Annotated in this window: 53 protein-coding genes and 1 tRNA gene (2 of these 54 cut by a window edge); 40 read left to right on the forward strand and 14 right to left on the reverse strand. The window is 59.0% G+C overall.

All coding sequences use genetic code 11. From position 1 onward, the window contains the following. The 5 genes from E4P32_RS04050 to pxpB form a co-directional block, all read right to left on the reverse strand. Positions 1-406 carry the 5' portion of a DUF979 domain-containing protein gene (locus E4P32_RS04050; RefSeq protein ID WP_116433150.1) on the reverse strand. It extends 581 nt beyond the left edge of the window, so only the first 406 of its 987 coding nucleotides appear in the window; it begins with the start codon at positions 404-406; its stop codon lies off the left edge, out of view. After that, on the reverse strand, positions 403-1,122 hold the full coding sequence (locus E4P32_RS04055; RefSeq protein ID WP_116433149.1) for a DUF969 domain-containing protein: 720 nt from the start codon (positions 1,120-1,122) through the stop codon (positions 403-405). Before E4P32_RS04055 ends, E4P32_RS04050 begins: the two co-directional genes overlap by 4 nt. An 81-nt stretch (positions 1,123-1,203) precedes the next feature. Continuing rightward, positions 1,204-1,944 (reverse strand): 5-oxoprolinase subunit PxpA, encoded by a 741-nt coding sequence (gene pxpA, locus E4P32_RS04060; RefSeq protein WP_116433148.1) that lies wholly within the window; start codon positions 1,942-1,944, stop codon positions 1,204-1,206. A 9-nt stretch (positions 1,945-1,953) separates the two neighbouring features. After that, positions 1,954-2,964, reverse strand: a complete 1,011-nt coding sequence (locus tag E4P32_RS04065) for a biotin-dependent carboxyltransferase family protein (RefSeq protein WP_116433147.1) — start codon at positions 2,962-2,964, stop codon at positions 1,954-1,956. Then, positions 2,961-3,614, reverse strand: coding sequence for a 5-oxoprolinase subunit PxpB (gene pxpB, locus E4P32_RS04070; protein WP_116433146.1), 654 nt, complete (start codon positions 3,612-3,614; stop codon positions 2,961-2,963). Before pxpB ends, E4P32_RS04065 begins: the two co-directional genes overlap by 4 nt. 153 nt (positions 3,615-3,767) lie before the next feature. On the opposite strand from pxpB, the gene E4P32_RS04075 reads away from it, so the two are divergent. The 21 genes from E4P32_RS04075 to E4P32_RS04175 all read left to right on the forward strand — a co-directional run bounded on the left by E4P32_RS04075 (position 3,768) and on the right by E4P32_RS04175 (position 23,096). Next, a complete protein-coding gene (locus E4P32_RS04075) occupies positions 3,768-4,322 on the forward strand; it encodes a winged helix DNA-binding protein (RefSeq protein ID WP_116433145.1) in 555 nt (184 codons plus the stop codon). Between the two features lie 52 nt (positions 4,323-4,374). Continuing rightward, entirely contained in the window at positions 4,375-5,355 is a 981-nt protein-coding gene (locus E4P32_RS04080; RefSeq protein WP_116433144.1) for an NAD(P)H-quinone oxidoreductase, read from the forward strand. A 120-nt stretch (positions 5,356-5,475) separates the two neighbouring features. Next, positions 5,476-6,237 carry a triose-phosphate isomerase gene (gene tpiA, locus E4P32_RS04085; RefSeq protein ID WP_116433143.1) on the forward strand — a complete coding sequence of 254 codons (762 nt, stop codon included), beginning with the start codon at positions 5,476-5,478 and terminating at the stop codon, positions 6,235-6,237. 30 nt (positions 6,238-6,267) lie between these two features. Beyond that, positions 6,268-6,642 (forward strand): preprotein translocase subunit SecG, encoded by a 375-nt coding sequence (secG, locus tag E4P32_RS04090; RefSeq protein ID WP_116433142.1) that lies wholly within the window; start codon positions 6,268-6,270, stop codon positions 6,640-6,642. 109 nt (positions 6,643-6,751) lie between these two features. Next, positions 6,752-6,836 (forward strand) — tRNA-Leu (locus tag E4P32_RS04095). A 116-nt stretch (positions 6,837-6,952) separates the two neighbouring features. Continuing rightward, positions 6,953-7,312, forward strand: a complete 360-nt coding sequence (locus E4P32_RS04100) for an NADH-quinone oxidoreductase subunit A (protein ID WP_116433141.1) — start codon at positions 6,953-6,955, stop codon at positions 7,310-7,312. Between the two features lie 3 nt (positions 7,313-7,315). Further along, positions 7,316-7,792 (forward strand): NADH-quinone oxidoreductase subunit B, encoded by a 477-nt coding sequence (locus tag E4P32_RS04105; protein WP_029363014.1) that lies wholly within the window; start codon positions 7,316-7,318, stop codon positions 7,790-7,792. Positions 7,793-7,810: 18 nt separating this feature from the next. Then, positions 7,811-8,407, forward strand: coding sequence for an NADH-quinone oxidoreductase subunit C (locus E4P32_RS04110; protein ID WP_116433140.1), 597 nt, complete (start codon positions 7,811-7,813; stop codon positions 8,405-8,407). After that, on the forward strand, positions 8,407-9,660 hold the full coding sequence (locus E4P32_RS04115) for an NADH-quinone oxidoreductase subunit D (protein WP_116433139.1): 1,254 nt from the start codon (positions 8,407-8,409) through the stop codon (positions 9,658-9,660). The genes E4P32_RS04110 and E4P32_RS04115 overlap by 1 nt, the downstream gene beginning before the upstream one ends. Positions 9,661-9,749: 89 nt before the next feature. After that, complete coding sequence (gene nuoE, locus E4P32_RS04120) at positions 9,750-10,241, forward strand: NADH-quinone oxidoreductase subunit NuoE (RefSeq protein ID WP_116433138.1); 492 nt, start codon at positions 9,750-9,752, stop codon at positions 10,239-10,241. Continuing rightward, positions 10,238-11,533 carry an NADH-quinone oxidoreductase subunit NuoF gene (gene nuoF, locus E4P32_RS04125; protein WP_053199262.1) on the forward strand — a complete coding sequence of 432 codons (1,296 nt, stop codon included), beginning with the start codon at positions 10,238-10,240 and terminating at the stop codon, positions 11,531-11,533. Before nuoE ends, nuoF begins: the two co-directional genes overlap by 4 nt. A 109-nt stretch (positions 11,534-11,642) precedes the next feature. Then, positions 11,643-13,970, forward strand: coding sequence for an NADH-quinone oxidoreductase subunit NuoG (gene nuoG / locus E4P32_RS04130; RefSeq protein WP_116433137.1), 2,328 nt, complete (start codon positions 11,643-11,645; stop codon positions 13,968-13,970). Further along, positions 13,970-15,049 (forward strand): NADH-quinone oxidoreductase subunit NuoH, encoded by a 1,080-nt coding sequence (gene nuoH, locus E4P32_RS04135; RefSeq protein WP_116433136.1) that lies wholly within the window; start codon positions 13,970-13,972, stop codon positions 15,047-15,049. The genes nuoG and nuoH overlap by 1 nt, the downstream gene beginning before the upstream one ends. A 33-nt stretch (positions 15,050-15,082) precedes the next feature. Then, positions 15,083-15,571 (forward strand): NADH-quinone oxidoreductase subunit NuoI, encoded by a 489-nt coding sequence (gene nuoI, locus E4P32_RS04140; protein WP_116433135.1) that lies wholly within the window; start codon positions 15,083-15,085, stop codon positions 15,569-15,571. A gap of 141 nt (positions 15,572-15,712) precedes the next feature. Beyond that, on the forward strand, positions 15,713-16,366 hold the full coding sequence (locus tag E4P32_RS04145) for an NADH-quinone oxidoreductase subunit J (RefSeq protein WP_116433134.1): 654 nt from the start codon (positions 15,713-15,715) through the stop codon (positions 16,364-16,366). A 13-nt stretch (positions 16,367-16,379) separates the two neighbouring features. Next, complete coding sequence (gene nuoK / locus E4P32_RS04150) at positions 16,380-16,688, forward strand: NADH-quinone oxidoreductase subunit NuoK (protein ID WP_016832380.1); 309 nt, start codon at positions 16,380-16,382, stop codon at positions 16,686-16,688. Positions 16,689-16,821: 133 nt separating this feature from the next. After that, positions 16,822-18,930: an NADH-quinone oxidoreductase subunit L gene (nuoL, locus tag E4P32_RS04155; RefSeq protein ID WP_116433133.1), complete on the forward strand. Its 2,109-nt coding sequence runs from the start codon at positions 16,822-16,824 to the stop codon at positions 18,928-18,930. Between the two features lie 20 nt (positions 18,931-18,950). After that, the gene (locus tag E4P32_RS04160; protein WP_029363018.1) at positions 18,951-20,444 is read left to right on the forward strand and encodes an NADH-quinone oxidoreductase subunit M; all 1,494 of its coding nucleotides are present in this window, start codon (positions 18,951-18,953) and stop codon (positions 20,442-20,444) included. Between the two features lie 166 nt (positions 20,445-20,610). Next, positions 20,611-22,122, forward strand: a complete 1,512-nt coding sequence (gene nuoN, locus E4P32_RS04165) for an NADH-quinone oxidoreductase subunit NuoN (RefSeq protein WP_116433132.1) — start codon at positions 20,611-20,613, stop codon at positions 22,120-22,122. A 13-nt stretch (positions 22,123-22,135) separates the two neighbouring features. Next, a complete protein-coding gene (locus E4P32_RS04170) occupies positions 22,136-22,450 on the forward strand; it encodes a DUF2818 family protein (protein ID WP_116433131.1) in 315 nt (104 codons plus the stop codon). 82 nt (positions 22,451-22,532) lie between these two features. Next, entirely contained in the window at positions 22,533-23,096 is a 564-nt protein-coding gene (locus tag E4P32_RS04175; protein ID WP_116433130.1) for an NUDIX hydrolase, read from the forward strand. Positions 23,097-23,174: 78 nt separating this feature from the next. Here the strand turns inward: E4P32_RS04175 and E4P32_RS04180 are convergent, their stop codons facing one another. Both E4P32_RS04180 and E4P32_RS04185 read right to left on the reverse strand, forming a co-directional pair. Beyond that, on the reverse strand, positions 23,175-24,245 hold the full coding sequence (locus tag E4P32_RS04180) for an alpha/beta fold hydrolase (protein WP_116433129.1): 1,071 nt from the start codon (positions 24,243-24,245) through the stop codon (positions 23,175-23,177). 145 nt (positions 24,246-24,390) lie between these two features. Beyond that, on the reverse strand, positions 24,391-26,067 hold the full coding sequence (locus E4P32_RS04185) for an electron transfer flavoprotein-ubiquinone oxidoreductase (protein WP_116433128.1): 1,677 nt from the start codon (positions 26,065-26,067) through the stop codon (positions 24,391-24,393). A gap of 277 nt (positions 26,068-26,344) precedes the next feature. Between E4P32_RS04185 and E4P32_RS04190 the strand changes: the two genes are divergently transcribed. The 7 genes from E4P32_RS04190 (at position 26,345) to E4P32_RS04220 (ending at position 36,930) form a co-directional block, all read left to right on the forward strand. Then, positions 26,345-26,755 (forward strand): thioesterase family protein, encoded by a 411-nt coding sequence (locus E4P32_RS04190; protein WP_116433127.1) that lies wholly within the window; start codon positions 26,345-26,347, stop codon positions 26,753-26,755. 125 nt (positions 26,756-26,880) lie between these two features. After that, positions 26,881-28,032 carry an ABC transporter substrate-binding protein gene (locus tag E4P32_RS04195; RefSeq protein WP_116433126.1) on the forward strand — a complete coding sequence of 384 codons (1,152 nt, stop codon included), beginning with the start codon at positions 26,881-26,883 and terminating at the stop codon, positions 28,030-28,032. Positions 28,033-28,369: 337 nt separating this feature from the next. After that, the gene (locus E4P32_RS04200) at positions 28,370-29,260 is read left to right on the forward strand and encodes a branched-chain amino acid ABC transporter permease (RefSeq protein WP_116433125.1); all 891 of its coding nucleotides are present in this window, start codon (positions 28,370-28,372) and stop codon (positions 29,258-29,260) included. Between the two features lie 5 nt (positions 29,261-29,265). Further along, positions 29,266-31,224 (forward strand): branched-chain amino acid ABC transporter ATP-binding protein/permease, encoded by a 1,959-nt coding sequence (locus tag E4P32_RS04205; protein WP_199525576.1) that lies wholly within the window; start codon positions 29,266-29,268, stop codon positions 31,222-31,224. Position 31,225: 1 nt separating this feature from the next. After that, positions 31,226-31,954: an ABC transporter ATP-binding protein gene (locus tag E4P32_RS04210; protein WP_053199234.1), complete on the forward strand. Its 729-nt coding sequence runs from the start codon at positions 31,226-31,228 to the stop codon at positions 31,952-31,954. A gap of 256 nt (positions 31,955-32,210) precedes the next feature. After that, complete coding sequence (locus E4P32_RS04215; protein WP_116433123.1) at positions 32,211-34,055, forward strand: ATP-binding protein; 1,845 nt, start codon at positions 32,211-32,213, stop codon at positions 34,053-34,055. Between the two features lie 145 nt (positions 34,056-34,200). After that, the gene (locus E4P32_RS04220) at positions 34,201-36,930 is read left to right on the forward strand and encodes a DEAD/DEAH box helicase (protein WP_116433122.1); all 2,730 of its coding nucleotides are present in this window, start codon (positions 34,201-34,203) and stop codon (positions 36,928-36,930) included. 88 nt (positions 36,931-37,018) lie between these two features. Here the strand turns inward: E4P32_RS04220 and oxlT are convergent, their stop codons facing one another. The 3 genes from oxlT to E4P32_RS04235 all read right to left on the reverse strand — a co-directional run bounded on the left by oxlT (position 37,019) and on the right by E4P32_RS04235 (position 40,707). Beyond that, on the reverse strand, positions 37,019-38,290 hold the full coding sequence (gene oxlT, locus E4P32_RS04225; protein WP_116433121.1) for an oxalate/formate MFS antiporter: 1,272 nt from the start codon (positions 38,288-38,290) through the stop codon (positions 37,019-37,021). Between the two features lie 268 nt (positions 38,291-38,558). Then, on the reverse strand, positions 38,559-39,332 hold the full coding sequence (locus tag E4P32_RS04230) for a GntR family transcriptional regulator (RefSeq protein WP_116433120.1): 774 nt from the start codon (positions 39,330-39,332) through the stop codon (positions 38,559-38,561). 109 nt (positions 39,333-39,441) lie between these two features. Further along, on the reverse strand, positions 39,442-40,707 hold the full coding sequence (locus E4P32_RS04235) for an MFS transporter (RefSeq protein WP_167735650.1): 1,266 nt from the start codon (positions 40,705-40,707) through the stop codon (positions 39,442-39,444). A 289-nt stretch (positions 40,708-40,996) separates the two neighbouring features. Here E4P32_RS04235 and E4P32_RS04240 point away from each other — a divergent pair, with 289 nt between their 5' ends. The 4 genes from E4P32_RS04240 to E4P32_RS04255 all read left to right on the forward strand — a co-directional run bounded on the left by E4P32_RS04240 (position 40,997) and on the right by E4P32_RS04255 (position 46,973). Beyond that, complete coding sequence (locus E4P32_RS04240) at positions 40,997-41,575, forward strand: pyridoxamine 5'-phosphate oxidase family protein (protein ID WP_116433118.1); 579 nt, start codon at positions 40,997-40,999, stop codon at positions 41,573-41,575. 109 nt (positions 41,576-41,684) lie between these two features. Further along, on the forward strand, positions 41,685-42,398 hold the full coding sequence (gene imuA / locus E4P32_RS04245) for a translesion DNA synthesis-associated protein ImuA (RefSeq protein WP_116433117.1): 714 nt from the start codon (positions 41,685-41,687) through the stop codon (positions 42,396-42,398). Then, positions 42,328-43,806, forward strand: a complete 1,479-nt coding sequence (locus E4P32_RS04250; protein WP_116433116.1) for a DNA polymerase Y family protein — start codon at positions 42,328-42,330, stop codon at positions 43,804-43,806. The genes imuA and E4P32_RS04250 overlap by 71 nt, the downstream gene beginning before the upstream one ends. Positions 43,807-43,817: 11 nt before the next feature. Beyond that, positions 43,818-46,973 carry an error-prone DNA polymerase gene (locus E4P32_RS04255; protein ID WP_116433115.1) on the forward strand — a complete coding sequence of 1,052 codons (3,156 nt, stop codon included), beginning with the start codon at positions 43,818-43,820 and terminating at the stop codon, positions 46,971-46,973. Between the two features lies 1 nt (position 46,974). On the opposite strand, the gene E4P32_RS04260 is transcribed toward E4P32_RS04255, so the two are convergent. The 3 genes from E4P32_RS04260 to E4P32_RS04270 form a co-directional block, all read right to left on the reverse strand. Then, complete coding sequence (locus tag E4P32_RS04260; protein ID WP_116433114.1) at positions 46,975-48,042, reverse strand: nitronate monooxygenase; 1,068 nt, start codon at positions 48,040-48,042, stop codon at positions 46,975-46,977. Further along, entirely contained in the window at positions 48,039-49,283 is a 1,245-nt protein-coding gene (locus tag E4P32_RS04265; RefSeq protein ID WP_116433113.1) for an MFS transporter, read from the reverse strand. Before E4P32_RS04265 ends, E4P32_RS04260 begins: the two co-directional genes overlap by 4 nt. An 87-nt stretch (positions 49,284-49,370) precedes the next feature. Continuing rightward, positions 49,371-49,868 carry a carboxymuconolactone decarboxylase family protein gene (locus tag E4P32_RS04270; RefSeq protein ID WP_158559703.1) on the reverse strand — a complete coding sequence of 166 codons (498 nt, stop codon included), beginning with the start codon at positions 49,866-49,868 and terminating at the stop codon, positions 49,371-49,373. 230 nt (positions 49,869-50,098) lie between these two features. Between E4P32_RS04270 and E4P32_RS04275 the strand changes: the two genes are divergently transcribed. The 7 genes from E4P32_RS04275 to E4P32_RS04305 all read left to right on the forward strand — a co-directional run bounded on the left by E4P32_RS04275 (position 50,099) and on the right by E4P32_RS04305 (position 55,135). Continuing rightward, the gene (locus tag E4P32_RS04275) at positions 50,099-50,995 is read left to right on the forward strand and encodes a LysR family transcriptional regulator (protein ID WP_116433111.1); all 897 of its coding nucleotides are present in this window, start codon (positions 50,099-50,101) and stop codon (positions 50,993-50,995) included. 124 nt (positions 50,996-51,119) lie between these two features. Then, positions 51,120-51,485 carry a VOC family protein gene (locus E4P32_RS04280; protein ID WP_116433110.1) on the forward strand — a complete coding sequence of 122 codons (366 nt, stop codon included), beginning with the start codon at positions 51,120-51,122 and terminating at the stop codon, positions 51,483-51,485. A gap of 119 nt (positions 51,486-51,604) precedes the next feature. After that, positions 51,605-52,363, forward strand: a complete 759-nt coding sequence (locus tag E4P32_RS04285; RefSeq protein ID WP_116433109.1) for a carbon-nitrogen hydrolase family protein — start codon at positions 51,605-51,607, stop codon at positions 52,361-52,363. A 310-nt stretch (positions 52,364-52,673) separates the two neighbouring features. After that, complete coding sequence (locus E4P32_RS04290) at positions 52,674-53,114, forward strand: hypothetical protein (protein WP_116433108.1); 441 nt, start codon at positions 52,674-52,676, stop codon at positions 53,112-53,114. Between the two features lie 15 nt (positions 53,115-53,129). After that, positions 53,130-53,687: a hypothetical protein gene (locus tag E4P32_RS04295; protein ID WP_116433107.1), complete on the forward strand. Its 558-nt coding sequence runs from the start codon at positions 53,130-53,132 to the stop codon at positions 53,685-53,687. 96 nt (positions 53,688-53,783) lie between these two features. Further along, on the forward strand, positions 53,784-54,779 hold the full coding sequence (locus E4P32_RS04300) for a hypothetical protein (protein WP_233526565.1): 996 nt from the start codon (positions 53,784-53,786) through the stop codon (positions 54,777-54,779). A 2-nt stretch (positions 54,780-54,781) separates the two neighbouring features. After that, complete coding sequence (locus E4P32_RS04305; RefSeq protein WP_116433106.1) at positions 54,782-55,135, forward strand: hypothetical protein; 354 nt, start codon at positions 54,782-54,784, stop codon at positions 55,133-55,135. A 79-nt stretch (positions 55,136-55,214) separates the two neighbouring features. On the opposite strand, the gene E4P32_RS04310 is transcribed toward E4P32_RS04305, so the two are convergent. After that, positions 55,215-56,108, reverse strand: coding sequence for an SDR family oxidoreductase (locus E4P32_RS04310; RefSeq protein ID WP_116433105.1), 894 nt, complete (start codon positions 56,106-56,108; stop codon positions 55,215-55,217). A 126-nt stretch (positions 56,109-56,234) separates the two neighbouring features. On the opposite strand from E4P32_RS04310, the gene E4P32_RS04315 reads away from it, so the two are divergent. After that, a protein-coding gene (locus E4P32_RS04315; protein ID WP_116433104.1) for an AraC family transcriptional regulator crosses the window boundary here: on the forward strand, positions 56,235-57,117 show its 5' portion. Its footprint extends 68 nt past the window's final position; the window shows 883 of its 951 coding nt (coding positions 1-883); its start codon is at positions 56,235-56,237; its stop codon lies beyond the right edge, outside the window.

Raw genomic sequence — 57,117 nt, forward strand, 5'->3', positions numbered from 1 at the left:
GGATATACACGCCGCCGATGGCCACGCCCTTGAGCAGGATGGTGCACAACACGGTCACGACAGGAATCAGGATGGCCGGAACAAAGATCCAGTTGCCGTACTGATTGGCCGACGCCTGACGTTGCTCGGCGCTGCGCTGCTTGTAAGTGCCGAGCGACAGCAGGCCGAAACCGGCAATCAGAGAAATCAGGATGACCACGACGCCGATGATGCGGTAAGCCATCGGTTTGCCCAGTGAAGAAACCAGCAAGTCGCTGAACAGGAATACCGCGCCGAACAAGAACCAGAACAGCGCGGTGGTCAGACGTTTCGGGTTGCCTTTGTCGCGCAATGTCATGCCGACCAGCAGCATGACGATGACGCCGATGAGGTAGTAGATTTCGTTGATGGTGATAAGGGTATTCATGCTGCCACCTCTTTTCCTTCGGATTTTTTCCAGGCGTTGACGTCGCGCTGAATCCCGGCATCGAGACGCACCAGACGGAACATGTGAATGGCCAGCGCCGCGATCGCGGTCGGAATGGCCCACAAGCCGAGATGCAGTGGCTCGATGTTGGTGATGCCGTTTTCCTTGAGGAAGGCGTCGATCAGCAGCACCGCACCGAAGGCGAGGAAAATGTCTTCGCCGAAGAACACGGCGATGTTGTCACAGGCAGCGGAGTGCGCGCGCAGTTTGTCGCGGATGTGCTGCGGCAGGTCGCCGTAGCGCGCTGTCGCAGCGCCTTCGACCATGGGGGCGAGCAAGGGCCGCACGGTTTGCGCCTGGCCGCCGATATAGGTCAGGCCGAGCGCGCCGAACACCTGGCGCAGGATGAAGTACAGCATCAGGATGCGTGCGGACGTCGCGCTGGCCATGCTGGAAATCCAGTCTTGCGCGCGTTCCTTGAGACCATAGCTTTCCAGCAGACCGATGATCGGCAGGATCAGTACATACACGGCCAGCGAGCGGCTGTTGATGAACTTCTCGCCGAAGGTTTCCAGCAGCATGCCGAAATCCATGCCGACGGCGAGGCCGGTGGCAAGGCCTGCGACGGTAACGACCAACAGCGGATTGAAGCGGAATGCAAAGCCTGCAACGACGATCGGAATCCCGATCAACGGTAGCAAAATCGAGCTATCCATGGACTATCTCCCAAATAAGAATGGTTATTGTGAATTGACTGCTGACGACGAAAAACAAAAAGAACGGACGGCAAAATAAACTCAGGACGGCGCACGAATTCCGATGTGTTCACTGCTCAGGCGTGTGCGGATCTGGCGTGCAAATTCCAGTGCATGCGCGCCGTCGCCATGCAGGCAGACGGTCTGCGCGTTGACCTTGACGATGCTGCCGTCAATGGCGGTGACCTGTTTGTCCTTGACGAATGAAATCGTCTGCGCGATGGCTTGCGCTTCATCCTCGATCATGGCGCCGGGGAGCGTGCGGCTGACCAGGCTGCCATCGGCGTTATAGGCGCGATCGGCGAAGACTTCTTCAACGGCGATGAGATCGGCCTGCTTGGCCGCGCTGATCAGTTCGCTGCCGGCCAAGCCGAACAGCGCCAGTTCCGGATTGAAGGTGCGTATCGCGGAGCAGATGGCATGCGCCAGTACAGCGTCTTTGGCGGCCTGGTTGTAAAGCGCGCCATGCGGCTTGACGTGCACCATACGGCCCCCTTCGGCGCGCACGATGGCGTCGAGTGCACCCAATTGGTACAGCATGCCGCTGATGATTTCTTCGGGATGCAAGTTCATGGCGCTGCGTCCGAAATTTTCGCGGTCGGGAAAGCTCGGATGAGCACCGATGGCGACGTGGTTCTGAATCGCCCAGCGTACGCTCTGGCGCATGGTGTTGGCGTCGCCGGCATGCCAGCCGCAGGCGATGTTGGCTGAGCTGACCAGCGTCAGCAGCAGTTCGTCGTTGTCGCAGCCTTCGCCGAGGTCGGCGTTGAGATCGATGTGCATGAGCTGTCCTTATTTCCGGTATTGCGTGGCGCGCGACCAGTCGAGCACAGCGACGGTTTGTTCGACATGGGCGAGATAGCGCTGCTGTTCTTCCCATGCATGCAAGGCTTGTTCCAGATCGCAGAGTTGCAGTTGCAGCAAGCCGTTGAGCGGCGCCTGCGCCAGCTTCCACATGTCCGCTGCGATGACGACGCCGATCTTGGGATAACCGCCGGTGGTCTGTGCATCGCCCATCAGGATGATCGGCTGGCCGGAAGGCGGCACCTGGATGACGCCCGGCACCACGCCGTGCGACAGCAGGTCGCGGCTTTGCTTGCGTTTGAGTTCAGATCCTTCCAGGCGGTAACCCATGCGATTGCTGTTGGGCGTGATGCGCCACTTGTCCTGCCACAGCGTGTTGCGGGCGGCGACAGTGAATTGTTCGAATTCGGGGCCGGGCAGCACACGCAGCGTGGTCAGTTTGCTGCTGTCGTTGGCCTGTGCGCTGAGGCCGCTCCATTGCGGCGAACGCACGCCAAAGGCCGGTCCGGTTGCCTTGGCGCCGGCGTCGCCCAGCGGCAGACGGTCGCCCTTGCGCAGGGCGCGGCCTTGATGGCCGCCGAAGCCGGCCTTGAGGTCGGTGCTGCGTGATCCCAGGATGACGGGCACGTCAATTCCGCCTGCGATGGCGAGACAGGTGCGCATGCCTGGCGCACCGCTACGGCCGACGTGGGCAAGGCGCAGCGTCTGTCCTGCGCGCACCGGCGTGCTCCAGTAGGGCGCCAGCGGTTTGTCGTCGAGCCGTGCGTCGAAATCGTCGCCGCCGAGCGCGATGCGCGTGTCGGTGGTGAAGCGCAATTCGCAGGCGCCCATGGTGATTTCAAGGCCTGCTGCATTGACGTCATTGCCGACCAGCAGGTTGGCGGTGCTGAGGGCCAGCGGATTGAGCGCACCGCCTGGATTGATGCCGAGCCGGCGATGGCCGGGACGGCCGAGGTCTTGCACCGAAGTCAGCAGGCCGGGTTGAAGGATTTGGATCATTTGACGATGCGCTCCACGGTAAAGCGGACGCGGTCGCCCGGACGCAACAGGGTTGGCGGATTTTGCGTCGGATCGAACAGCGGCAGCGCGGTGCGGCCGAGCAGTTGCCAGCCGCCCGGCGATGCCAGTGGGTAGATGCCGGTCTGTTCGCCGCCGATGCCGACCGAGCCTGCAGGGATCGACAGGCGCGGTTCATCCTGGCGCGGCGTCGCGAGTTGCGGATCGAGACCGCCCATGTAGGCGAAGCCCGGCATGAAGCCGATGAAGTAGACGACGTATTCGCCCTCGCTGTGACGGCGGATGACTTCCGCCGTCGAGAGGCCGGTATGGCGCGCAATAACATCGAGGTCGGGGCCGCCGACGCCGCCGTACACGACCGGGATGTCGATGTCGCGCCCGCTAAGCTGCCCGACATCAATGTGTTTCCAGCTGTCGAGGATGCGCTTCGACACGACGTCCATGTCGGCAACAGGGCGGCGCAGGATCAGGGTCAGGTTGTTCATGCCGGGGACGACCTCGGCGACTTCGGGCCATGCCGCTGCCGTGTCGGCCAGACCCCAGATGCGTTGCTGATGCGACAGGGTGGCCGGCGGCGGCAGATTGCACAGCAGTGCGCCGTCGCCGAGAAAGTGAAGTTGGGGTTGAATCATTGTCATCCGGATCTGGCTGAAGGGCTTGCGCCCGTTAATCCCGAAGGATCATACATTTCGAACAAGGTATGGACAATATATAGATAAATTATTTATTTAAGATTGCTATATAGTGTCGTAGTTGTACGAACATTTTCACGACAGAAAAAGCATATGAGCGACAAATCCCTGCAAAACACGCCGGAACAGGCCGTGACACAAAAATCTCCGACCAAAATCGTCTCCTCCAATCATCTCGTTTCCGAGCGCAGCGCCGAGCTGTCGGAGCTGGAATACGCCCTGATCATGGCAGGCAATGCATTCAATCGCTGGATGATGCGTTGCATGATGGCCGCAGGCGCCAAGGATATGACGGCAATCGAAGTCTCTTTGTTGCATCACGTGAACCACCGCGAACGCAAAAAGAAACTCGCGGACATTTGCTTTGTCCTGAACATTGAGGATACGCACGTTGTGACATACGCGCTCAAGAAACTGGTCAAGGCCGGTTACGTGAAGAGCGAGAAGGCCGGCAAGGAATTGCTGTTCTCCACCACCGACGAAGGCCAGCAACTGTGCATGCGCTACAAGGAAGTGCGCGAGCGCTGCCTGATTGAGGTGCAGGTCGACAGCGGCATCCAGAACCAGGCCATCGGCGAGGCCGCGCAATTGTTGCGCAGCGCCTCCGGTTTGTACGATACCGCCGCACGCGCGGCCGCATCGTTGTAAGCAACCGTCGGCCATCGACGGCGCCTCCCGCTGGAGGCGCAGAGGAAAAATCATGCGAGCAATTGAAATTACGGAATTCGGCGGCCCTGACGTGCTGCAATTGTGCGAGCGTCCGCTGCCGCAGCTGAAAAGCGGCGAAATCCTGATCAAGGTTCATGCCGCCGGCGTCAATCGTCCGGACGTGTTTCAGCGTCAGGGCAACTATCCGGTGCCGCCGGGCGCCTCGGATCTGCCGGGGTTGGAAGTGGCCGGCGAAATCGTCGACGGCGACCTGAGCGGCAGCGTCTTCAAAAAAGGCGATCTGGTGTGCGCGCTGGTGCAGGGCGGCGGTTACGCCGAATACTGCGCTGCGCCGCTGGCGCAATGCCTGCCGGTGCCGCAAGGCCTGAACGCGCTGCAAGCGGCGGCGCTGCCCGAAAATTTCTTTACCGTCTGGAGCAACGTGTTCGAACGGGCACGACTGGCACCGGGCGAAACCCTGCTGGTGCAGGGCGGTTCTTCCGGCATCGGCGTGACCGCGATCCAGATTGCGGCAGCGCTGGGGCATCGCGTCTTCGCGACGGCCGGTTCGGACGACAAATGCCGCGCCTGCGAAGAACTGGGCGCAGAGCTGGCGATCAATTACCGTACTGAAGATTTCGAAGAAGTCGTCAAGACCGCCACCGAAGGCCGCGGCATCGACGTCATTCTCGACATGGTCGGCGGCGACTATCTGCCGCGCGAAATCAAGACCCTGGCCGACGACGGCCGGCTGGTCATCATCGCCTTGCTCGGCGGCGCCAAGGGCCAACTGGACATGAGTCAGATCCTGCGCCGCCGCCTGACTGTGACGGGATCGACTTTGCGTCCACGTCCGGTGGAGTTCAAGGCTTTCATCGCGCAGCAGTTACAGGAGCGTGTCTGGCCGCTGCTGGCCAGCGGCAAGGTCAAGCCGGTGATTTACAAGACATTCCCGCTGGCGCAGGCGGCACAGGCGCATGCACTGATGGAATCGAGTGCGCATGTCGGCAAGATCATGCTGACGCTGGATTGAATAAAAGGGCGTCAGGGCCAGATACCCGGGCGTTTGGTTTGACCGGGTTTGCCGCGTCGCGATAGAATGCGGGGTTATTCAGAATTCTCCCCTTTAATTCGTCCTTTGGCTCTCCCTTTTATGCGCCGTAAATTAGTTGCCGGAAACTGGAAAATGAATGGCGGCCTTGCCGCCAACGCCGCTCTGGTCGCCGATATCAAAGCCGGTCTGGCTGCCGTCGGCGCCAATGCCGACGTCGCCGTGTGCGTGCCGGCGCCTTATCTGGCGCAAGTGCAGGCCGCCGTTGCCGGCTCCGGATTGGCTTTGGGTTCGCAGGACGTTTCCGCACACGCAAGCGGCGCCTACACGGGCGAAGTGTCGGCGGTCATGCTGGCCGAATTCGGCTGTAAATACGCCATCGTCGGCCATTCCGAGCGTCGCGCCTATCACGGCGAAAATGACGCGGCAGTTGCTGCCAAGACGGCGGCGGCGCTGAAGGCCGGGTTGACGCCTGTCGTCTGTGTCGGCGAAACATTGGCCGAACGCGAAGCAGGGCGCACCAACGCCGTTGTCGGCGGTCAGCTCGATGTCGTGCTGGCGGCGCTGGATGCTGCCGACGTGCAAAAGATTGTGGTGGCGTACGAACCGGTCTGGGCCATCGGCACAGGCAAGACGGCCACGCCCGCCATGGCGCAGGATGTGCACGCGATGTTGCGCGCGCGCCTGGCTGCAAAGAATGCTGACGCCGCCGTCAGGGTGCAAATCCTCTATGGTGGTAGCATGAAACCCGATAACGCCAAAGAACTGCTGGCCATGTCGGATATCGATGGTGGTCTGATTGGTGGCGCGGCTCTGAAAGCGGCGGATTTCCTGGCGATTGTCCAGGCTGCCCAGGGCAACTGATTGTTTGTTGTTTTAATTTAAGATGGCTATATGAATACTTTATTTACTGTTATTGTTGTGGTTCAGGTGCTCGCGGCGCTGACTATCATCGGTCTGGTTCTGCTGCAGCACGGCAAAGGGGCGGATATGGGGGCTGCGTTCGGTTCGGGCGCGTCGGGCAGCTTGTTCGGTGCCACGGGTTCTTCCAACTTCTTGTCGAAGTCGACCGGCATCGCTGCCGCAGTCTTTTTTGCGGCTACTCTCGCGCTGGCATTCGTCGGCAATCATCATGTTTCGCAATCCGGCGGCGTCATGGATAATCTGCCTGCTCCGGCAGCCGCAATTCCAGGAACGCCGGCTGCGTCGGGTGCTCCCGCAGCAGCTCCGGCGAATCCTGCAGACCAATCGAATCAGATTCCGAAATAGTCTTTTGCGCAGAGTGTAATAATGCGCAAAACTTAAAGCAGTTTGTGAAGTTTTAGTGTGATTGTGCATTGAACAAGAGCATCAAAACGGGTTACAATTGCAGTCTCAAGCCGACGTGGTGAAATTGGTAGACACGCTATCTTGAGGGGGTAGTGGCGAAAGCTGTACGAGTTCGAGTCTCGTCGTCGGCACCATGAAATACCGAGAAAAGCCAGCAAAGGACTAAGTCCCGAGCTGGCTTTTTGTCGAGGAAAAAGCTGTTTGATATTGAGAATCATTCCGCTAGTTATCAACAAACCTACGCCAAATCGTGAACCTCGAAAATTACTTTCCAGTTCTATTGTTTATCCTAGTCGGCATCGGTGTCGGCATCGCTCCTCAATTACTCGGTCGTTTGCTCGGGCCTCATCGCCCTGATGCGCAAAAGACCTCTCCTTACGAATGCGGCTTTGAAGCTTTTGAAGATGCCCGCATGAAGTTCGATGTGCGGTATTACCTCGTCGCCATCCTGTTCATTCTGTTCGATCTCGAAACTGCATTTTTCTTCCCGTGGGGCGTATCCATGCGCGACCTGGGCTGGTCTGGCTACATCACGATGATGGTCTTCATCGCTGAATTTGTTGTCGGTTTTTGGTACATCTGGAAAAAGGGTGCCCTGGATTGGGAGTGAGCCATGTCAATTGAAGGCGTATTAAACGAAGGGTTTGTTACCACCTCGCTGGATAAGGTAATCAACTGGACCCGTACCGGTTCCATGTGGCCGATGACCTTTGGTCTGGCGTGCTGTGCGGTTGAAATGATGCACGTCGGCGCCTCGCGTTACGACCTGGATCGTTTCGGCATCATGTTCCGCCCGTCGCCGCGTCAGTCCGATGTCATGATCGTTGCAGGCACGCTGTGCAACAAGATGGCGCCGGCGCTGCGCAAGGTGTACGACCAGATGGCCGAGCCGCGTTGGGTGATCTCGATGGGATCCTGTGCCAACGGCGGCGGCTACTATCACTATTCGTATTCCGTCGTGCGCGGTTGCGACCGCATCGTGCCGGTCGACGTGTATGTTCCAGGCTGCCCGCCGACAGCCGAAGCGCTGCTGTATGGCGTGATCCAGCTGCAAAATAAGATCAAGCGCACCAATACCATTGCGCGCTAAGAGAGTGGAAGGGTCAGTATGACGACAAAATTGGAAACTCTCGAAGCTGCCTTGCGCAATGCGCTTGGAGGGTATCTTCAGAATTTGACAGTGTCTTTGGGCGAGATCACGGTGGTGGTCAAGTCCGCCGATTATCTTTCGGCGATGCGCGTTCTGCGCGATCACGCCGATACCCGTTTCGAAGAATTGATGGACCTGTGCGGCGTCGACTACTCGACGTACGGCGACGGCGTCTGGGACGGCCCGCGCTTTGCGGTGGTCTCGCATCTGCTGTCGCTGACGCATAACTGGCGCGTTCGCGTGCGCGTGTTTGCGCCGGACGACGAGCTGCCGCTGGTAGCTTCGCTCATGAACATCTGGTCCGCCGCCAACTGGTATGAGCGCGAGACTTTCGACTTCTACGGCATCCTGTTCGACGGACACGACGACTTGCGTCGCATTCTTACCGACTACGGCTTCATCGGTCACCCGTTCCGCAAGGACTTCCCGGTATCGGGCTATGTCGAAATGCGTTACGACGCCGAGCAGAAACGCGTGGTTTATCAACCCGTAACGATTGAGCCGCGTGAAATCACGCCGCGTGTCATTCGTGAAGAAAACTACGGGATTAAATAATGGCTGAAATCAAGAATTACACGCTGAACTTTGGTCCGCAGCATCCGGCCGCGCACGGTGTGCTGCGCCTGGTGCTGGAGTTGGACGGCGAAGTCATTCAGCGTGCCGACCCGCATATCGGTCTGCTGCATCGCGGCACCGAAAAGCTGGCCGAGCAAAAAACTTATCTGCAATCGGTTCCGTACATGGACCGCCTCGATTACGTGTCGATGATGTGCAACGAGCACGCCTACGTCATGGCCATCGAGAAGCTGCTCGGCATCGAAGTGCCGCTGCGCGCCCAGTACATCCGCGTCATGTTCGACGAAATCACCCGTCTGCTGAACCACCTGATGTGGATCGGCGCGCACGGTCTGGACGTCGGCGCGATGGGCGTGCTGCTGTACGCCTTCCGCGAACGCGAAGATTTGATGGATTGCTACGAAGCCGTGTCCGGCGCACGTATGCATGCGGCCTACTATCGTCCGGGCGGCGTGTATCGCGACCTGCCGGAAACCATGCCGCAGTACAAGGCATCGATCATCCGCAACGACAAAGCCATCAAGCAACTCAATGAAAATCGCCAGGGCTCGATGCTGGACTTCATTGAAGACTTCACCAACCGTTTCCCGAAATACGTCGACGAGTACGAAACACTGCTGACCGACAACCGCATCTGGAAGCAGCGTCTGGTCGGCGTCGGCGTGGTCTCGCCGGAACGTGCGATGGCGATGGGCTTTTCCGGTCCTATGCTGCGCGGTTCGGGCATCGAATGGGATCTGCGCAAGAAGCAACCGTACGAAGTCTACGATCTGCTTGATTTCGACATCCCGGTCGGCAAGAACGGCGACTGCTACGACCGCTATTTGGTGCGCGTGGAAGAAATGCGCCAGTCGAACCGCATCATCAAGCAATGCGTCGAGTGGCTGCGCAACAATCCGGGTCCGGTCATCATCGACAATCACAAGATTGCGCCGCCGCCACGCGTGGACATGAAGTCCAACATGGAAGACCTGATTCACCACTTCAAATTGTTCACCGAAGGCTTCCACGTGCCGCCGGGCGAAACATATGCAGCGGTCGAGCATCCGAAGGGCGAGTTCGGCATCTACCTCGTGTCGGACGGCGCCAACAAGCCTTACCGCATGAAGATCCGCGCACCGGGTTATGCGCATTTGCAAAGTCTCAACGAGATGGCCAAGGGCCACATGATTGCCGATGCCGTAACCATCATCGGTACGCAAGACATTGTGTTTGGTGAAATCGACCGGTAAAACCGGTCCCTGGATGTTTTTGAAAACCCATTAGGTTCTGGGGAATATCCGATAAACCCGCGCGGGTTCTCAACAAACCATGCGCACGGATGGCCAACGATATGCTGTTAAGTCAAGACGCTCTTAAGAAAATCGATCGCGAACTCGCGAAATACCCGGCGGATCAACGCCAGTCTGCCGTCATGTCCGCGCTGCGCATTGCGCAGGTCGAACACGGCTGGCTGCCTGCCGAACTGCAACAGGAAATCGCCGATTACATCGGCATGCCTGCGGTGGCCGTGCAGGAAGTCGCCACGTTCTACAACATGTTCAACACCAGCCCGCAGGGCAAGCACAAGATCACCGTCTGTACGAATCTGCCATGCCTGTTGTCGGGCGGCGATCGTGCGGCGCATCACCTGAAGCACACGCTCGGTGTCGGCTACAAGGAAACCACCGCCGACGGTCAGTTCACGATCGTCGAAGGCGAATGCATGGGCGCATGCGGCGACGCACCTGTCATGCTGGTCAACAATCACCGCATGTGCAGCTGGATGTCGAACGACAAGATCGACGCGCTGCTGGAGGAACTGAAGAAATGACTTGTCTGCACGATCGTCATATCAAGCCGCTGATTCTGGCGGATCTGGATGGCCAGAACTGGCATCTGGAGGATTACGTCAAACGCGGCGGCTACGAGTCGCTCAAGCGTATCCTGGCTGAAAACATCACTCCTGAACAAGTCATCGCCGAACTCAAGTCCTCGGGCTTGCGCGGCCGCGGCGGTGCAGGTTTCCCGACCGGCCTGAAGTGGAGCTTCATGCCGCGCCAGTTCCCAGGACAAAAGTACCTGGTCTGCAACAGCGACGAAGGCGAACCAGGCACATTCAAGGACCGCGACATCATTCGCTACAACCCGCACTCGCTGATCGAAGGCATGATCATCGGCGGCTACGCAATGGGCATCACGGTCGGCTACAACTACATCCACGGCGAAATCTTCGACGCGTATCTGCGTTTTGAAGAAGCGCTGGAAGAAGCGCGCGCTGCGGGCTTCCTGGGCGACAACATCCTGGGCACCAACTTCAGCTTCCAGCTGCACGGTCACCACGGTTACGGCGCCTACATCTGCGGCGAAGAAACTGCGCTGCTGGAATCGCTCGAAGGCAAGAAGGGCCAACCGCGCTTCAAGCCGCCGTTCCCGGCCAGCTTCGGCCTGTACGGCAAGCCGACCACCATCAACAACACCGAAACTTTCGCAGCCGTGCCGTTCATCTTCAAGATCGGTGCGCAAGCCTACGCCGACATCGGCAAGCCGAACAACGGCGGCACCAAGATCTTCTCGATCTCGGGCGACGTCGAACGTCCAGGCAACTACGAAATTCCACTCGGCACGCCGTTCTCGACACTGCTGGAACTGGCAGGCGGCATGCGCGGCGGCAAGAAGCTCAAGGCAGTCATTCCAGGCGGCTCGTCCGCTCCGGTGATCCGCGGCGACGTCATGATGGAAACCACCATGGACTACGACGCCATCGCCAAGGCCGGCTCGATGCTGGGTTCGGGTGCGGTCATCGTCATGGATGAAACGCGTTGCATGGTCAAGTCGCTGTTGCGCCTGGCGTATTTCTACTACGAAGAATCCTGCGGTCAATGTACGCCGTGCCGCGAAGGCACCGGCTGGATGTACCGCATGGTGGAGCGTATCGAAAACGGTCACGGCAAGCTGGAAGACCTCGATGTGCTCAATTCGGTTGCCGACAACATCCAGGGCCGCACCATCTGTGCGCTGGGCGATGCGGCGGCAATGCCGGTGCGTGCTTTCATCAAGAACTTCCGCGAAGAATTTGAGTATCACATCGAGCACAAACACTGCTCGGTGCCGGCTTATATTTAACGCATAGCGTCAAGTACAGCATTAGGCAGCACGGCAAGACATGCGATCGGCGACAAGGCCGGGCGCATGTCTTCAAGGTCAAAAGAATACTTAGCTTGGGCAAAAAGCCATGGTTGAAATCGAAATAGACGGCAAAAAAGTTGAAGTGCAAGAAGGCAGCATGGTTATGGATGCTGCCAACAAGGTCGGCACTTACATTCCTCATTTTTGCTATCACAAAAAATTATCCATTGCGGCCAACTGCCGCATGTGTCTGGTCGACGTTGAAAAAGCGCCGAAGCCTCTGCCTGCCTGTGCCACTCCGGTCACGGCCGGCATGATCGTTCGTACTGCGAGCGACAAGGCGGTCAAGGCGCAAAAAGGCGTCATGGAATTCCTGCTGATCAACCATCCGCTGGATTGCCCGATCTGCGATCAGGGCGGCGAATGCCAGCTGCAGGATCTGGCGGTCGGCTACGGCGCTTCGACATCGCGCTACGAAGAAGAAAAGCGCGTGGTTCCTCCAAAGGACGTCGGCCCGCTGATCTCCATGAAGGAAATGAATCGTTGCATCCACTGCACACGTTGCGTGCGTTTCGGCCAGGAAGTCGCCGGCGTCATGGAACTGGGCATGCTGGGTCGCGGCGAGCACTCCGAAATCACCACCTTCGTCGGCAACACCGTCAACTCCGAACTGTCCGGCAACATGATCGATCTGTGCCCGGTCGGCGCACTGACATCGAAGCCGTTCCGCTACGCTGCACGTACCTGGGAATTATCGCGTCGCAAGTCGGTCAGCCCGCACGACAGCCTCGGCGCCAACCTGATTGTTCAGGTCAAGGGCGGCAAGGTCATGCGCGTGCTGCCACTGGAAAACGAAAACGTCAACGAGTGCTGGATTTCCGACAAAGACCGCTTTGCCTATGAAGCGCTGGACAGCGAAGAGCGTCTGACCAAGCCGATGCTGAAGCAAGACGGCAAGTGGCAGGAAGTCGAATGGCAAGTTGCGCTGGAATACGTCGCACACGGCCTGCGCAATATCCGTCACGAACACGGCGCTAGCGCCATCGCTGCATTGGGTACACCGTACTCGACGCTGGAAGAACTGACATTGCTGCAAAAAGTCGTGCGCGGCCTGGGTTCCGAAAACGTCGATTTCCGCCTGCGTCAATCCGACTTCGCGCTGGACCACCAAGTCACTCCATGGCTGGGCATGTCCATCGTTGAGTTCTCCGAACTGAACCGCGCCCTGATCATCGGCTCATTCCTGCGCAAGGATCATCCGTTGCTGACCGCGCGTCTGCGCCAGGCTGTCAAGAGCGGCGCCAAGATCAGCGTCCTGCACGCTGCTGACGACGACCTGCTGATGCCGGTCGCCAACAAGATCATCGCTGCACCGTCCGCATGGCTGGCGGCATTGAGCGGCATCGTTGCCGCTGTGGCGCAAGCCAAGAGCGTCGCCGCACCGGCTGGTTTCGAAAACATCGAAATCTCGCCGGAAGCCAAGCAGACCGCAGCCAGCCTGCTGTCGGGCGCGTCCAAGGCAGTCTTGCTGGGCAACGCCGCTGCGCAACATCCGCAAGCATCGCAATTGCACGCCGCCGCACAATGGATCGCCGAACAAACCGGCGCCAAGCTGGGTTACCTGACTGAAGGCGGCAACGCCGTCGGCGGTTACCTCGCCAATGCGATTCCAGGCAAGGACGGCGCCAACGCGCTGCAAGCTTTCGCGCAACCGCGCAAGGCTTACCTGTTGCTGAATGCCGAACCGGAACTCGACAGCCACGACGCGCAGGCTGCCACTGCCGCGCTGAAGCAAGCTGAAATGGTTGTCGTGATGTCGGCATTCAAACACGGCGCCGATTACGCCGACGTGTTGCTGCCGATCGCGCCGTTCACTGAAACAGCCGGCACCTTCGTCAACGCCGAAGGCCGCGCACAAAGCTTCAACGGTACCGTCAAGCCGCTGGGCGACGCTCGTCCGGCATGGAAGGTGTTGCGCGTTCTGGGCAATCTGCTCGGCCTGCAAAACTTCGACTACGAAACCTCGGAATCGATTCGCGCCGAAGTCATCGGCGAAGAAACCGATCTGTCCGCTCGCCTGAACAATATCGCCAAGCTGGCGCCGCAAGCCGGCAACGTCTCGGCCAATGGCGCGCTGGAACGCCTCGCCGACGTGCCTATCCATTTTGCCGATGCCATCGCACGCCGTTCGCCGGCGCTGCTGCAAACGCAAGACGGCCAGGCGCCGAAGGCATGGCTGTCCGCAGCCTTGTCGCAGAAACTGGGTATCGCCGCCGGCGATCGCGTGAGCGTCAAGCAAGGGCAGGGCAGCGCACTGCTGACTGCAGGCATCGACAAGAACTTGCCGGAAAATGTCGTACGTGTGGCAGCCGCCCATGCAAGCACCGCTAATCTGGGTAGCATGTTCGGCGCAATCGTTGTGGAGAAAGCGTAATGGATCAACTGATTGCCAACATCAACGCAGTCGGCCCCGCGTATCTGGGTACGGCCTGGCCGTATGTGTGGACCTTCGTCTGGAGCCTGCTGAAGATTCTGGTCGTGATGGTGCCGCTGCTGGGTTGCGTCGCTTACCTGACACTGTGGGAACGCAAGCTGATCGGCTGGATGCACGTTCGTCTGGGTCCTAACCGTGTCGGTCCCCTGGGTCTGCTGCAACCTATCGCCGATGCGCTGAAACTGATCTTCAAGGAAGTGACCACGCCGGCACGCGCCAGCAAGGTGCTGTTCTTCATCGCGCCGATCATGACCATCATGCCGGCGCTGGCTGCCTGGGCGGTGATCCCGTTCGGACCTGAAGCGGTCATCGCCAACGTCAATGCCGGTCTGCTGTTCGTCATGGCGATTACATCGATGGAAGTCTACGGCGTGATCATCGCCGGCTGGGCGTCCAACTCGAAGTACGCGTTCCTCGGCGCCATGCGCGCTTCGGCGCAGATGGTGTCGTACGAAATTTCGATGGGTTTCTGCCTGGTCATCGTGCTGATGGTGTCCGGCAGCCTGAACCTGATCGACATCGTCACCAGCCAGGGCAAGGGCTTCTTCGCCGACCACGGCGTCGGTTTCCTGTCGTGGAACTGGTTGTCGCTGCTGCCGATCTTCGTGATCTACATCGTCTCCGGCATCGCTGAAACCAACCGTCACCCGTTCGACGTGGTCGAAGGCGAATCCGAAATCGTGGCCGGTCACATGATCGAATACTCGGGCATGTCCTTCGCGATGTTCTTCCTGGCCGAATACGCCAACATGTGGCTGATTTCGATCCTGACCGCGCTGCTGTTCCTGGGTGGCTGGGCATCGCCGCTGAGCGTGCTGGACTTCATTCCGGGCTGGATCTGGCTGGGCATCAAGACCTTCTTCATTGTGTCGCTGTTTATCTGGGTGCGCGCTTCGTTCCCGCGTTACCGCTATGACCAGATCATGCGTCTGGGCTGGAAAGTGTTCATTCCGCTGACATTGGTGTATCTGGTCATCGTTGCGACCTGGATGCAGACCTCGTGGAATATCTGGAAGTAATTCGGAAGTAATGTAAAGGCTGAGGTGAGAAGTATGGAAGCTATTAAGGATTTTTTCGGCAGCCTGATGTTGCGGGAGCTGTTCAAGGGCCTTGCCCTGACCGGCCGCTACCTGTTCGCGCGCAAGATCACGATTCAGTTCCCGGAAGAGAAGACGCCGCAGTCGCCGCGTTTCCGCGGTCTGCACGCCTTGCGTCGCTATCCGAACGGTGAAGAACGTTGTATCGCCTGCAAACTGTGCGAAGCGGTTTGCCCGGCGATGGCGATCACGATCGAATCGGAACAGCGTGAGGACGGTTCGCGCCGCACCACGCGTTACGACATCGATCTGACCAAGTGCATTTTCTGCGGCTTCTGCGAAGAGTCGTGCCCGGTTGATTCGATCGTTGAAACGCACATCCTGGAATACCACGGTGAAAAGCGCGGCGATCTGTACTACACCAAGGAAATGCTGCTGGCCGTTGGTGATCGTTACGAAAATGAAATTGCCGCTGCACGTACTGCAGACGCTGCATATCGTTGATTGAGTTCGGGACGGCATGCAGGGTTTCAGGTTGTTGCATGCCGCTGAGATGATCGGGTCTGAAGCTTGTTGGGTAGCCTGATCGATGGATCGGGCGATCGAATGATCTGATACTGGTTTTAGCCAACTTTTTGGTTGATTATGGAATTTAAAACTGTCTTGTTCTATGCGTTTTCAGTGGTCCTCGTGCTCGCTGCATTACGCGTCATTACGGCCCGCAATCCGGTGCATGCGGCCCTGTTCCTCGTGCTGGCCTTCTTTTCGGCGGCCGGCATCTGGATGTTGCTGAAGGCGGAGTTCCTCGCCATCGTGCTGGTGCTGGTCTACGTCGGGGCGGTGATGGTGCTGTTCCTGTTCGTGGTGATGATGCTGGACATCAATCTCGACAAGATGCGAGAGGGCTTCTGGGGATACTTCCCGCTGGCTGCAACCATCGGCGTGATCATCGTGCTGGAAATGGCAGCGGTCCTGTTGCGCAGCTTCTGGGCGCCGGAAGCGCAAGTGCCTGCCGCATCGAACACCATCGGCACCACCAAGGCGTTGGGCATGCTGATCTACACCGAATACGTCTACGCCTTTGAAGTCGCCGCCGTGATACTGCTGGTCGCCATCGTCGCCGCCGTGGCGCTGACGCTGCGTCGCCGCAAGGACAGCAAGTACTTCTCGCCGGCCGAAGCAGTCAAGGTCAAGAGCACCGATCGCGTTCGCCTGGTCAAGATGAAGGCTGAATCCACTCGCAATGACACCAACACCGGCGGCGATGCTCAGGCATCCGGCGCAGGACCACAAGCTTAAGGGGCGCGCAATCATGACTCTCTCGCTATCGCATTACCTGATCCTTGGCGCGATCCTGTTCGCGATCTCGATCGTCGGCATTTTCCTCAACCGCAAGAACGTCATCGTGTTGCTCATGGCAATCGAACTGATGCTGCTGGCGGTGAATATGAACTTCATTGCCTTCTCGCATTACCTCGGCGATGCGGCTGGACAGATCTTCGTGTTCTTCATCCTGACGGTCGCCGCTGCGGAATCCGCAATCGGCCTGGCCATCCTGGTGGTGCTGTTCCGTAATCTGGACACCATCAACGTGGAAGATCTGGACACGCTCAAGGGGTAAGCGCGTTTTAAGCGTCAGTACGCATTGGAACGTTCGCAGTGCAGGTAGATTGAATTTAAATTTCATTTAAAGATGGGCGTTCTCCGAGAGTCTTCCCGATTCGAGGAGAACCCAAATAGCGATAAGGTTCATCATGGCGGGGCAACTTAACCCACATCTTCTTTTAGCCGTACCACTGGCGCCGTTGGCCGGTTCTGCGATCGCAGGCCTGCTCGGGACGAAGTTCTTCGGCAATGTAGTCGGCCGCAAGGTTTCGCACACGGCGACCATCCTCGGCGTGTTGATCGCATTGATCATTTCCGTCCAGACTTTGCTGGCGGTAATCGACGGCGCGACCTACAACGGCACGCTGTACACCTGGATGACCGTGGCCGGCCTGAAGCTGGAAGTCGGCTTCCTGATCGACAGCCTGACCGCGATGATGATGTGCGTGGTGACCTTCGTGTCCCTGATGGTGCACATCTACACCATCGGCTACATGAAAGACGATGACGGCTACAACCGCTTCTTCTCGTACATCTCGCTGTTCACGTTCTCGATGCTGATGCTCGTCATGAGCAACAATTTCCTGCAGCTGTTCTTCGGCTGGGAAGCAGTGGGCCTGGTTTCCTACCTGCTGATCGGTTTCTGGTACACCCGTCCGACCGCGATCAAGGCCAACATGAAGGCCTTCCTGGTCAACCGCGTCGGCGACTTCGGCTTCATCCTCGGCATCGGCCTGTTGCTGGCCTATGCCGGTTCCATGAACTACGGCGAAGTGTTCGCCAAGCGCGGCGAGCTGGCTCAGCTGACGCTGCCGGGCACCGACTGGATGCTGTTGACCGTGGCGTGTATCTGCCTGTTCGTGGGCGCGATGGGTAAATCTGCTCAGTTCCCGCTGCACGTCTGGCTGCCTGATTCGATGGAAGGCCCTACCCCGATTTCCGCACTGATCCACGCGGCGACGATGGTGACCGCCGGCATCTTCATGGTGACCCGCATGTCGCCGCTGTTTGAACTGTCCGACACCGCCTTGTCCGTGATCCTTGTGATCGGCGCAATCACCGCGTTGTTCATGGGCTTCCTCGGCACCATGCAGACCGATATCAAGCGCGTGGTGGCGTATTCGACGCTGTCGCAGCTGGGTTACATGACTGTCGCGCTGGGTGCTTCGGCTTACTCGGTCGCCGTGTTCCATCTGATGACGCACGCGTTCTTCAAGGCGCTGCTGTTCCTCGGCGCGGGTTCCGTGATCATCGGCATGCACCATGACCAGGACATGCGCAACATGGGCGGCCTGCGCAAGTACATGCCGATCACCTGGATCACCTCGCTGCTGGGTTCGCTGGCGCTGATCGGTACTCCGTTCTTCTCCGGTTTCTATTCGAAGGACAGCATCATCGAAGCAGCCGCCGAATCGCATCTGGCGGGTTCCGGTTTTGCCTACTTCGCCGTGCTGGCCAGCGTGTTCGTGACCGCGTTCTATTCGTTCCGCATGTATTTCATGGTGTTCCATGGCGAAGAACGTTTCGGCAAGGCTGACGCACATGGCCACGATGATCATCATGCGCCTGCTGCCGCACACGGTGCACACGACGACCACGCTCATGATGCACACGGCCATGACGCTCATGATGCCCACGACGACCATGAACATCACGGTCTGGCCCCGGGTCAGAAGCCGCACGAGTCGCCGCTGGTGGTGACGCTGCCGCTGATCCTGCTGGCGATTCCATCGGTCATCATCGGTTTCTTCGCGATTTCGCCTCTGGTCTTCGGCGACTTCTTCAAGAACGTGATTTTTGTCGGCGAAAACCACAAGGCGCTCGAAGAGCTGGCGCATGAATTCCACGGTCCGATCGCGATGGCGGTGCATTCGCTGACATCCGCGCCGCTGTGGCTGGCGATTGCCGGTGTGGCGACGGCGTACTACTTCTACATGGTCAATCCGCGCGTCCCGGCTTGGTTCAAGGACAAGTTCAGCGCGATCTACACCTTGCTGGACAACAAGTACTACATGGACAAGTTCAATGATGTCGTGTTTGCCGGCGGTGCACGCATGCTGGGCACCGGCCTGTGGACTATCGGCGACAAGGGCCTGATCGATGGTCTGGTCGTCAACGGCAGCGCCAAGGTCGTCAACTGGTTCTCGAAAGTCACGCGCCTGTGGCAATCCGGTTACATCTACCATTACGCGTTCGTGATGATTATCGGGGTGCTGGGTTTCCTGGTTTGGTTCATGCCGTTTCCGTTTGGCAAATAAGCTGTAAGAAGATAACAACCATGATGCAGTCAACTTTTCCTCTCCTTAGCCTTGCGATCTGGTGTCCGGTCGCGTTCGGCATACTCGTCCTGGCCGTGGGCCGCGACGACAATCCATCCGTCGCACGCTGGCTGGCGCTGCTCGGCGCCGTCGTCAGCCTGCTGGTAACCATCCCGCTGGTCCTGCATTTCGATGCGGCCGCGCACGGTTACCAGTTCGTCGAGAAGACGCCCTGGATCGATCGTTTCAACATCAGCTATTTCCTCGGCATTGACGGCCTGTCGCTGTGGTTCATTCCGCTGACCGCCTTCATCACCGTGATCGTGGTACTGGCCGGCTGGGAAGTGATCCAGAAGCGCGTCGGCCAATACATGGGTGCGTTCCTGATCCTGTCGGGCCTGATGATCGGCGTGTTCTCGGCGCTCGACGGCATGCTGTTCTACGTGTTCTTCGAAGCGACCCTGATCCCGATGTTCATCATCGTGGGTGTCTGGGGCGGCGCCAATCGTGTGTACGCGGCCTTCAAGTTCTTCCTGTACACCTTGCTCGGCTCGCTGCTGATGCTGATCGCACTGATCTACCTGTACATCGTGTCCGGCGGCAGCTTCGAAATCCCGACATGGCATCAATTGCCGCTGTCGATGATCGAGCAAAAACTGCTGTTCTTCGCATTCCTGATGGCATTTGCGGTCAAGGTGCCGATGTGGCCGGTGCATACCTGGCTGCCTGACGCCCACGTGGAAGCGCCTACCGGCGGCTCCATCGTGCTGGCTGCGATCATGCTGAAGCTGGGTGCTTACGGTTTCCTGCGTTTCTCGCTGCCGATCGCTCCTGACGCCAGCCACGCGCTGTCCGGTTTCATGATCACGCTGTCGCTGGTCGCGGTGATCTACATCGGCCTGGTCGCACTGGTGCAGCAGGACATGAAGAAACTGGTCGCGTACTCGTCGATCGCCCACATGGGCTTCGTCACGCTGGGCTTCTTCATGTTCAACGACATGGCGGTGCAGGGCGGTATCGCACAGATGATTTCCCACGGCTTCGTGTCGGGCGCGATGTTCATGTGTATCGGCGTGCTGTACGACCGCATGCATACCCGTGAAATCGCCCAGTACGGCGGTGTGGTCAACAAGATGCCGCGCTTCGCTGCTTTCTTCATCCTGTTCTCGCTGGCCAACTGCGGTCTGCCTGCGACCTCCGGTTTCGTCGGCGAATTCATGGTGATCCTGGGCGCTGTCAAGTTCAACTTCTGGATCGGCCTGCTGTCGGCAACCGCCCTGATCCTGGGTGCGGCTTACTCGCTGTGGCTGACCAAGCGCGTGATCTTCGGCGCGGTGACCAATCACCACGTGGAAGAACTGACCGACGTCAACAAGCGCGAATTCTTCATCCTCGGCCTGCTGGCGATCGCGGTGCTGGTGATGGGTCTGTACCCGGCGCCGGTGACGGACACCATGCAGACTTCGGTCAGCGATCTGTTGAAGCACGTGTCGGTCTCCAAGATCGGCAACTAAGTAAAGTAACAAGGCATCGGTGCTGCTGCAGTGTGCAGCGCCGACGCCGGCAAGCAATTCGGTACGACGTTTCGAAACAGGCAGGGCAGGCGAAGTGCAGGCCCGGCTGAAAACGGCGGCAACGGTAAGCGGACAAAATACGCGGACGAAACTAAGCGGTAACTAAATGAACAACATGAATCTGATCCCTGTCTATCCGGAAATATTTCTGCTGATTGCGACCTCCGCAATCCTGCTGATCGATATGTTTTTGCCGGATGCAAAGCGCGTCATCACCTACGTGCTGTCCTTGCTGGCGCTGGTAGGCTGTGCAGTGCTGACCTTCACCAACTACGCAAGCGGCGAAACGGTCTACACTTTCAGCAACATGTTCGTCTCGGATCCGCTGTCGAGCCTGCTGAAACTGTTCTCCTACCTGGCCATCGGCCTGACGCTGATCTACGGACGTCAATACAACTCCGACCGCGGCATCGTCGGCGGCGGTCACCTCGGCGGCGAGTTCTACGCGCTGACGCTGTTCGCGCTGCTGGGCCAGATGGTCATGATCTCCGGCAACAGCTTCCTGTCCATCTACCTGGGCCTGGAACTGATGTCGCTGTCGCTGTACGCGCTGGTCGCCCTGCGCCGCGACAATGTCGGCTCGACCGAAGCCGCGATGAAGTACTTCATCCTCGGTGCACTGGCTTCCGGTTTCCTGCTGTACGGTATCTCGATGCTTTATGGCGCCACCGGTTCGCTGGAACTGAACGACGTCTTCCGCGCCATCGTTTCGGGCACCGTCGACCGCAACGTGCTGGTGTTCGGCATCGTGTTCGTGGTGGCTGGCCTGGCATTCAAACTGGGCGCCGTGCCGTTCCACATGTGGGTGCCTGACGTCTATCACGGCGCACCGACACCGGTGACCCTGCTGATCGGCGGCGCGCCGAAACTGGCAGCGTTCGCGATGGTGTTCCGCATCCTGGTCGAAGGCCTGCTGCCGCTGGCGATCGATTGGCAACAAATGCTGATGGTGCTGGCCGTGTTGTCGATCATCGTCGGTAACGTGACCGCGCTTGCGCAGACCAACATCAAACGCATGCTGGCGTACTCGACCATCTCGCACATGGGCTTCATGTTGCTGGGCATGATGTCGGGCGTGGTCGACGGCAACCTGTTCCAGGCCGTCAATGCCTACAGCTCGTCGCTGTTCTATGCGATTACTTACGTGCTGACCACGCTGGGCACCTTCGGCGTGATCCTGCTGATGTCGCGCTCCGGTTTCGAAGCCGACACGCTCGACGATTTCAAGGGCCTGAATCAACGCAGCCCATGGTTTGCCGGCATCATGCTGGTGCTGATGTTCTCGCTGGCGGGTATTCCTCCGATGGTCGGCTTCTACGCCAAGCTGTCGGTGCTGCAAGCGGTGCTGGGCACCGGCCAGATCTGGCTGGCAGTGCTGGCCGTGGTGTTCTCCCTGGTCGGCGCGTTCTACTACCTGCGCGTGATCAAGAACATGTACTTCGATGATCCAGCCGACAGCGGCAAGATCACTGCCAGCTTCGACGTGCGCATTGCGCTGAGCCTGAACGGTATCGCAGCGCTGGGCCTCGGTCTGTGGCCTGGTCACCTGATGGACGCCTGCACCAACGCCATCGTCACCACGCTGGCGACGTTCCTCAGCAAAGTCATCGCAGCGTAAAGCGAAGCCGCCAGTGAACGTTTCCCTGCTGAGCTGGTGTGTCATCGTGTTGGCGGTCCTGGCCGCCAACCTTCCTTTCTTCAATCAGCAGTTGTTCGCGCTGATCCCCCTCAGCAAGTCGTCCGATTATCGCAAGCCGGTATGGGTGCGCTTGCTGGAGCTGGTGGCCCTGTATTTCATCGTCGGCGCGATCGCGCATTTCTTCGAAGCCAATATCGGCAATGCCTTTGCCCAGCGCTGGGAATTTTATGCCGTCACCGGCTGTCTGTTCCTGGTGTTGGCGTATCCGGGCTACGTCGTGCGCTATCTGCGCAAGAGCCACGCCTGAGCTGCGCCGGCCTGTGCCCGACACATGTCGCGGCGACAAGATTTTCTTTCTCCATCCACGCTTATTGATTGCCTGATTTCCTATGGACGCACATCTCAAAGAAAGCAAGGTAGACGGCCAGCTGGTCTACGAAGGGCACTTCCTCAAGGTCCAGCGCGACACGATCCAACTGCCTGATGGCAAGCACGCAATACGCGAACATATTCGTCATCCAGGCGCGGTGGTGATCCTGCCGTTGTTCGACGATGGCTCGGTGCTGCTGGAGCGTCAGTTCCGCTATCCGCTTGACCAGGTCTTCATCGAATTCCCGGCCGGGAAGATCGATGCCGGCGAAGACCATCTGGCCTGCGCCAAGCGCGAGCTGCAGGAAGAAACCGGCTACACCGCCACCGACTGGCAATTCGTCTGCACCATCCACAACGCAATTGCCTACTCGGACGAGCACCTCGACATCTATCTGGCGCGCGGCCTGACGGCTGGCGAGCGCAAGCTCGACGACGGCGAGTTCCTCGACATCTACAAGGCGCCGCTGTCGGAATTGCTGGAGCAGGTCCGGCTGGGCCAGGTGACCGACGTCAAGACGGTCATCGGCGCGTTCTGGCTGGAAAAAATCATCAACGGACAATGGACCTTGCCGGGCGCGTAATCGCTGGTCCGGATATGCCGCAAAAACAGAAGGCTTCGATACGTATCGAAGCCTTTTTCGTTTGAGCTACCGAACAACTCAGCGTTGCGGCAGCGTTTTCAAAAAGTCGCCGACTTGCCTGGCATAGAATTTTGAAAAGCTCGTCGTCCCATGCCCACGCGTTTCCGCGCTCGCGGGTATCAGATACAACTCGGCGTTCTTCAACTGCTTCAAGGCCGCAATCATCGTTCCAGTCTCAGGCGGATTGCGCTCGTCGTCGGCCGAATTGATCGCCAGCAGAGGCGCCTGGATGCGCGTCAGATTCGGCATGGCATTGAAGTCAGCCGACGATCCCCATTGATAGATGAAATCGTTGGCGTCCGCCGTCACCGGCGCATTCAAACGGTCATCAACGATCTTGTCGGCTTGCGCGCGCGTCGGCGCCAGCGCCTGGTAGGCGAGGGTGCCGCCGGCGGTGGCAATGCCGAACATGGTGTTGGCCAGGCGCAGCGAAGGTGGCTGCGTGGTGTAGTTGCCGCCGTTCCAGGCCGGGTCCTGTTTGATCGATTCGACCAGCATGCGTCGCATCATCCAGTTGCGGCTCGCCATCTCGATTGGTTGCGACGCCATCGGCACCAGCCCATCCATCATCGCCGGATAGGTTTCCCCCCACATCCAGGTCTGCATGCCACCCATGGAATTGCCCATCACCAGGCGCAGGTGTTTGACGCCCAGGCCTTCTGTCACCAGCCGGTATTGTGCCAGCACCATGTCAGCGTAATTGTATTGCGGGAATTTCGCGCGGAGCCCGTCGGACGGCTTGGCCGATTTTCCGACGCCGATGGCGTCCGGCATGATCACGTAATACTTGCTCGCATCAAGTGGCTGTCCCGGGCCCAGCATCTCGCCGGCGAAATCCTTGGCGACCATGTCGGCGCCGCTGCGATAGGTGCCGTGCAACAGCAGCACCGCCGGATTGGCCGGATCGCCGACGGTGATGTAATGCAGTTTGAAGTTGTTCAGCGTCTCACCGGTATGGAAGGTGAAGGAGGGCGCAATCCAATCGGCTTCGCGCTGTTGCGGATAGCCGGCGGCGTGGGCCGCAGTCGACAGCAGGGAAGATGAAAGCAGCAAGGGGGCGATGATGCCCAGGGCAAGTCTCCGAATCATTTTTATAGTCCTCGTAAGCGAAGGTGGTCTTATGCGACAGGCCATACTAAATGAAATCCGCCTGCCTCGCTGTGACGGCAATGCCGAAACAAAAACGGCGCTTCGTTTGAGCGAAGCGCCGTTCTTGTTTGAAGCAGGAAGCCGATTACATGTTCGAATAATTCGGCCCGCCGCCGCCTTCCGGCGTGACCCACACGATGTTCTGCGTCGGGTCCTTGATGTCGCAGGTCTTGCAGTGCACGCAGTTCTGCGCGTTGATCTGCAGGCGGTCCGTATTGTCGTCGTTCTTCACGAACTCATACACGCCGGCAGGGCAGTAACGCGCCTCCGGACCGGCATACTTCGCCAGGTTGATGCCGACCGGTATCGACGGGTCTCTCAGCGTCAGGTGGACCGGCTGGTCTTCGGCATGGTTGGTGTTCGAGATGAACACCGATGACAGGCGATCAAAGGTCAGCTTGCCATCCGGCTTCGGATACGCAATCGGCGTGAAGTCGGACGCCGGCTTCAGGCATTCGTGATCGGCATGCGTGTGATGCAGCGTCCACGGCGCCTTGCCGCCGAACAGCACCTGATCGATACCGACCAGCAGCGTCCCGGTGTACAGGCCCTTGCTCATCGACGGCTTGAAGTTGCGCGCCTTGTGCAGTTCTTCATGCAGCCAGGACTTCTCGAACGCGGCGCTGTACGCCGTCAGTTCGTCGAACTGGCGATCATTGCTCAAGGCCTCAAAAACAGCTTCTGCGGCAAGCATGCCGGTCTTGATGGCGGCATGGCTGCCTTTGATGCGCGAGGCGTTCAGGAAGCCCGCATCGCAGCCGATCAGTGCGCCGCCCGGGAAGGTCAGCTTCGGCAGCGACTGCAAACCGCCGGCGGTAATCGCGCGCGCGCCGTAGGCGAGACGCTTGCCGCCTTCGAAGAACTTGCGGATTTCAGGATGGGTCTTGTAACGCTGGAATTCTTCGTACGGCGACAGGTAGGGATTCTCGTACGCGAGGCCGACCACGTAGCCGACCGCGACTTGATTATTCTCCAGGTGATACAGGAAGGAGCCGCCGTAAGTGCCACTGTCGAGCGGCCAGCCGGCGGTGTGTACGACCAGGCCGGGCTTGTGCATCTTCGGATCGATTTCCCAGATTTCCTTGATGCCGATGGCGTAGGTTTGCGGATCCTTGCCGGCGTCGAGTTTGTACTTGGCGATCAGTTGTTTGCCCAGATGGCCGCGCGCGCCTTCGGCAAAGAAGGTGTACTTCGCATGCAGCTCCATGCCCAGCTGGAACGCGCCGGTCGGCTCGCCGTGGCGGTCCACGCCCATGTTGCCGGTAGCGACGCCCTTGACCGAGCCGTCGTCGTTGTAGAGTACTTCAGCAGCCGCAAAGCCCGGGAAGATTTCCACACCCAGCGCTTCAGCCTGCTGACCCAGCCAGCGGGTCACGTTGGCCAGCGAGATGACGTAGTTGCCATGGTTCTGGAAACAGGCTGGCAGCATCCACGACGGGGTCTTGTATGCCTTGCTGGCGGAGAGAAAAAGGAAGCGGTCTTCGGTGACTTCGGTGTTGAGCGGCGCGCCGAGTTCTTTCCAGTTGGGGAACAGTTCGGTGATCGCCTGCGGATCCATGACCGCGCCGGAGAGGATGTGGGCGCCGACTTCGCTGCCTTTTTCCAGCACGCAGACCGAGACTTCCTTGCCGGCTTCTGCCGCCAGCTGCTTGATGCGGATGGCCGACGACAGGCCGGCGGGGCCGCCGCCGACAACGACGACGTCGTATTCCATTGCTTCGCGCGGCCCGTACTGCGCCAGCAAGTCTTGAGGTTGAGTCATGGAGTGTCCCGTATGGTTTTGGTTGGAATATTTTTGCGAACGATCGTGCTATTGTTCAATATTTTGCGAGAGAATGCTAGTCTGCAACGCAAATATGTTCGCGATGCCAAGTATTTTATGTGATTTCCCTCTTGTAAGTATGGAAATGGAATCCCGCGCAGTCGATCCGAAACCGATAAGAAATAGGGCCGGAGCTGCCACAGCATCGCCAGGAAAGATGAAATAAATTCAACAATGAATGAATCGCTTTAGCGCGCAACGAAAGGCAAGCCCCGCAATGACAGACAAGATACTGATTCACACCTCGCGCATGGACGTGCGCTGGGGCGACATGGACGCCTTCAATCACGTCAACAACACCGTCTATTTCCGCTACATGGAACAGACCCGTATCGAGTGGCTGGAAGCCATCGGCGTCGGCATTGAGGCTGACGGGCTGGGCCCGGTGATCGTCAATGCGCACTGCAGCTTCCTGCGCCAGCTCAAGTATCCGGCCGACATTGAGGTCCGCATGTACGCACAGCCTCCCGGCCGTTCCAGTGTGGAAACTACCTATGAAATCCGGCGTGTCGATCAGCCCGAAATCATTTATGCTGAGGGCGGCGCAAAGATCGTGTGGGTTAATTTCAAACAAGAAAAATCGGTTCCACTACCCGAAAGCATCCGTCAGACCCTGACAGGTTTGTAAGTTTCGAGAAAGGTAGATGCGACAGAATCAGCCCCGATACCGATGCTGCGGAGAACCCGAAGCGGAGGAGAGTTAGTCCACAACAAGATGGTCTGGCCACATAATTAAACCCAGGAGGAAGACAAATGACTTACAAGACCCAAGCTCTGGTTGCAGCAGCATTGCTGAGCCTTTCCCTTTCCAGCCAAGCTGCCGACCCGATCAAGATCGGCGTGTCCGGCCCGTTCACCGGCGGTTCCGCGCCGATGGGCGTGTCCATGCGCGACGGCGTCAAGCTGGCCGTGGCTGAAATCAACGCTGCAGGCGGCCTGCTGGGCCGTCAGGTGCAGATCGTTGAACGCGACGATGAAGCCAAGAACGAACGCGGTGTGCAAATTGCACAAGAAATGATCAACAAGGAAAAGGTCGTCGCCACTGTTGGTTACGCCAACACCGGCGTGGCACTGGCTTCGCAGCGCTTCTACCAGGAAGCCAAGATTCCTGTGATCACCAACGTCGCCACCGGCTCCGTGGTCACCAAGCAGTTCGAAAAAGACAAAGACAATTACATCTTCCGCACTTCGGCCAACGACGCAATCCAGGCCAAGATGCTGGCTGATGAAGCCATCGACAAGCAAAAGTACACCAAGGTCGCGATTCTGGCCGACTCGACCAACTACGGTCAGCTCGGACGTGAAGATCTGGAAAAGGCTCTTGCCGCCAAGAAGATCACGCCTGTCGCCATCGAAAAGTACAACCTCAAGGACGTCGACATGACGGCCCAGTTGCTGAAGTCCAAGCAAGGCGGCGCGCAAGTCGTGCTGACTTACGGCATCGGTCCTGAACTGGCGCAAATCGCCAACGGCATGGAAAAGCTGAACTGGCACGTGCCTATCATCGGCAGCTGGCCGCTGTCGATGGGTAACTTCATCGACAATTCCGGCAAGAACGGCAACGGCGCACGCATGCCGCAAACCTTCATCCAGGACGGCGACACGCCAAAGCGCAAGGCCTTCATCGAAGCCTACCAAAAGGCTTACAAGGTTGACCGCATGCCATCGGCCGTGTCCGCTGCCCAAGGCTACGATTCAGTCCTGTTGCTGGCCGCAGCGATCAAGCAAGCCGGCTCCACGGACGGCGAAAAAGTCCGCGGCGCGCTGGAAAGCCTGAACACCAAGATTGAAGGCGTTGTCACCACGTACAACAAGCCATTCACGCGCGACGATCACGAAGCCATCAAGGCCAACATGGTCGTGATGGGCGAAGTCAAAAACGGCCGCGTCGTACTCGGCAAATAAGTCTGACGGCAACGTAATTTGTCGTTAAAGCATAAAGGCCAGTCCTTGCGATCCGGGGACTGGCCTTTTTCGCAGAGTCTGTTGACGATCTTTTAACTTGTATCGGAAGTGACGGAAATGTCGCAGCGACGTCGGAACCACATCGGCTGAACGGCCGCGTGTTCAACGTCGGGCAACGCGCAAGCGAAACCGGGGCAGGACATGGCGAGCATATGCGTACTCCTACGCATATGCACAAGCAGGCCCGGGTTGCATAATCCTTCACCGCCATACGGCGCAAAAAATCGCGGCACGCTCAACCCGCCAGTCAATGGCAGCCGCTTCTTGGGTAGAAATAATGGATATTCTGTTACAGCTGGTTTTCAGCGGCATCGCGCTAGGCATGATCTACGCGGTGATCGCCTTCGGTTATCAATTGACCTTCGCCACCTCCGGCACACTGAACTTCGGCCAGGGCGAGGCATTGATGCTCGGTTCGCTGGTCGGCCTGTCCGTGGTCGGCAACATACACGGTGGACCCTATCTCAACTATTGGCTGATGATTCCGATCGTGCTGGTCTTCGGCGCGCTGCAAGGCGTCTTCGTCGAATGGATCGGCGTACGTCCGGCCATCAAGATCAAGTCCGAATTCGGCTGGATCATGTCGACCATCGCGCTGGCGATCATCTTCAAGAACGTCGCGGAAAACATCTGGGGCAAGGACGACTTGCCGTTCCCGAGCCCGCTGTCGGGCGCACCGTTCCAGATCCTCGGCGCCAATGTGCAGCCGATGCAGGTGCTGGTCGTGGTCGGCGCGCTGGCCATCATGCTCGCCGTCGAGCTGTTCAACCGCAAATCGATCTACGGCAAAGCCGTGGTCGCCACCTCCAACGACCGTGACGCCGCCGGCCTGATGGGTATCAACACCAGCGTGGTGATCACCTTCTCCTACGCCTTGTCGTCGGCAACCGCCGCCTTCGCCGGCGTACTGGTGGCGCCGCTGACACTGACCGGTGCGACCATGGGCGCAGCGCTTGGCCTCAAGGCCTTCGCCGTGGCCATCATCGGCGGTCTGACCTCGGGCATGGGTGCCATCGTCGGCGGTCTGATCCTCGGCATCGCCGAAACCGTCACAGGGTTCTACATCTCCACCGGCTACAAGGAAGTCCCCGGACTGCTCCTGCTGTTGCTCGTGCTGGCGGTAAAACCTGCAGGCCTGTTTGGCAAAACTGCGATCAAAAAGGTCTGATGAACATGAACAAGAAAATCCTCCTTCTTTCGGTCCTGGGCATCGCCGCACTCGCGGTGCTGCCTCTCTTCGTGCGCAATCCCTACTACCTGCATCTGGTGGAAACCATCCTGATCTACGCCATCCTGCTGTTCGGCCTGGACATCGTGGTCGGCTACACCGGTCAGGTCTCGCTCGGCCACGCCGGCCTGTTCGGCATCGGCTCGTACACAGCGGGCGTGCTGTACTTCAAGGTCGGTTTGCCATTCCTGCTGATCCTGCCGGCCAGCATCGGCGTCACTGCGGTATTCGGCGCCGTGCTGGCCTTGCCGGCCTTGCGCGTGACCGGTCCTTACCTGGCGATGGTCACGCTGGCCTTCGGCACCATCATCCAGATCCTCATCAATGAAATGACTTTCCTCACCGAAGGTCCGATGGGCATCAAGGTACCGAAGCCGAGTTTCGGCGGCGCCAAGCTTGATGAAGTCGAGTTCTTCTACGTCGTCGCCGTGCTCATGGTGCTGTCGCTGATCGTGGTCCACCGTATCCTACGCTCCAACCTCGGCCGCGCCTTCCAGGCGCTGCGCGACAGCCCGATCGCCTCGGACTGCATGGGCGTGTCGGTATATCGCTACAAGGTCTACGCCTTCGTCATCAGCGCCGCGCTGGCCGGTTTGTCGGGTTGCCTGTACGCGTATTCGGAAGAGTACATCTCGCCCAATACCTACAACTTCGAGCTGACCATCCTGTTCCTGCTGGCGGTCATCATGGGCGGCCGCAAGTCGCGCATCGGTTCCCTCATCGGCGCACTGATCGTGGTCATGCTGCCGAGCCTGCTGTCGGACATCGAACTGTTCCGCCAGATCGCCACCGTGGCTGCCGTGATCGTCGTGCTGGGCGCCATCGGCTCGGTCATCAAGAAGGTCAAGACCCCGCGCGAAATCGCCGTGCCGGTGGTCGCCACCGTGCTCATGGCCGGCTTCTCCTACAAGCTGGAAAACATCACCGACTGGCGTCTCACCATCTTCGGCCTGATGACGCTGTTCGTGGTGTATTACCTGCAGGACGGCATCGTCGGTTTCTGCCGCGCGCTGTTCGGCCGCATGCTCAGCAAGCGTACGCCGCTGGCGCAGCAAATCGCCGGTGACAAGACTGCCGCCGTCATCACCAACGATGCCGTCAAGGAAGTCGGCGCAACCCTGCTCAAGGTCAACCAGGTGCTGATGCAGTTCGGCGGCCTCAAAGCCCTGAACAAGGTCGACCTCGACGTCCGCAAAGGCACCGTGCACGGCCTGATCGGCCCCAACGGTTCCGGCAAGAGCACCATGATGAACGTGCTCACCGGCATCTACCGTCCGACCGACGGCACCGTTGAATACGACGGCCGCGCCATCACCGGCCAGCCGCCGTCGCTGATCGCCCTGGGCGGCGTGGCGCGCACCTTCCAGAACGTCCAGCTGTTCGGCGAAATGTCCGCCACAGAGAACGTCCTGGTCGGCCTGCACCACACCTTCCGCAGCAACGTCGCCGACGTCATGGTGCACAGCCCGCGCTACCTGCGCGAAGAGCGCGCCGCACGCGAACGCGCCGCCGCGATCCTCGAGTTCGTCGGCCTCGCCGATCTCGCCAACGAAGAAGCACGCAACCTGCCATACGGCAAACAGCGCCTGCTCGAAATCGGCCGCGCCCTGGGTCTCAATCCAAGCCTGCTGCTGTTGGATGAACCGGCCGCCGGCCTCACCGCGCCCGACATCAAGGAACTGGTCGCCATCATCCGCAAGATCCGCGATGTCGGCATCACCATCATCCTCATCGAGCATCACATGGACGTCGTCATGTCGATCTGCGACACCGTGACCGTGCTCGACTTCGGCCAGAAGATCGCCGAAGGCAAGCCGGCCGAAGTGCAGGCCAACCCCAAGGTGATCGAAGCCTATCTCGGCGGCAGCGCCGGCGATTCCACACCAACCACCGCGGGAGCTTGAGATGCTGACGATTTCGAATTTGCAGGCCGCTTACGGCAAGGTTGAAGTGCTGCACGGTATTTCGATGGAAGTGCCGAAAGGCAAAGTGGTCACCCTGATCGGCTCCAACGGCGCCGGCAAGACCACCACCATGCGCGCCATCTCCGGCATGATCAAACCGAAGGGCGGCACCGTCACCCTGGGCGGCAAAGACGTCACCGGCCAGGACTCGCACAAGATCGCGCGCGCCGGTCTGGCGCACTCGCCCGAAGGCCGCCGCGTCTTCGCCACCATGAGCGTCACCGACAACCTGCTGCTGGGCGCGTTCCCGCGCTTCACGCGGGCGCGTCCCAAGGGCGACATCGCCCACGACCTGGAACGCGCATTGGAGTTGTTCCCACGCCTTAAGGAGCGCCAGACGCAACTGGCCGGCACCTTGTCCGGCGGCGAACAGCAAATGCTCGCCATGGCGCGCGCGGTGATGCTCAACCCGGAAGTGATCCTGCTCGACGAACCTTCGATGGGCCTCGCGCCCATCCTGGTCGAAGAGGTGTTCCGCATCATCTTGCGTTTGAAGGAACAGGGGATTACGATGCTGCTGGTGGAACAATTCGCCGCAGCAGCATTGAACGTCGCCGACTACGGCTACGTCCTGGAAAACGGCAAGATTTCCGTGCACGGCCCGGCCGACAAACTGCAGAACGACCCGGCGGTGCAAGCAGCATATCTCGGCGGTGGCGCACATCATTAATTATTAAAACGCCAAGCCGGCAACCAGATACTCGGACGTCCAGCATGCTGGGCGCAGGGTATATTAAGGAGGAGACATACCTCTGAGACCTGACTAGGGTGCGCCGCGGCGCACCTTTTCTTTTGGTGCATATAAGAAAGCTAAATCCAGCAAGCATACTCAATTTCAATACAAATGAGAGTGACAATTGATTGATGGATTGATGCTCAGGAAATGAATTCCACGTAAGAATAAATTTCAAAAAAAGGGTGGGGATATGCGTCTTAAAAAAATCAAAATTCGAAATTTTCGATGCTATAGAAATGAATTTATTTTAACTTTCGAAGATTTAACCTGCCTTATCGCAAAGAATGACACCGGAAAATCCGCTGTATTGGAAGCGCTAGATGCATTTTTCAATCTTGATAAATTAGAGTCTGACGACAGATCTTCGGGAGTAAGAAATGTTGATCCAATCGAAATTGCATGTTTTTTTGATGACATTCCGACGGCACTTCTCATTGATACAGATGCGCTTGTTTCTCCGCGCAATGAATATCTTTTGAATGAGAATGGAGAGTTGGAAATCATAAAAAGCTTCTCCGGAGCTACTCCCAAATGTGAACATATCTTTGTGAACGCGCATCACCCCGGAGTAGCAAATCTGGACGATTTATTTGGTTTGTCAGTCGCCCAACTCCGACAACGTTTGCAAGAATTAAATATTCCCTTAGAAGGAGTTAATCGGACAATAAAGTCCGCAATGCGTCATGCAATATGGTCATCGGTTCAACCCAATGCCCTTGGCTTGGATGAGAGACGTCTACAAATTAAAGACACTATTTGGAAGCCTCTGCAAAACGCGCTTCCTTTATATCAGCTTTTTCGAGCTGATCGTCCCAGTTCGGATCAAGATGCTGAAGCTCAGGATCCGATTAAGTTTGCTATTCGTGAAGCATTAGCTAGCCGCGAAGCGGAGCTTCAGCAAATTGGTGTGTATGTTCAGCAGCAAGTGGAGGAGGTCACCCGAATGACGATAGAGAAGCTGCGAGAGATGGATCCCGCACTCGCAGGACAATTGAATCCGATTTTCTCTTCTTTTAATTGGTCCAAGGTCTTTTCAGTTTCTCTCACAGGAGACAATGAGATACCACTGAATAAGCGAGGTAGCGGCGTTCGCCGTCTTTTCTTAGTCAACTTCTTTCGCGCAAAAGCCGAACAACTTGCTAAAGGACGCGGAGTTTCCGAAGTGATTTTGGCTATTGAAGAGCCAGAGACATCACAGCATCCGAACAATCAGCTTTTACTGCTTGAAGCCCTTGTGGAACTATCACAAAGCCTGTCAAATCAAGTGGTCTTTACTACTCACAATCCGTTGTTAGCGCGAAAGGTCAATCGTGATCAAGTGCGCTTCATTGAGAGAGTCGACGAAGATAATCGAGTTGTTGCCGATAACGATGTCGCTGCTTCAACTCGGCTTCGAGATACCTTGGGGATTTTGCCTAATCACAATGTTCGTGTATTTGTGGGCGTTGAAGGGCCAAATGACATTGAGTTTCTCAATCGAATTTCCGCAATTTTGTCGTTGACGGAGAATGATATTCTCAATCTAGAAAACGAAGAGAAGAGTGGTCGATTGATCTATATTCCAATGGGTGGATCGACGCTTGAGCTTTGGACCAATCGCTTAGAAGGGCTTGAGCTTCCAGAGGTTCACATCATGGATCGAGACAATCAACCTCCTGCCGCGCCCAAATACGAAGATGCAGCAAATAGAGTGAATGCTCGCGCGCCGTTATGTATAGCTTTCACTACGAATATGAGGGAGATGGAAAATCTAATTCACGTGGATGCTATCAATGAAGAATTTAATATCGTTCTTGCCGCTACTCAACCATTTGATGATGTGCCAACTCTAGTAGCAGAGCTTGTCCACTCGGCTAGCTCACCGAATCCTTGGGCTGATTTAGATGAAGATAAAAAGAAAAAGAAAGAAAGTCAGGCTAAACGACGGTTGAATCGAGGTGCTGTTTCCAATATGTCTTCTGCTCGGTTAGATCAATCAGATCCTAATGATGAGGTCAGAATTTGGCTACGTTCAATTGGTCGTCACCTTGGCTAATGTTTTTGAATACGATATGACGGTGAAGGATATTTATCTGTAAAACGTATCTGATACACGAGTCTGAAAGATGCATCATATGTTGAGCCTATTTAAGTACTGCTGAGGGGGGCAATGTTTGTCTCTAAAATAAAAGGGAGAAGTGATGAAAATATCAGACTTAGAGGGGCCAGGCGTTGATGCATCTCTGCGTCAACGCTTGCAAAGCTGGGGTATCGATTCTCTTACTGATGTCCAGCAATTGGCGATTGCTGCTGGTGCTGCCGCAGGTCGCAGTCTGGTTGTTAGCGCGCCAACATCTTCCGGTAAAACCCTAGTTGGGGAAATTGCAGTCTTATGCGCCCTACGATCAGGAGTTCGAGCGATCTATCTCGTATCCCATAAGGCGCTTGCAGATCAGAAATATCTCGATTTCGCCGCTCGATTTGGAGAAGCTGCTTCTGAGCCGATTGCATCGGTCGGATTGAACACCGGTGATCGTGCTGAGGGCTACGTGGATGCACAGTTAATGGTTGCAACTTACGAGAAAGCACTTGGTTTGTTTTTGAGTGGACAGCTTAGACCAAACAATGCGTTAGTTGTAGCTGACGAATTACAGATTTTGAGTGAGCCTGGGAGAGGGCCCGACATTGAAGCGCTCTGCTCAGGGTTACGCCAACGCGGCATCAAACAATTTGTGGCGCTGACAGCGACCGTTGAAAATCCTGAAGACATTGCAGGATGGATGAATTGCGAACTCGTTCGTAGTGCGCACCGTGATGTGCCTCTCTACCAAGAAATCTGGTACGGAGGGCGTGCTCATAGGACCAAATTTGGTGACGACGATGGGCAGGATGTGTTAGGTGGGGTCGCTAGAACGAATGACATCAACATAGTCGTCGATCATCTGTTGCAACTTGGACGTGGTCCCATTTTGGTATTCACAGAAAGCCGCCGTGAAGCGCAAGACTTTGCGACAACGTTCGGGAGAAATCGGCCTCGTGTTGGTGTAGGTATTGCGTTGGCGCAGCAGTTGGACTTATTTTCCGAACCAACAGAAGCGTCCGATCAGCTCCGTGAAAATGCCGAACGCCGCATTGCCTTTCATACAGCGGACTTATCGCCACAGGAAAGGCAGGTCATAGAGGGCGGCTTTCTGGATGGTAAGTTTGAAGTTTGTTTTGCCACTTCAACTCTTGCCGCAGGAGTTAATTTCCCATTTCGGACAATTGTCTTTTCCAAATTGACCTATCGTTTCGGTGACAGGGCAGGAAGCCATATTGTCAGATCTGATTATCGCAACATGTCAGGACGGGCCGGCAGGTTGGGAATGCACCAAGACGGATTTGCTGTGTTGTTACCGCAAAATGGCGTTGAACTTACTCATGCCAATATGTTGGTTCAATCAAGCAATGATCGCCTTAATTCTCAATTGGTTAATCTTAGTTTGCGTAAGTCTATTTTGACGTTGATAGCTTCAGGACTGGCCAGTAGTTTTGCTGAGGTGATGAAGTTTTTTGAGAACACTCTTTACTGGTATCAAACGCTAAATCGCAATCCGGCTAAATTGACTACTCTGACAATAGAGAGCCGTGCAGCCATTGACTGGCTTAACGCTAACGCATTAATCCGAGAGCAAGTGGAAGCTCTATTCATTACGCCACTGGGAAGTGCTGCTGCAATGTCGGGACTGCTACCTGCCACAGCCGTCCAATTTGCAGCGATGTTACGCGTCATAGGACCAAAATTGGCATTGAACTTCGAAGAATGGATTCCAGGATTGATTTATGCGGCGTGTGCCAGTGATGAGTTTAGAGCTGAACGTCCATCTCGATTTTTTCCCTTCCCGTCAAAAAATACATATGAATCTATTACGTTCTGGGGGACCAAGTCTTTACCGGTGACTCTTGATCGCAATGACCTTAAGCTAGCGCATTGCGCTCATGCGATCACACTTTATGCAGATGGTTTGGCGGATCGGAAGATATCGTACATAACGCACGTGCCAGCAGGAATGATCCATCGCCTAGCGTTAGATGTAGCGTGGGTGCTTGATGGATTACATAAACTTTCCACGACACCCGAGCTCGCTTGCCCACAATCGGTCAGCAATCAAATTGCTATGTTGGCGCGGCGTGTTCGCTGGGGGGCGCCCACCGAAGCGTTGGATGTGCTACGAGTCGCGGAACGACATGGTGTACCGGGTTTTGGCCGACAGCGAGCAATGGGTCTTATCGCGCAGGGGATTGAGACGCTCCATGACATCCTGGAAACTGCGAAAGATAAGTTAGTGCAGTTATTGCGAAGCGAACCGAGAGCTCAAGCGTTGATAGATGCAGTCTCAAGTACTGTGGGATTAGGGGTAAGCCGACTCTCTGCTGCGCATCAAAAAACGGGACAGGAGTTGGGTATCCAACACCATATCAAAGCATGTGATGATGCTTTGGGAACTCTTTACGAAGAAGCTATTGCCGCGCTAATGAAAGTCGAAGCTGCTTGGGTTGTAACTTTGCTGGATGATGGTACCCGACCCAATGTCCCAGACTTGCTAATCGAACTGGGCTCTCAGAAGATTCTTCTTGAATGCAAAACCTGCACAAAATCACCGGCTCTAATCAAGAAGGAAGAGGCTTGGGCGGTCGTTCAAAAGGCAGCAGATTTTGACCCTCTTATGCGGCGTGTAACGCTGGGTAAGCCAATGTTCGATGAAACGTCTAAGAAAAAAGCTGCAGCATCAAGGGATATTACGTTGGTCGAACATAGCGTGTTCATGGAGGGGCTTCTGCGTGTACATGGAGGCACATTACCAGTAGCCGATTTTATGACTTGGCTCAGCAATCCCGGGGTTGCCGAACTTGAGCGGTTAGGTGGAAGTCCAACTTATTTAGGGAAATAGTTGAGTATCAATTAGTCAGGCATCTTTGGGGAATCCGATAGAAGTAAGATGCCTGATCTAATGACGACACGAGGCTAAACAAGGATTGTCATTTTGCTTGCTTCAAATACCGCTTCCGCCAAGGCTTCAACACCAGCAACGCCAACACCGCAGCCAAAATATCCAACGTGATAGCCGTCCCGAACACCGGGTGCCAGCTACCAGTCTTCTCATGCATCAGCGCCGCCAGCGGTCCGCCGAGAATCGATCCTATCCCCTGCGAGATATACAGCCAGCCATAGTTGGCCGTCGCGTTGCGCGTGCCGAAGGTGTCGGTCAGCGTCGACGGGAACAGTGAAAAGATCTCGCCCCAGCCGAAGAACACCACGCCCGACAACAGCACGAACAAGACCGCGTTATCACGCGTCATGAGCCACAGCGCCATGGCGACGCCTTCCAGTGCGAAGGCGAAGAACATGGTGTTTTCGCGGCCGAAATGATCCGACACCCAGCCGAAGAAAGGGCGTGTCAAACCATTGGTCAGACGGTCGATGGTCAGCGCCAGCGGCAGCGCGGCGAGGCCGAACACCATTACGCTGGTGATGCCGAAGTCGCGCGCGAAGCTGGCCATTTGCGAGGTTACCATCAGGCCGGACGTCGACATCATGGTCATCATGCAGAACATCAGCCAGAACAGCGGCGTACGCAGCATCTGGCGTGGCGTCAGGTCGTTGCCGGTGGATTGCGCGACGCGCGTTGCCGGCAGTGCCGTCAGCGGGTCGGGCGAGCGCAGCGCTTGCGAGGCGATCACGCCGATCACGGCGAAGATGATGCCGAACTGCCACAGCGTGCTTTCCAGGCCCTGGCCGGCCAGCGCCGACGAGATCGGGAAGGTGGTCAGGATCGCGCCCATGCCGTAACCGGCGGCCACCATGCCGACCGCAAAGCCGCGGCGATCAGGGAACCAGCGCACCATCTGGCCGACCACGCCGACATACACGATGCCGGTGCCGAGTCCGCCGACCAGGCCGTAGCTCAGGTACAGCATGCCGATGCTCGACGCCTGCGACGCCAGCACCCAGCTCAGGCCCGACATCAGCGTACCGATCGAGATCAGGCGGCGCGCACCGAAGCGTTCGATCAGGCCGCCCTGGAACGGTGAGAAGAAGGTCTGCAAGACGATCAGCATCGAGAAGGTGATCTGCAGCTCCGACAACGGCACGCCGAGCTTGGCCGAGAGCGGTTTGGTGAAGAGCGTCCAGACGTACTGCGGGCTGGAAATCGCCATCATGCAAATCAGGCTGATCAGCAACTGGAACCAGCGATTCTGCAGCAATCCTGTGGCGCCGAGGGGCGCTGAGGTGTTGGTCAGGGTGGTCATGTTTTTCTCCTGGAATAAGTGGGAGCCGCAGGGGAATAGCGGGGAATGGCGCTTTGCAGGCCGTTGTCAATTTATGTATGCATAAATTTCAGAGGCAAAACGAATGCAGGAAACGTGCCATTGGGCATGCATTGCTCCAGGGTGATGAAAGAGCGCTGCGCATGCCGGAGAAAACCGGCAGTGTCAGGATGAAAGTGGCAGATGATCGACCGGAAGTGCCTGCTGGGCGGGACTTTCAGCACCCAGTAAGCTGCACTAAATGCGTGCTTCAGCCGAAGCGTTTGCGCCGTGCGGGTGCCGGTGAGGGGTGTTGGGCCATCTCGGTGCGGACCTGTTCGAGCCGGTCGATGGTGATTTGCTGGACGACGGCGTGGCTGTCCTGGATGTGCCGTTCGGCCAGTGCACCCGCATGTGCGGCGTCGCCGGCGGCAATGGCGTCGAGGATGGCGATGTGTTCGTCGTAGGTGTCGCCGATGCAGTCGCCATAGGCGAAGTCGAGGCGGCGCATGATGCGGATGTGGTCGGTGACCTGGCGATAGACGGCGTCGGTTTCCGGATTGCCGGCGGCGGCCACCAGCGCCAGGTGGAAGCGTTCGTCGAGCGCCGCCACCGCGAGGCCGTCGCTCAGGCGTTCGGCCGGGGTCACACGCCAGACTGTGCCGGCTTCTTCCAGCAAGGCCGCGCGCGCTGGATTGGAAGCGGCCGAGGCAGCGCAGATGCGCCGCACCGCATGCAGCTCGATCATTTCGCGCAAGTCGTACAGCGCGGCGAAGCGCGAGAAATCGATCGGCACCACTTCCCAGCCGTTGCGGAAGTAGCCGCGCACCAGGCCTTCGCTCTGCAGCCGCATCAGCGCTTCGCGCACCGGTGTGCGCGACACCTGCAGGCGTTCGGCGACGTCGTTCTCGGCGAAGCGGTCGCCCGGCAGCAGGCGGAACGCGAAGATGTCGTCGCGCAGCTTTTCATAGACGGCCTCGGCCAGCCGCAGGGCGGGGCGCCGGGGCGGCGCGTCGGCAGGTGGTGGCGAGGCTTTCGATGTCATGCGTGGACGTGTGCTTGTACGGAAAGGAACGTGGCGTCAATGGTAGCGCATGCGATTTGCGTCTGTCGTTTTATCTGCGCCGCCATTGATGCCATTAAGGCCATTGACGCTATGCAGCCGTCGCTGCCGTTGCCGCCGCCCGGTTCATGATGTTGCGGTTAAGTCGCCATACCAGCGTCAACGCCACCAGCGATGTGCCGACGATGATGTAGCCCACGGTATCGAAATGCTGCAGCTTGCCGTCCACGCCGAACGAGACGATGTGGCCGGCGATGACCGAGGCGACGCCGCCGGACAATTGCTGGATCGACGCGCTGATGGCGTTGAAGGAGCCGCGTTGGTTTTGCGCCGGCACCGACGACACCAGCGCCTGGAACGGAATCATGCGCGAGAAAATCCCCAGGAACAGGATCACGTTGACTACGATGATCACCGGCATGGTGATGCGGCCGAGGTGGGTGTAGACCAGCACCATGATCATCGACAGGCAGCTGCCGAACAGGAACACGCGGAACTTGCCGATGCGGTCGGCGGCGCGGCCGATCAGCGGGCCGAACACGATGGTGCACAGGCCGGTGATCAGGTACACGGTCGGCAGGTGCTCGATGTCGATGCCGAGGTTGGCCACCAGGTAGGCGCTGCTGAACGGCATCAGCATGAAGCCGCCGGTCATCAGCAAAGCCGTGGTCGCAAAGGCGATCAGGTAGCGCGGTTCGGTCACGGTGTGGAACAGATGCATCCACGCGGTGTGTTCCTGCTTGAGCTTGAGATGCTCGGTGACCGGCTGCAGTTTCCAGAACACGATCACGCCGCCGACCAGGCCCATGCCGGCCATGGCGATGAAGGGAATATGCCAGTCCCAGCGGCTCGACAGGTACAGGCCGATCGGGATGCCGAGCACCTGGCTTGCCGCGAACGCGGTCTGGATCATGCCCATCACGCGGCCGCGCATTTGCAGCGGGAACAGGTCGGTCGAGATCGCCAGCACGATGGAGCCGATCACGCCGCCGAACAGGCCGGTGACGATGCGCGCGATCAGCAGGCTTTCAAAGGTCTGCGCCAGGCCGCACCACAGCGTCCCGATGATGAAGCCGGTATAGAAAAACAGCAGCAGTTTCTTGCGATCGAAGCGGTCAGCGAAGCCGGCCGTCAGCAGCCCGGATGCGCCGGCGCTGAAGGCGTAGGCCGACACCACCAGGCCGAACTGCTGCGGCGTGATCTGCATGGCCGGCATGATCAGCGCACCCAGCGGCGACATCAGCATGAAGTCGAGGATCACGGCAAATTGCAGGAAGGCCAGCACGCCGACGACGAACTTTTGGTAAGGGGAAAACTGTAAAGGAACGGCAGGAGTTGCGGGGGTTGCAGAAGTCATGTTCTTTTCTTTCTTGGTGGAGCGGGCGTGCATGCGCTCGCCGTATTTATGTGTGCCGGTCGACCGGAGCGGGAGCGACGTTCAATCGGCAAGTCTACGGCAGCCGCGGTGGGAGCGCGGGGCCGGAACCCGGGCCGAAGCCGGAGTCGGGGATCGATGGGCAGGATGAAGACGGATCATGAGGGAAAATATTGTAGCTGAGGTGATAAATATTGAAAAATATTCCGAAATATTGCGACGTAAAATGCTCCCTTCATTGTTTTGACATTGTCTGAAAGCAGGAATCCGCATGAAATCCCTGGATGACATCCGCACTAACATCTGGAAAGCGCTCGCCGCAGGCGCCGGTCCGCAACGCACGCCGTTGACGATGTGGCAAGCCGCCACCAATGGCATCGGCGCGGCTGCCGGCATGCCGCAGGTGCGCACCGTGGTCTTGCGCGATGCGGACCAACAGGGCGGCACGGTCTCCTTCCACACTGACATGCGTTCGGCCAAGGTCGCCGAGTTGCGCGCCGATCCGCGCATCGCCATGACCGGACTCGATCTCGACAACTTCGTGCAGATCCGCCTCGAAGGCCGCGCACAGATCTGCGCCGACGAGGCCGAACGGCGCGCCGTCTGGAATGCCGCGCGGCCGCATACGCTGATCCTGTACCGCACGCCGTTTGCGCCGGGGACGCCGCTTGATGCGCCCGAAGCCGGTCATGTTCAGGAACCGAGCAGTGAGGACGGCTATGCGAACTTCTGCGTAATCCGCGTCGTGCTGGACAAGCTCGAGTATCTCGACATCTCGCGTGAAGGGCACCAGCGCGCGGTGTTTCTCCGCAAGGGCGATGACTGGCGCGGCGCCTGGATTGCTCCGTGAAGTTGGCATGGTTTCTTTCCGACAACGCCGATTTTGACGAATCGCGCATCTCAGGTTGACTAAGCGAAGCTGGCAATATACTGTATATAAACACAGTATTCAATGCCTTATGCCTTCGCCATTTCTTGACATTATTGCTAGTCCCCAAAGCATCCACAGCTCCCTCTGGCGCGCATCGCAGTTGGCGCGGGGTAGCGTGCGCTGCGTTGATACCGGCTTTGCCGGTTTGTCGGCGGAGTTGCCGGGGCGCGGCTGGCCGACCGGGGCGCTGATCGACTTGCTGTTGCGCCAGCCGGGAGCAGGCGAGTTGCGCCTGCTCGGTCCGGCCCTGAAAGCGCTGGCGCCGCGCCGTATTGCGCTGGTGCAGACGCCGCATGCACCGCAAGCGATCGGCTGGCGCCAGCTCGGCGTTGACGCCGCGCGCCTGCTGTCGGTGCGCGCCGCCACCAGCGCCGACGCCGCCTGGGCGGCCGAGCAGATCCTGAAGTCGGACAGTTGCGCGGTGCTGCTGTTCTGGCAGCGCCATCTGCGCAAGGAGAGCGTGCGCCGGTTGCATCTGGCGGCGCAGGGCGGCAATACCTTGTTCGTCATGCTGCGGCCGCTCAGTTGCGCCCAGGATGCCTCGCCGGCGCCGTTGCGGCTGTCGCTGACGGCCGCCGCGGGCGGCGTCGATATCGGCTTCGTCAAGCGGCGCGGTCCGCAACGCGACACCCCCTTGTTTGTTTCACTGCCTTCTCTGAATCTTTTGCATCATGCGTCTGTGGATCGCCGTACACCTGCCCCTGTTGCCGCTGGAAGTGTTTTATCCGAACTGGTCGGATGAGGCTGACGCGGTCGTGCTGGAGCACACCCGCGTCATGGCGGCGTCACAGCCGGCCTGCGAGGCCGGCGTGCGTTACGGCATGCGCCGCGGCGGTGTGCTGGCCTTGCTGCCGCGCGCCCACATGCACGAGCGCGCCATCGAGCGCGAAGCGCAGACGCTGTCCGGCGCCGCCACCGCGCTGCTGCAATACACGCCGCAAGCCGCCTTCAGCGACGACGCCACCATCGTGCTCGACATCGGCGCCAGCCTGCGTTTGTTCGGCGGCATCGGCGCCTTGTGCCGGCGCGTGCACGGCACCGTGCGCCAGCTCGGCCTGACCGCCGCCGTCAGCTGCGCCCCGACCGCAGCCGGCGCCGCCTTGCTGGCGCGTCATCGTCATTTGCCCGGTCATCATCATTCGCGCACGCTGAGTTCGCCGCGCCTGCAGCGCTGCCTCGATCGCTTGCCGGTGAGCGCCTTGCCGGCCGCGCTGCCTTATCTCGACTGGCTCAAGGGAATCGGCTGTCGCAACCTTGCCGACCTGCGTCGTCTGCCGCGCGCCGGTCTGCAGCGGCGCGGCGACACCCGCATGCTGGATGCGCTCGATTGCGCCTACGGCGAAGCGACGGAACTGCATGCCTGGATAGAGACGCCGCCGAGCTTTCGCCAGCGCATCGAACTGACCGAGCGCATCGAACATGCCGAGGCCGCGCAGCACACCGTGCAAGCCTTGCTGGCGCAACTGTGCGGCTGGCTCACGGCGCGCCAGCTGGCGGTCACCCAAGTGTGCGTGCAGCTGGAGCACGAACGCGGCCGCCAGGCCGTCGCGCCGACCGTGATCGAACTTGCGCTGGCCGAGCCTACCTGGCAGGACGCACACCTGATCCGCCTGCTGAAAGAGCGGCTGGCGCAACTCGAAATCAGCGCTCCCGTCATCGCCGTGGTGCTGGAAGCGGCGCGCACCGAAGCCATGGCGCCGGCCAGCGAGAGCCTGTTTCCCGAGCCGGGCGGCACACCGGAAGACTACAAGCGCCTGGTCGAATTGCTGGTGGCGCGGCTGGGCGCCGAACAGGTGTTGCAGCCGTCGCCGCTGGCCGACTACCGGCCGGAGCAGGCCAATCGCTGGGTGTCCGTGATGGAGCCGGCGGCACCGCTCGATGCACGGCCGTTGCCGCCGCGTCCGGGCTGGCTGCTGGAAAAACCGGTGGCGCTGGTCATGCGCCGGCACCGGCCGTATTACGGCTCGCGCCTGCATCCGGTGTCGCCGCCCGAACGCATCGAAGCCGGCTGGTGGAATGGGCTGCTGGTCACCCGCGACTACTTCATTGCGGCAGGCGCTGATCATTGCCATTACTGGATTTATCGCGAGCGCATCGGCGATGTCGACGGTGTCGAACCGCATTGGTATCTGCACGGCGTGTTCGGCTGAGGGAGTGCGCCATGTCTGAAATACCAGCGATAGCGACGAAAATCCCCGACTACGCCGAACTGTTCTGCCTGTCCAACTTCACCTTCCTCGAAGGTGCCTCGCACGCCGAAGAACTCGCCGCGCGCGCAGTGCAGCTCGGCTACACCGCGCTGGCCGTGACTGACGAATGTTCGCTGGCCGGCGTAGTGCGCGCGCATGTGGAAAGTAAAAATGCCGGCATGAAGCTGATCATCGGCTCCTGTTTTCGCATCGAATGGAAAGCAGGGCAGCCGCCGCTTACGCTGATCGCGCTGGCGCAGAACCGCGAAGGTTACGGCAACCTGTCGGAGCTGATTACGCTCGGCCGCACGCGCGCCGAGAAGGGTAGTTACCGCATCGGCATCGAAGATTTTTCCGCGCCGCAGGCCTCGCATGCGCACCTGCGCGGCTTGCCCGATTGCCTGCTGGTGCTGGCGCCGCATTATCCGGCTGACGCCGCGCTGCTGGCGCAACAGGCCGACTGGCTGGCGCGCACCTTTCCGCAGCGTGCCTGGCTCGGCCTGACTCAACTGTACCGGCCGCTCGACGACCTGCATCGCGGCGTGATCCAGGAGGCTGCCGAGTTCAGTCGATTGCCGGTGGTCGCGCTCGGCCAGGTCAACATGCACGTGCGTTCACGCAAGCCCTTGCAGGACACGCTGACCGCGATCCGGCTCGGCAAGTCGGTCGGCGACTGCGGCTATGACCTCGCGCCGAACGCCGAACAGCACCTGCGCTCACGGCTGCGGCTGGCGAATATTTTTCCGGCGGCGGCGCTGGAAGAAAGCTTGCGCATCGCCTCCCTGTGCAATTTCAAGCTCAATGAACTGCGTTACGAATATCCCGAAGAACTGGTGCCGGAAGGCCAGACACCGGCCGCTTATTTGCGGCAGGAGGCTTATCTCGGTGCCCACCTGCGCTATCCCACGGGCATCCCGGAGTCGGTGTCCACCCAACTTGAGCACGAGCTGACGCTGATCAACGACCTGGCTTACGAGCCGTATTTCCTGACGGTCTACGACATCGTGCGTTTCGCCAAGGACAACGGCATCCTGCGCCAGGGCCGCGGCTCGGCGGCCAATTCGGTGGTCTGCTATTGCCTCGGCGTAACCGAAGTCGACCCGACCTGTTCGACCATGCTGTTCGAGCGCTTCATCAGCAAGGAGCGCGGCGAGCCGCCCGACATCGACGTCGACTTCGAGCATCAGCGGCGCGAAGAAGTGATCCAGTACATCTACCGCAAATACGGCCGCATGCGCGCCGCCATCGCCGCCGCCGTGCACACTTACCGTCCGCGCGGCGTGCTGCGCGATGTCGGCAAGGCGCTCGGTGTGGACGAGTCCATCGTCGACAAGGTGGCCAAGTCGCAGCAGTGGTTCGATCATCGCGACAATCTGCTGGACCGCTTCGCCGAATGTGGGCTTGATCCGCAGTCGCCGATCGCGCATCAATGGGCCATCCTGGCGCGGCAATTGCTCAACTTCCCGCGCCATCTGTCGCAGCACAGCGGCGGCTTCGTGATTGCGCGCGACAAGCTGTCGCGATTGGTGCCGATAGAAAACGCCGCCATGCCGGACCGTTCGGTGATTCAGTGGGACAAGGACGATCTCGAATCGCTCGGCCTGCTCAAGGTCGACGTGCTGGCGCTGGGCATGCTGTCGGCCTTGCGGCGCGCGTTGGAACTGGTCGGCAAGCGGCGCGGCATATCGTTCGAGCTGCAGGACATTCCGCGCGAAGATCCGGTCACCTACGACATGATCTGTCAGGCCGACACCATCGGCGTATTCCAGATCGAAAGCCGCGCCCAGATGAGCATGCTGCCGCGCCTGAAACCGCGCCGCTTCTACGACCTCGTGGTGCAGGTGGCGATCGTGCGGCCGGGGCCGATACAGGGGGGGATGGTCCATCCTTTTTTGCGGCGGCGCGAAGGCCTGGAGCCGGAAACCTATCCCAAGGAAATCCTGCGCCAGGCGCTGGAACGCACACGCGGCGTACCGATCTTCCAGGAGCAGGTGATGCAGATCGCCGTGCTGGCGGCCGGCTTCACGCCCGGTGAGGCCGACGGTCTGCGTCGCGCGATGGCGGCGTGGAAGCGCAAGGGTGGCATGGAAAAATACCAGAAGCAGTTGATCGCCGGGATGCTTGAGCGCGGTTACACGCAGGATTTTGCCGACGCCATCTTCCGCCAGATCCAGGGCTTCGGCGACTACGGTTTTCCTGAAAGCCACGCCGCCAGTTTCGCCAACCTTGCTTACTTCAGCAGCTGGATCAAATGCCACGAGCCGGAAGCGTTCCTGTGCTCGCTGCTCAACAGCCAGCCCATGGGTTTTTACTCGCCGTCGCAACTGATCCAGGATGCACGCCGCCATGGCGTACGAGTGCTGCCGGCAGATGTGACGCGCAGCAATTGGGAGAGCGCGTTGGAAGAAACCGGCGCCGAACGGCCTGCCGTGCGTCTTGGCCTGTCGCTGATCGGCAGCCTCAAGGAAGAGCCGTCCTTGCGCATCGAGCGGGCGCGTCTTGACGGTGTGTTCAGCGATCTGCAAGACCTGGCGCGGCGCGCCAATCTGCACAAGCGCGACCTGCAGGCGCTGGCCGCCGGCAATGCGCTGGCCACGCTCAGCGGCCATCGCCGTGAAGCCTTGTGGCAGGCGCTCGACGCCGCGCCCGCCAAAGACCTGCTGCGCACCGCGCCGTCGCGCGAAGAGGCGCTGCACCTGCCGGCGCCGTCGGAAGCCGAAGACATCGTCGCCGATTACCGCAGTGCCGGGATGACGCTACGCCGCCATCCGCTGGCCTTGCTGCGCACCATCCTGACCAAGCAGAAGTTCCTGCCGCACGACGTGATGGCGACGTTCCAGGACGGTCAGTTCGCGCGCGGCTGCGGCATCGTCACCGTGCGCCAGCGGCCCGGCACCGCGAAGGGCGTACTGTTCATCACCATCGAAGACGAGACCGGATCAACCAACGTCATCATCTGGCCCTCGCTGGTCGAGAAGCAGCGCAACGAAGTCCTCAACGCTTCCTTGCTGGGCGTCTACGGCATCTGGCAGACCCACGCCGGCGTCAAGCATCTGGTCGCCAAGCGGCTGGTCGATCTGTCGCACCTGCTCGGCGAGATCAACGTCCACAGCCGCGATTTTTGCTGAGTTATTTTTTCATTGCCGCGGCGTATTCCTCCGCCAATGTCGCGATGATCTCGGCGGTTCCACCTGAGCGAATCAGCGACACACCCTGACCGGCCCAGAAGGCGGCGAACTCATGATTGCCGTGCTTGCTGGCGAGCGCGTGCAATTGCTTGCCGGCGTCATAGGCTATCGGATAATCGCTGGGCAAAGGCGAGCCGGGCGCGCCGATCTCATCCATGATGCGGTTGGCGATGCCGCGCGCGCCGCGGCCGGAGATGGCGCGCGTGACCTTGGTGCGTTCGGCGCGGCCGCTCTGCAGGGTTTGGCGATAGGCGTCGCTGGCACTCGATTCTTCCGTCAGCAGAAAAGCCGTACCCAGTTGTACCGCATCGGCGCCGAGCATGCGCGCCGCCGCGATGCCTTGTCCATCCATGATGCCGCCGGCCGCAATCACCGGCAGCGCAGTCTGGCGCGCAATCGTGCGCACCAGTGCGAAGGTGCCGATCTGCTGGTCCTCGCCGGTGCTGTCGAACACGCCGCGATGGCCGCCGGCTTCATGGCCTTGCGCGACGATGGCGTCAAGGCCCGCGGCCTTGATCGTGCGCGCTTCTTCCAGCGTGGTGGCGGTCGCCATCAGGAACACACCGGCCTGTTTGAATGCCCGGATCACATCCGCATCGGGCAAGCCGAAATGAAAACTCATCGCCGCCGGCGGCGCTGCCAGCAGCAATTGCTGCATGTCGGTATCGGTGACGAAGCTCTCGTAAATTTCCCTCAGCGGCACGGTAAGTGCGCCGCCGAATTCGTCGAAGTAGGGCCGCAGATGTTCGCTCCAGGCCTGGTCACGCGCGGCATCCGCTTGCGCCGGCCGATGGCAGAAAAAGTTGACGCTGAACGGTCGCGCCGTCAGCTGGCGTGTCTCCGCCAATAATTGCTTCGCCTGCGCGGCATTGCTGGCGCCCAATGCCAGCGAACCCAGCGCGCCCGCATTGGAAGCTGCGGCGACCATGCGCGGTGTCGACAGGCCGGCCATCGGCGCCTGGATGATGGGATGCGTCAGGCCCAGCCGTGTTGCGATGATGCTGTTCATGCTTCCTCCTGATGGTTTGAAATCCTTCGGTATGCCCAGAGATTTGCCGCCGCGCCGACCAGTAACATGGCGCTGGTCAAAAAGAACACCGAGCGCATGCCGACCATACCGCCCATCGCGCCGCCCATGAGCGGGCCGAGCACCTGTCCGGCATATTGCGAGGATTGCGAATACCCCAGCACCTTGCCCAGCGAACGTTCGGGAACCGACTGGCGGATCTGTTTGGCAATCGACGGCAGCAAACCGGCCAGCGCCGCACCCAGCCAGAAGCGCAGGATCGCCAGCTGCCACCATGAATGCACGAAGGCTTGCGGAATCATCAGCAGGCCCGCCGCCGTCAGGCAATACACGATCACCTTCCAGCCGCCGATGCGGTCGGCCAGCCGGCCCAGCGGCGCCGCCATGATGATGCTGCCGAGCGCCGACGCGGCCATCACGATGCCGGCGTCGAGCACCACCTCGCTGCGGTCGGCGTGCAGGTCCTGCAGATAGACGGTGATGATCGGTTCAATCGACATGTTGGCGAACAACACCAGCATCGCGGTGGCGAACATGGCGCCGACGATCAGGCGCAGGTTCTTGTTGCCGGCCAGGTCGGATGTGCCGGTAAAGCGCGGCCGCGGCACGAATTTTTCCTTCACGAACACCATCGTCAGGATTGCCGCCACGGCAATCATCGCGCCGCCCGCAAAGAAGGTGTTGCGGATGCCGATCAGTCCCGGCAGCAAGCCGCCGATCAGGGGGCCGGTCAGCGTGCCGGCAAGCGCGCCGGTCGACAGGATGCCCAGCGCCCAGCCGGCTTTGTCCTTCGGCGTCTGCGTCGCCACCAGCAGCGTCGACGACGACGCATAGCCGCCGATGATGCCGGCGAGGAAGCGCAACAAGGTCAGCTCATACACGTTGTGGGCGCAGCCGATCAGCGGCATGACGATGGCCATGCCGACCGCTGCGCGCACCAGCATGGGCTTGCGGCCGTAGCGGTCGCTCAGGTAACCCCACAGCGGCGCCGTCAGTCCGGTGCCGAGAAAGGTCGCGCCGAAGGCGACGCCGGACCAGCCGACGATGGCGGCGTTCGTTTTTACGCCCAGTTCCTCGACGTAGACCGGCAGGAAGGGCAGCAGCAGCGTCAGGCTGACCAGCGTCGTGAAGGAGCCGAACACGCAGATGACCAGGTTGCGTTTCCAGTGCAGGGCGTTGTCTGCCGAATAGGAATCGAGGGAGGTGGCAAGCGCATCTTTCATGACCGGCTCCGGTTCGTTGTGTTGTGATCAGGCATAGTCATTTCCTTCAATGCAGTCAGCGCATCTGTCTCAGCAGCAGTCTCAGCATCAGCCGCAGCCGACATGCGCATGTTCCTGAAAGGCGGCGTCGATCGACACCGGATTGAGATGATCGAAATAATTGCTGATGGTCTTGAGCGCTACGCCGAGCAGGATTTCCATCAGGACGATTTCGTCGTAACCGGCAGCGATGAAACGCTCCTTGGCCTGCTCGCTGACGAAGCCGCGGCCGTTGACCAGTTCGCGCGTCAGCACCACCAATGCATCCAGCCGCGGGTCCGCCAGCGGTGTGCGACGGCGTACCGCGCCGACCAGACCGGCATCGGTGCGCATGTCGGCCAGGCGCGTGGCGTGGGCGGCGATGCAATAGAGGCATTTGTTTTCCACCGATGCGGCCAGCAACACCAGCTCACGCTCGCGGGCGGTGAGGGACACCTTTTCCCATGCCGCCGTCAGCGCCACGTAGCCGTTGAGCAAGGGTGGCGAGTTGCCCATCGTTGCCATCAGGTTGGAGATGAAGCCGCGCCGCTTGCGTGCAATTGCCAAGCCCGCTTTGGCTCCGTCCGGCGCGGATTCCATCGTCAGTGTCTTGAGTGGATTCAGTGGCCTTAATGGCTTGAGCGGCTTCACGGCCTGGTTCCGTTCATGTTCATTTCCTCGATTCCTGCAGTAATGCGGTGGTTTGCAGCAAGGATGCCGCAAAGTCGCTTCCTTGATTAGATGGAAATATGTAGAATTTCTTTTCCATTTATGGAAAAGTGAAAAGGAAGCAATCCATGGCCGATCTCAACGATATTGCGATCTTCGTGAAGGTGGCGCAGTTCGAAAGTTTCAGCCGGGCGGCGCATGCGCTCGGCATGCCGGTGTCGACGGTCAGCCGCCGCGTCGCCGACCTCGAGCAGCAACTGGGCGTCACGCTGTTGCAGCGGACCACGCGCAAGCTCACGCTGACCGTGCCGGGTCAGGACTATTTCCATCAATGCCACGAGCCGCTCGAGGTTCTCGCCGATGCAGAACGCGTGCTTACCCAGACGCAGAAGAAGCCCGAAGGCATCCTGCGCATTACCGCGCCGGTGGTACTGCGCGAGACCGAGTTCCTCAACTTCATCTCGGGCTTTCTCAACAACTATCCGCGCATCAAGATCGATCTGGTCATCACCAACGACTTCCTCAACCTGATCGGGCAAAACATCGACATGGGCATCCGTTTCGGCGACCTCGAAGATTCCAGCCTGATCTCGAAGAAGCTGGGCGACACCGTGCGCTACCTGGTGGCGACGCCGTCTTACCTGGAAGGCCGCCGCCTGCCGGAAAAGCCGGAAGACCTGAGCGCCCATCAATGCGTGCTGATGAACGGCAAGAACTGCGAGACAAAATGGGATCTGGTCAACGGTAAGAAACAGGTCAGCGTCCAGGTCTCGGGAGCGGTGTCGAGCCGCGACTTCAACAGCGTGAGTTACTTCACCCACAACGGCCACGGCATCGGCCTGCTGCCGTTCAACTACTGCAACGACTTGCTGGCCGACGGCCGCCTGCAACGCGTCCTGCCGAAGTGGCGCTCGCCGCTGATTCCGGTTCATGCGCTTTATCCGACACGCAAATTCCTGCCGGCCAGGCTGCGCGTTTTTCTCGAAGCCTTGCAGGCCTGGGACAGTCCGTTCTGGACTAAATAAAGCGCAAGACCGGTGGAAATGAAGAGCTGAAAATACCGCTGAAAAAAATAGCGTTCCTTGATAGAGTTGCGGGCGACAAAACACCGTCCATATCTGTTAGCCCACCAACCACCTTGGGAGCGCCATGCCGGCAGTACTCAACACCATCCTCATCTACGCAAAAAATCCCTCCGCCACGGCTGCCTTCTACAGTCAGTTCTTCGGCTTCGAAACGTCAGGTGAAATGGTGGAAGGCCTGATCGAGCTGACCGCACCGGCCAGCGGCGCCAGCATCCTGATCCACCAGGCCGCCAAAAGCGTCAAGCTTGGCCAGGCGGGTGTGAAGCTGATGTTCAGCGTCGAGGATGTGGAAGACTTCAAAACGCAGAGTGCGCAGCGCGGGTTGGTCTTCGGCAGTACGCACCAGGCTAACGGCTATGCGTTTGCCAACGTCAAGGATCCCGATGGCAATTCGGTTGGCGTGTCGAGCAGGGCGTATCGGCTTGGATAAGCATATCTCCAAAAGCACCAAGCCCGCTCGAAAGCGGGTATTGCGCTGGTGAGCAAGCCGAGGCTGAGCCTGACGTAAAAAGAGCGCAACGAGACTCCATTTTCCTTCTTCTCATCGCCATGACCACAATCAGAATCGCAGCAGCGCAATCGCCGTCCGTACCGAGAGATATCGAAGCGAACGTTCAGCTACATCTGAAATTCATCGCGTCCGCCCGCCAGGCCGACGTCGACATCCTGGTTTTTCCCGAGCTCTCCTTGTGCGGATACGAGCTGCCGCACCTCAGCGCATGTGTGGTTGCTCCGGATGATGTATTGCTCGCACCCCTACAGGAAATCGCTGTCGCAGCGAAAATGACGCTCGTTGTCGGCTCGGTAGTCGCCGGAGAAAAGGCGGGATTGCCTTCCATCGGTTCAATCATGTATTCGCCGGACGGCGCCGCATCCATCTATCGCAAACGCTACCTGCATCCCGGCGAAGAACAGTTCGTGCAGGCCGGAACGATGGATGCATTCTGTCGGCATCAGCATGAGCACGCATTCGCCCTGGCAATTTGCGCCGATACAACGCACCGGGCGCACGCGGTTGCAGCAGCACAAGAAGGCGCCTCGCTGTATCTGGGGAGTGTGCTGATTTCCGAAAACGGTTACGCATTGGATTCGTCCCTGCTACGGCAATATTCCTCGGATTTCAACATGGGCGTCCTGCTGGCGAATCATGCGGCGCCTTCCGGCGGATTCGCGAGCGCAGGCCGCAGCGCGTTCTGGAATCCGGATGGCGAGTTGGTTGCTGCTGCGGATGGACCGGGCAGTTGCCTGGTCATTATCGACAACAGTGAAGGTATATGGAGTGGCAATGTGCAAGCGATCAATGCCTGATTTTCTGTAAAAATTTTTCAAATACTCGATCGGACAAGGAGCCCCATTCTCCAGGCGAGTCAGTAAAGAACGGTCAGTGTTTTGTCAGATGCCTGTGCAAACATTCAAAACAATAATGAAAAGCAACGTGGCGCTGCTCCTGCACAAGTCGAAAATAATACCGAATTAAAGCAAGGGAGCAGGCGCAATACAAGGGAACAAGCCGGGGGAGGGAACAAGCACACGATCAACAATAAACCGAACATAAGCCGCGATAAAAATGCAGGCCGCCTCCAGCGGATCTCAAATCAAAAAAACGGATGCTTGATTCATGTTTAAAAAAATCCTGTTCACTTCCTTCTTCCTGGCGGTGCTGTCATCGCTGTCGGGATGTGCAGTCAACCGCGCCACAGCCAGCGTCACGCCGGGCAGCAACCTGGAGGCCATGAAGACCTTCTACGTCGTGAAGTCTCCCAAGGATGAAAAAGACGTTGATCAGCTGATCAAGGACTTTCTGGTCAAGAAGGGCTATTCGGTAACGACCGGCCCTGAGCTGACGCCTCCTTACCAGGCCGATGGGGTTGTCACCTATATCGACAAATGGTTTTGGGACATCACCATGTACATGCTTGAGTTGACGATCAACATCAGGCAGCCGACCAATAATTTTCCTGTCGCTGTCGGCAATTCCTTCCATACCTCGCTGACCAGAAAATCGCCGCCGGAAATGGTGGATGAAGTGCTGACCAATATCTACAAAAACGCCAAATAACTTACGGGGAACACAATGAAATTTTCGCTGAAATCTGTTTTGTCCAATCGTCTGTTTGCTGTTGCCGCACTGGTGCTGACATCGGCGGTGCTGGGCGGATGCGCTACTCCTTCCACATCGGCGGGCATGACGCCTACCGACTTCCAGGCCACTAACAAACACACGCAGTCGGTGACGCTGACGGTGGATGGCGGCAAAGAAACCGGCGCCTTGGGAAAGTCGCAAATCCCGAATGACGCTTTCGCACAGGCGATCACTGACGCCATCACTAATTCAAAAACCTTTTCCAGCGTTGTCAAAGGCAATGGCGGCGACATGCTGCTGACGGTCAGCATTTTCAATATTGACCAGCCGTCGTTCGGCCTTTCCTTCACGGTCAAAATGGAAGCCGGTTGGACACTGAAGCGCGCCGATACCGGTGTTGTCATCTGGCAGGAATCCATCAAGTCGGAACATACGGCAACGGTGAGCGATGCATTTGCCGGCATAACGCGTCTGCGTCTGGCGAATGAAGGCGCTGCCAAGGCCAACATTGCGCAAGGGCTGAGCAAGATATCGGCGCTGAATTTCTAATTTCTGATTTTTCGCCATCTAAAAAGACCGGTTTGTATTGACCGGTCTTTTTTTGAGTACAGCATCTGATTGCCTGCATTTCCCTGCAAGGAAAAAATGATCTCTACCAAGACACGCCCCTCGTTGTCACGTCTCGCTTCTCACGCTGCTGCGATCAGCATCCTGGCGCTGTCCGGCGCCACCGCCTCCGCCATGGAACTGGCAAAGTTCGGAAACACCATCATCCTGTCCGGTCCGGTCAACGGTTCCGAGTGGGCAATGGTCAAGGATGCGTTTGCCGCCAATCCCCATATCGATCTGGTCATCCTGCGCAATTCGCATGGCGGCGAAGCCGGGACCGGTTACGAGATCGGCGAGTTCTTTCGTAAGGCGGGCGTGACCACGGCCGTATCGGGGTATTGCGTGTCGTCGTGTTCACGCATGTTCCTGGGCGGCAAGCAGCGGCTGTTTACCGATGACTATCCACTGGACCAGACCCGCGTCGGTTTTCACGGACATTACGATGCACAGGGTAATCTGAACGGCGCTTCCGTCATCCGCGGCGGCCTGTACGACTGGATCATCCGCTACTCGGACGGCAAAGCGGATCCGGCACTGGTCAAGCGCTGGATCGCGATTCAGAATCACAAGGGCGCGGCGAGTTTCTACCATCCCGACCTGGCGGCCACGCTGGGCAACAGCGTATTCTTCTGCGACGGACAGGAGCGCAAAAAGATCACCAGCTGCGAAGCGATACCGACCGATGCTTTGCAGCGCGGCGTGATTACGGATACCCGCCGCATTGCCAGCCCGGATCAGGACACGCTGCCCGACCGGCTGCGCGCACGGCAATTCCCGGCAAGCGGCTTTGCCGCCGTCGACGACCTGAACAAGCTGCCGCTGGATAGCGATGAGGGCCGGGAGCAATACCAGCGCTACCTGGCGGCATCGGCGCCCAAAGCGTTTGCGGTGGCGCCGACGCGCAAGCACTGGGGCTGGAATGCCGGCGCGAAACAAGACGTCAATGCGCAGGCGCTGAAGCGATGCGAAGAGCGGTCCGGGCAGGCCTGTGTTTTATACGCAGTGGACGACAACGTGGTCTACAAGGAGTAAGCATGAAGCCTCACCTTTTGATCGCCTTGCTGGGCATCTCGTGCATCTCGTTTGGTCATGCATCGGCAAGCACACTGACGACGCCATCCTTCGTCATCGACATCCAGGGCTGCGAAGAGGGCGTGATAAGTTGCGACAACGTCATGTACACCGGCACCAGCAAGAAGACCGGCAAGAGCATCAAGCTGCGTGGCAAGACGCTGCATACCTTGTGCGCGGACGGCGTGACGCCGTGCCGCTTCCTCGGTTATGAATTCAGGAAGGGCGGCGTCTACTACCGTGTCATGGAAGACGGCAGTCTTCTGGTCATGCAGGGCAAGAAAATTCTCGTCGAAGAAACCGGCGAGTGGGATTGATAGCGACGTTTTTGTCTGATCGCATTACCACGCGCCGACGTCATCCAGACGCCGGCGCGTTTTTCTTAACGCTGGATTTTCAAACGCTGAAGTAATTCATCCGCTCGAGATCGACAAGCAGTTCCGGACCGGTCGGGCGCCATGCGAGGACTTCCTGCGTCTGTGCGCTCGACGCCGGCAGGTCGCGGCCGACGAAACCGGCCAGCCAGCCGAAGTGCGCGGCCGTCTCTTCAGGAGAAACACTGACCGTCGGAATCTTCAAGCCCTGTCCGATGACTTCCACGATGCGGCGCATCGTGATGCCTTCTTCCGCGACGGCGTGGTAACGGCTACCGGGTTGCGCGCGTTCCACCGCCAATCGATAGAGACGGGCGGCGTCGCTCACATGCACCGCCGGCCAGCGATTGCTGCCGTCGCCGACGTACGCTGCGACACCTTTTGCGCGGGCCAGCTCGATCAAGGGGCTGATGAGGCCTTGCTTGACCGTGTCATGGACCTGCGGCAGGCGTACGACGGAAACATTGACGCCGCGATTCGCCACCACCGCGCCGGCCAGTTCCGAAGCCTTGCGCGGATTCGGGTGGTTGGCATCGAAGTTGTCTTCGACGGCCGGCTGGCCTGGTGCTGCTGCACCCATGCCGGTGCCGGAGGTGATGATCAGAGGACGATCGGAACCTTCCAGTGCGGAGCCCAGTGCCTCAATGGCCAGGCGGTCGGCTTCGCAATTGGCGACGAACTGCGAGAAGTCGTGGTTGAAGGCAGTGTGGATGACGCCGTCGGCCGCCGCCGCGCCGCGACGCAGGCTGTCGAGGTCTTGCAGGTCGCCGCGGAACACTTCCGCGCCGGCCGCAATCAGCGACTGTGCGCCTGCTTCGGAGCGGGTCATGCCGAGCACGTGATGACCCGCGTTGAGGAGTTCGGCAACGATGGTGGAGCCGATGAAACCGGTCGCGCCGGTAACGAAAATACGCATGATGAATACCCTTGTGTTCAGTTGAAGGGCTGCAGAAGCGCAGCCCGATGAACGCAATATAGGCGCTTGCAGCAGTACTATCCATGCTATAAAGTCCGTTTTATTGGTTCAATCGTCCGGAGGCATATGGATCCGCTCTCAGAAGTCTTGTCGCTGTTCAAGCCACGCAGCTATGTCGCCGGCGGATTCGAAATTCCCGGCGAGATGGCCATCCAGTGGCCGCAGCATGACGGCATAAAGTGCTATGCCGTGGTGTCGGGTCAATGCTGGCTTTCCGTCGAGGGGATCGCAGACAAGGTGCTGCTCACGGCGGGAGATTGCTATCTGTTGCCGCCGGGAGCGCCATTTCGTCTGGCCACCGATCTGACCGTGCCGCCGGTGGAGTTCCTGACGCTGCGCGCAAAATGGCGTTCCGAGGACGGCCGCGCGGAGAAGAAAGAAACCAGCTGTTACCTGGTCGGCGGGCACTTCGTGCTGACCGGCAGCCACGCCGATTTCCTGCTGAGCTCGCTGGCGCCGATCGTGCATATCCGCAAGGAGTCCGACAAGGCGGCGATGCGCTGGTCGCTTGAGCGCATGGCGCAAGAGGTGCGGGAGTCGCAACCGGGCGGTTCACTGATCACGCAGCAGCTGGCCTACATGATGCTGGTGCAGGCGCTGCGGCTGCATCTGGCGGAAGGCGCGAAGGAGGGCGGGGGCTGGCTGTTTGCGTTGGCCGACAAGCAGATGGGAGCGGCCATCCGTTGCATGCACGAGGACCCGGCGCATGACTGGACGCTGCAGAAGCTGGCGCAACGCGTGGGCATGTCGCGCTCGGTGTTCGCCTTGCGCTTCAAGCAGACGGTCGGCTCCACGCCGATGGAATACCTGACGCGCTGGCGCATGCTGCTGGCCGGCGACAAGCTGAAGAACTCACGCGCATCGACTACCGCCATTGCGCTCTCGCTCGGGTACGAATCCGACAGTGCCTTTGGCAAGGCCTTCAAACGCGTGATGGGTTGTTCGCCGC

Origin of the sequence: Herbaspirillum sp. 3R11 (assembly GCF_004563925.1) — a bacterium.
Lineage (GTDB): Bacteria > Pseudomonadota > Gammaproteobacteria > Burkholderiales > Burkholderiaceae_D > Herbaspirillum.

Coding starts and splice junctions, on each gene's coding strand:
- E4P32_RS04210 (WP_053199234.1), top strand. CDS start 31,226: ATGCTGACGATTTCGAATTTGCAGGCCGCTTACGGCAAGGTTGAAGTG.
- imuA (WP_116433117.1), top strand. CDS start 41,685: ATGCCTTCGCCATTTCTTGACATTATTGCTAGTCCCCAAAGCATCCAC.
- pxpA (WP_116433148.1), bottom strand. CDS start 1,944: ATGCACATCGATCTCAACGCCGACCTCGGCGAAGGCTGCGACAACGAC.
- E4P32_RS04305 (WP_116433106.1), top strand. CDS start 54,782: ATGAAGCCTCACCTTTTGATCGCCTTGCTGGGCATCTCGTGCATCTCG.
- E4P32_RS04190 (WP_116433127.1), top strand. CDS start 26,345: ATGACAGACAAGATACTGATTCACACCTCGCGCATGGACGTGCGCTGG.
- nuoH (WP_116433136.1), top strand. CDS start 13,970: ATGGATCAACTGATTGCCAACATCAACGCAGTCGGCCCCGCGTATCTG.
- nuoK (WP_016832380.1), top strand. CDS start 16,380: ATGACTCTCTCGCTATCGCATTACCTGATCCTTGGCGCGATCCTGTTC.
- E4P32_RS04295 (WP_116433107.1), top strand. CDS start 53,130: ATGAAATTTTCGCTGAAATCTGTTTTGTCCAATCGTCTGTTTGCTGTT.
- E4P32_RS04260 (WP_116433114.1), bottom strand. CDS start 48,042: ATGAACAGCATCATCGCAACACGGCTGGGCCTGACGCATCCCATCATC.
- E4P32_RS04175 (WP_116433130.1), top strand. CDS start 22,533: ATGGACGCACATCTCAAAGAAAGCAAGGTAGACGGCCAGCTGGTCTAC.
- E4P32_RS04205 (WP_199525576.1), top strand. CDS start 29,266: ATGAACAAGAAAATCCTCCTTCTTTCGGTCCTGGGCATCGCCGCACTC.
- E4P32_RS04185 (WP_116433128.1), bottom strand. CDS start 26,067: ATGACTCAACCTCAAGACTTGCTGGCGCAGTACGGGCCGCGCGAAGCA.
- nuoG (WP_116433137.1), top strand. CDS start 11,643: ATGGTTGAAATCGAAATAGACGGCAAAAAAGTTGAAGTGCAAGAAGGC.
- E4P32_RS04255 (WP_116433115.1), top strand. CDS start 43,818: ATGTCTGAAATACCAGCGATAGCGACGAAAATCCCCGACTACGCCGAA.
- nuoF (WP_053199262.1), top strand. CDS start 10,238: ATGACTTGTCTGCACGATCGTCATATCAAGCCGCTGATTCTGGCGGAT.
- tpiA (WP_116433143.1), top strand. CDS start 5,476: ATGCGCCGTAAATTAGTTGCCGGAAACTGGAAAATGAATGGCGGCCTT.
- E4P32_RS04160 (WP_029363018.1), top strand. CDS start 18,951: ATGATGCAGTCAACTTTTCCTCTCCTTAGCCTTGCGATCTGGTGTCCG.
- E4P32_RS04235 (WP_167735650.1), bottom strand. CDS start 40,707: ATGACTTCTGCAACCCCCGCAACTCCTGCCGTTCCTTTACAGTTTTCC.
- E4P32_RS04230 (WP_116433120.1), bottom strand. CDS start 39,332: ATGACATCGAAAGCCTCGCCACCACCTGCCGACGCGCCGCCCCGGCGC.
- E4P32_RS04180 (WP_116433129.1), bottom strand. CDS start 24,245: ATGATTCGGAGACTTGCCCTGGGCATCATCGCCCCCTTGCTGCTTTCA.
- E4P32_RS04110 (WP_116433140.1), top strand. CDS start 7,811: ATGACGACAAAATTGGAAACTCTCGAAGCTGCCTTGCGCAATGCGCTT.
- nuoN (WP_116433132.1), top strand. CDS start 20,611: ATGAACAACATGAATCTGATCCCTGTCTATCCGGAAATATTTCTGCTG.
- E4P32_RS04115 (WP_116433139.1), top strand. CDS start 8,407: ATGGCTGAAATCAAGAATTACACGCTGAACTTTGGTCCGCAGCATCCG.
- E4P32_RS04290 (WP_116433108.1), top strand. CDS start 52,674: ATGTTTAAAAAAATCCTGTTCACTTCCTTCTTCCTGGCGGTGCTGTCA.
- E4P32_RS04220 (WP_116433122.1), top strand. CDS start 34,201: ATGAAAATATCAGACTTAGAGGGGCCAGGCGTTGATGCATCTCTGCGT.
- E4P32_RS04275 (WP_116433111.1), top strand. CDS start 50,099: ATGGCCGATCTCAACGATATTGCGATCTTCGTGAAGGTGGCGCAGTTC.
- nuoE (WP_116433138.1), top strand. CDS start 9,750: ATGGCCAACGATATGCTGTTAAGTCAAGACGCTCTTAAGAAAATCGAT.
- E4P32_RS04055 (WP_116433149.1), bottom strand. CDS start 1,122: ATGGATAGCTCGATTTTGCTACCGTTGATCGGGATTCCGATCGTCGTT.
- secG (WP_116433142.1), top strand. CDS start 6,268: ATGAATACTTTATTTACTGTTATTGTTGTGGTTCAGGTGCTCGCGGCG.
- E4P32_RS04310 (WP_116433105.1), bottom strand. CDS start 56,108: ATGCGTATTTTCGTTACCGGCGCGACCGGTTTCATCGGCTCCACCATC.
- E4P32_RS04285 (WP_116433109.1), top strand. CDS start 51,605: ATGACCACAATCAGAATCGCAGCAGCGCAATCGCCGTCCGTACCGAGA.
- E4P32_RS04105 (WP_029363014.1), top strand. CDS start 7,316: ATGTCAATTGAAGGCGTATTAAACGAAGGGTTTGTTACCACCTCGCTG.
- nuoI (WP_116433135.1), top strand. CDS start 15,083: ATGGAAGCTATTAAGGATTTTTTCGGCAGCCTGATGTTGCGGGAGCTG.
- E4P32_RS04195 (WP_116433126.1), top strand. CDS start 26,881: ATGACTTACAAGACCCAAGCTCTGGTTGCAGCAGCATTGCTGAGCCTT.
- nuoL (WP_116433133.1), top strand. CDS start 16,822: ATGGCGGGGCAACTTAACCCACATCTTCTTTTAGCCGTACCACTGGCG.
- E4P32_RS04215 (WP_116433123.1), top strand. CDS start 32,211: ATGCGTCTTAAAAAAATCAAAATTCGAAATTTTCGATGCTATAGAAAT.
- E4P32_RS04250 (WP_116433116.1), top strand. CDS start 42,328: ATGCGTCTGTGGATCGCCGTACACCTGCCCCTGTTGCCGCTGGAAGTG.
- E4P32_RS04280 (WP_116433110.1), top strand. CDS start 51,120: ATGCCGGCAGTACTCAACACCATCCTCATCTACGCAAAAAATCCCTCC.
- pxpB (WP_116433146.1), bottom strand. CDS start 3,614: ATGATTCAACCCCAACTTCACTTTCTCGGCGACGGCGCACTGCTGTGC.
- E4P32_RS04265 (WP_116433113.1), bottom strand. CDS start 49,283: ATGAAAGATGCGCTTGCCACCTCCCTCGATTCCTATTCGGCAGACAAC.
- oxlT (WP_116433121.1), bottom strand. CDS start 38,290: ATGACCACCCTGACCAACACCTCAGCGCCCCTCGGCGCCACAGGATTG.
- E4P32_RS04145 (WP_116433134.1), top strand. CDS start 15,713: ATGGAATTTAAAACTGTCTTGTTCTATGCGTTTTCAGTGGTCCTCGTG.
- E4P32_RS04065 (WP_116433147.1), bottom strand. CDS start 2,964: ATGATCCAAATCCTTCAACCCGGCCTGCTGACTTCGGTGCAAGACCTC.
- E4P32_RS04200 (WP_116433125.1), top strand. CDS start 28,370: ATGGATATTCTGTTACAGCTGGTTTTCAGCGGCATCGCGCTAGGCATG.
- E4P32_RS04080 (WP_116433144.1), top strand. CDS start 4,375: ATGCGAGCAATTGAAATTACGGAATTCGGCGGCCCTGACGTGCTGCAA.
- E4P32_RS04300 (WP_233526565.1), top strand. CDS start 53,784: ATGATCTCTACCAAGACACGCCCCTCGTTGTCACGTCTCGCTTCTCAC.
- E4P32_RS04075 (WP_116433145.1), top strand. CDS start 3,768: ATGAGCGACAAATCCCTGCAAAACACGCCGGAACAGGCCGTGACACAA.
- E4P32_RS04240 (WP_116433118.1), top strand. CDS start 40,997: ATGAAATCCCTGGATGACATCCGCACTAACATCTGGAAAGCGCTCGCC.